The sequence below is a fragment of the Lichenibacterium ramalinae genome (genome assembly GCF_004137085.1).
GTDB lineage: Bacteria > Pseudomonadota > Alphaproteobacteria > Rhizobiales > Beijerinckiaceae > Lichenihabitans > Lichenihabitans ramalinae.
Genome location: NZ_QYBC01000017.1, coordinates 55,577 through 110,158, shown reverse-complemented (window position 1 = coordinate 110,158; position 54,582 = coordinate 55,577). Strand labels below are relative to the sequence as shown.

Here is a 54,582-nt window from a genome sequence, read left to right as displayed (position 1 = left end):
ACCGTCATGGTGGGCATGTGAGCGCCCTCCCGGTCCTCGCCGTCACGGGCCTGCTCGCGGAAGCCCGCATCGCCTCGGGCGCCGGCGTCGTCACGGTCGCGGGCGGCGGCGATCCCGCCCGGCTGGCGCTGCTGCTCCAGGCCGCCATGGACCGCGGCGCCCGCGCCGTCATCAGCTTCGGCATCGCCGGCGGCCTCGAGCCCGGCCTCGTGCCGGGCAGCGTGCTGCTGGCCCGGGCCGTGCACGACGGCGACCTCCGCACCCCGACCTCGGCCGCCTGGGTGGCGCGGCTCGCCGAAGCCCTGCCGGGTGCCCGGCTGGCCGACCTCGCGGGCGTCGACGCCGCGGTGGCGGGCGCCGGCGACAAGGCGGCGCTGCACCGGCGCACGGGCGCGGCGGCGGTCGACATGGAATCCCACGTGGCCGCCCGCCTCGCCGCCCTGCACGGCCTGCCCTTCGCGGCGCTGCGCGTCGTGGCCGACCCGGCGGAGCGGACGCTGCCGCCCGCCGCCCTCGTCGGCATGCGGCCCGACGGGACCACGGACCTCGGCGCCGTGCTGCGCGCCTTGGGACGGGCGCCGCGCCAGCTGCCCGGGCTGATCCGCACCGGCCTCGACGCCCAGGCCGCCTTCTCGGCGCTGAAGGCGAGCCGGCGCGCGCTCGCCGGCCTGTTCGACCGCGACGGCGCCCGCGCGGCCTGGGCCGAGCCGGCCGGCGACACCGCCTTCGGGCACGAGACCGGCCTCGGCGACGAGGTGCGGGCCGGCTGACCCCGTCGGGCTCGGAGTTCGTAAACGACCCGAACGTGGTCTTGCAAACCTCTGGCATCGCTCGTCGTCGTCGGTTTTGCCGACGAGGACCGTCGTCCGCAGACGCTCAGGGGTAGTCGACGGCCGTCAGGTAGAGCCCATCAGACGGCGCCACCTGGCCGCAGCGGCGGCGATCGCGGGCGTCGAGGGCGGCCCGGAGGTCGGCCGCCGTCCACTTGCCGAGCCCGACATAGGCGAGCGACCCCACCATCGACCGCACCTGGCGATGCAGGAAGGACCGCGCCCAGACCCGGATCTCGACCCGCTCCCCGTCCCGCGCCACGTCGAACCCGTCGAGGGTGCGCACGGGGCTGGCCGCCTGGCATTCGCTGTCCCGGAAGGTGGAGAAGTCGTGGAGGCCGAGCAGGCCGCGCGCGGCGCCCCGCATCGCCTCCGCGTCGAGCGCGGGCTTGACCAGCCAGCACTGTCCCGCGTCGAGCGCCAGCGGCGCCCGGCGGTTGACGATCCGGTAGAGGTAGTGGCGCCGCACGGCGGAATGGCGGGCGTCGAAGTCCTCCGCCACGGCCTCGACCGCCCGGACCGCGATGCGGTGCGGCTTCAGCCGGCTGTTCACGGCGTCGCGGACGCTGTCGGTGCGGTAGGGCTTGACGAGGTCGAGATGCGCCACCTGCCCGGTGGCGTGCACGCCGGCATCCGTGCGGCCCGCGCCGCGGATGCCGCCGGGCGGGCAGCCCAGCGGCGCCGCCGCGGTCTCGAGCGCCTCCTGCACCGAGAGCCCGTTGGCCTGGCGCTGCCAGCCCACGAAGCCGGTGCCGTCATATTCGATCGTCAGCTTGTAGCGGGGCATCAGCCCAGCCGCAGCCCCGCCGGCATGGGCCGCCCGCGCAGGAACTCGGCCGCCGACACCGGCCCCTTGCCGGCGCGCTGCACCTGCGTCAACGCCACCGCGCCGGCGCCGCAGGCCACCGTCAGGGCATCGTCGAGCGCCGTGCCGGGCGGGCCGGACCCGTCCGACGGGCGCGCCCGCAGCACCTTGACGCGCTCGACGCCATGGCCGAGATCGGCCTCGAAGAAGGCGCCCGGGAACGGCGACAGGCCCATGACCTGGCGCAGCACCGCGCCGGCCTCGCGCGACCAGTCGATGCGCGCCTCCGCCTTGTCGATCTTGGCCGCATAGGTGACGCCCTCGGCGGGCTGCGGCCGGAACTGCAGGGTGCCGCGCTCCAGCGCGCCGACGGCGCGGCCCATGAGGTCGGCGCCGACCGGCGCCAGCCGGTCGTGCAGGTCGCCGGCCGTCATGTCGGGGGTGAGGCGGATGCGCTCCTCCATGCCGACCGGGCCGGTGTCGAGCCCCACCTCCATCCGCATCACGCCGACGCCCGCCTCCGCATCGCCCGCCATGACGGCGCGCTGGATCGGCGCCGCACCGCGCCAGCGCGGCAGGAGCGAGGCATGGAGGTTGACGCAGCCGAGTGCCGGCGCGTCGAGGCACGCCAGGGGCAGGATCATGCCGAAGGCCACGACGATGCCGAGGTCGGCGCCATGGGCCCGAAAACTCTCGGCCATCGCGTCGCCCTTGAGGCTCGCCGGATGGTGCACCGGGAGGCCGAGCCGGGACGCCAGGGCGTGGACGGGCGAGGGCGCCTCGGCCATGCCGCGGCCGGAGCGCGCCGGCGCCCGCGTGTAGACGGCGACGACCTCGTGCCCCTGCCCGACGATCTCGCTGAGTGTCGGCACCGCGAAGGCCGGCGTGCCCATGAAGACGATGCGCATGGCCCGGGCCGGTTCAGGCGGCGGGTTCGGCGGGGCGGGGCGGCTTGCGCGCGCCCATGGCCTCGCGCGGCTCGGACCGGGCATCGTAGGCGCGGCCCTCCTCCTGGGCGAGGCGCGCCGCCTTGGCGAACTTCTTGACGACGCGCTCGCGCTTCAAACGCGAGATGTGGTCGATGAAGAGCACGCCGTTGAGGTGGTCCACCTCGTGCTGGATGGCGATGGCGAGCAGGCCCTCGGCCTCCATCTCGCATTCGGCGCCGTCCCGATCCTTGAAGCGCACGCGCACGCGCTCGGGTCGCTCGACGTCCTCGTAATAGTCGGGGATCGACAGGCAACCCTCCTCGTAGATCATCCGCTCCTGCGACACCGCGACGATCTCGGGATCCACCAGGAACAACGGCTGGGGCGCCTCGTCCTTGCGGGCCGTGTCGAGCACGACGAGGCGCTTCATGACGCCGACCTGCACGCCGGCGAGGCCGATGCCGGGCGCGTCGTACATGGTGTCGATCATGTCGTCGAGCGTCGCCCGGATCGAGGCATCCACGGTGCCGACGGGCTCGGAACGCTGGCGCAGGAGGGTGTCGGGCAGCGTGATGATCGGGCGGACGGCCATGGCGGACTCTGGGGAGGGGCAGACCTGGACATAGGGAGCCGATCCGCCGCGGTCAATTCGGGCGGGCTCAGGCCGCGAGCGCGGCCCTGCGGCGGCGGCGGAAGGGCGCGGCGGCGGCGCGCAGGCCGCCGTAGCCGAGGAGGAAACCCCCTGCCCCGGCCACGAACCCTGCACTCGTCACCGGCACGGCGGGCTGGAAGATCGCATAGGTGCGCCTGGCGAGTTCCGGGTCGAACCCTTCGGCGAAGACCGCATAGGTGCTGAGCGGGCCGGCTTCGGCGAAGGCCCTGTCCTGCGCCTCGAGGCGGCGCTCGCGGTCCACGGCCGCCTGGAGGTCGAAGCCGCGGGCCTGGACCAGCGGATCGGCGTTCGACCGCAGTCGGGCGATGCCGGCGTCGCGGTCGATCGACTGGGCCTGCGCCTCCTCGTCGAATTGCGCCACGATGCGCCGCAACTCGTCGACCGCGCCGCCGAGGCGCTGGCGGTACTGCTGCACGAATTCCGGCACCTGGGACAGGACAACGGCCAGGAGCAGCCCGAACGCCAGTGCAAACCGCCTCGCCAGCATGGCACCGTCATCCCACGGTCGTTGATCCCGGTCTTCCATGCGGCGGGCGGAGCGCGAGCGCAAGCGCGGGTTGGCGGGCCGGGTCCCCGGGCGAAAGCCTCAGGAGCCGTTGAACAAAATTCGACGGGGAGCGGTTTCGCTTGAGACGGATTCGAGCCCGGCGACGATGGGCAGCGCGTGGACGACCAGCCAAGCTTGAGCTAGCACAGGCTCGGGACCGACAGACCTGCCGCGTGCGGCGAGAGGGGACACCATGAGCGACATCGATCAACTGTGCATCAACACGATCCGCACGCTCTCGATCGACGCGATCCAGAAAGCCAATTCCGGACATCCCGGCGCCCCGATGGGCATGGCGGCCCCCACCTACGACCTTTGGACGGAGCGCCTCCGCTACGACCCCAAGAACCCGCTCTGGCCCAACCGCGACCGCTTCGTCCTATCGGCCGGCCACGCCTCCATGCTGCTCTACTCGATGCTGCACCTGACCAAGGTCGAGGCCGTCGACCATGACGGGCAGAAGCTGAACCGCCTCGCGGTGTCGATGGACGACGTGAAGAGCTTCCGCCAGGCGGGCTCCTACACGCCCGGCCACCCCGAATACGGCATGACCACGGGCGTCGAGGCGACGACCGGCCCGCTCGGCCAGGGCATTGCCATGTCGGTCGGCATGGCCCTGTCGGAGAAGTGGCTGGCGGCCCACTACAACAAGCCGGATTTCCAGCTCTTCGACTACAACATCTACGCCATCACGTCGGACGGCGAGATGATGGAGGGCATCGGCTCCGAGGCGGCCTCGCTCGCCGCCCATTGGAAGCTCGACAACCTCTGCTGGATCTACGATTCCAACAACGTGACGCTCGACGGCCCGGCCGGCTGGGCCTTCAGCGAGGACGTCGGCGCCCGCTTCCTGGCCTATGGCTGGAACGTCGTCCACGTGCGCGACGCCAACGACCTCAAGCAGGTCGCCGCCGCCTACTCGGCCTTCGAGGAGGAGAAGTCCCGCCCCACGATGATCATCGTGGAGAGCCACATCGGCTACGGCTCGCCCAACAAGCAGGATTCCAACAAGTCCCACGGCTCGCCGCTCGGCGCCGACGAGGTCAGGCTGACCAAGAAGTTCTACGGTTGGCCGGAGGATTCCGAGTTCCTGGTGCCGGACGGCGTCTACGAGCGCTTCGCCGACACGATGGGGAAGCGCGGCGGCGACCTCCACGCCCGGTGGGCCGACCTGTTCGCCGCCTACAAGGAGAAGTACCCGGAGGAGGGCGTGGCGCTCGACGCCATCATCTCCAAGACAGTGCCGCAGGCCGCCTTCGACGCCATCCCGGTCTTCCCCGCCGACGAGAAGGGCATGGCGACGCGCGAATCCGCCTCCAAGGCCGAGAACGCCCTGGCACCGCACTATCCCTGGCTGATCGGCGGCTCGGCCGACCTCGACGAATCGACCAAGACCAACCAGACCGCCAAGGAGGCCGGGACCTTAAAGCCCGAGAGCCGCGGCGGCCGCAACATCCATTTCGGCGTGCGCGAACACGCCATGGGCGCCATCTGCAACGGCCTCGCCCTGTCGGGGCTGCGCCCCTACGGCGCCACCTTCCTGATCTTCTCGGACTACATGCGGCCGGCGATCCGCCTGTCGTCCCTGATGGAACTGCCGTCCCTCTGGATCTTCACGCATGATTCGATCGGCGTCGGCGAGGACGGGCCGACGCACCAGCCGGTCGAACAGGTGCCGAGCCTGCGCGCCATCCCCGGGCTCTTCGTGCTGCGCCCCGGCGACGCCAACGAGGCGGCCGAGGCGTGGAAGTTCGCCATCGGCCTCCAGCGCAATCCCGCCGCGCTGATCCTGTCGCGCCAGCCCATGCCGACGCTGGACCGCACGGTCTTCAAGCCGGCAGCCGGCGTGCAGAAGGGTGCCTACGTGCTCGCCGATCCGAAGGACGGACAGGCCCCGCAGGTCATCCTGATGGGCACGGGCTCGGAGCTCTACCTCTGCGTCCAGGCCTACGAGGCCCTCGCCAAGGAGGGCATCCCGGCCCGCGTGGTCTCCATGCCGTGCTGGGAGCAGTTCGAGCTGCAGGACCAGGCGTACCAGGACGAGGTGCTGCCGCCCGCGATCGCGGCCCGCGTCGCCGTGGAGCAGGCCGCCACGATGGGTTGGGAGAAATATACCGGCCGTCTCGGCGCCGTCGTGGGGATGCACACCTTCGGCGCTTCGGCGCCGCTGAAGTCGCTGCTCTCGAAGTTCGGCTTCACCCCCGAGAAGATCGTCGAGCACGCCAAGCAGCAGATCGAGAAGCAGAAATCCGCAGGGAACCACGCCGCCGAGTGATGCCCGGGGCGCCGGACCGATCCGGCGCCCCCCGTCCGCGCCGTCCTGCCCGTGAGGAGCACGCCATGAACCCGATGAAAGACCTCGAAGCCTGCGGCCAGTCCCCCTGGCTCGACGACCTCCACAAGACCCTGATGTCGTCCGGCGAACTGGCCGGGCTCATCGAAAAGGACGGGCTCAAGGGGCTGACCTCGAACCCGTCGATCTTCGAGAAGGCGATCGGCTCGACCCACGACTACGACGACGTGCTGAAGCAGATGCTCGGCGACGGCAAGGCCGACGACATGACGGTCTACGAGACCATCGCGATCGCCGACATCCAGGCAGCCGCCGACGCCTTCCGGAGCGTCTACGAGGCGGCCAACGGCGCCGACGGCTTCGTCAGCCTCGAGGTGGCGCCCAACATCGCCAACGACACGGATGCCACCAAGGCCGACGCCAAGCGCCTTTGGGCCGCCGTGCACCGCCCCAACCTGATGATCAAGATCCCCGGCACCGACGCCGGCACCCCCGCCATCCAGGCCACGATCGCGGAAGGCATCAACGTCAACGTGACGCTGCTCTTCGCCGTGAAGGCCTACGAGGACGTGGCCCAGGCCTATATCGCGGGCCTGGAGGAACTGGCCGCCAAGGGCGGGGACGTATCCCGCGTCGCTTCGGTGGCGAGCTTCTTCCTCAGCCGCATCGACGCGGCGGCCGACAGCAAGATCACCGCCCTGAAGGACGCCGACCCGGCACTGGTCGAGAAGACCCTCCACAAGGTCGCCATCGCCAACGCCAAGCGCGCCTACCAGCGCTCCAAGGCGATCTTCTCGGGCCCGCGTTGGGAGAAGCTGGCCGCCAAGGGCGCGCATCCGCAGCGGCTGCTGTGGGCGTCGACCGGCACCAAGGACAAGTCCCTGCCCGACACCTACTACGTCGACAACATCATCGGCCGCGACACCGTGAACACGATGCCGCCCGCCACGATGAAGGCCTTCCGCGACCACGGCACGGCCATCAAGGACTCGATCGAGAGCGACGTGGCCGGCGCCGAGGCGACGCTGCAGGCCCTGGAAAAGCTCGGCATCTCCCTCGACGACATCACCCACGAACTGGTGCTCGACGGCATCAAGAAGTTCGAGGAAGCCTTCGACAACCTGATCGGCGGCGTGAAGAAACGCCGCAGCGAGTTCAGCAAGGCGGCCTGAAGCGGCGCTTCCAGCTTCCGTGCAGGGACGGCGGTCCCGCCCCTGCACCCCATCGCGCATCACGGCGGCGATGGTCCCTACATCGTGAAGACCGGCTCAGGCCGGCGCCTGCCGTCCGCCGCAGCCCCGCCATCCGAGGGGCCGGGCCGGGCTGAAGGTGCTGCGAGTCTCGACGACGCGAGTCTCGAGGACGCAAGTTCGACCGAGCACCTCTCGACCAAGCACCTCTCGATCAAGCACCTCTCGACGACGCAACTCTCGACAAAGGCTTCAGCGATGCAAATCGGCGTGATCGGTCTCGGCCGGATGGGCGGCAACATCGTCCGGCGTCTCCAGAAGCATGGACACCAGTGCATCGCCTACGACCGCAACGCGCGGGCGGTCGGCGACCTCGTCGAGGCCGGCGCCGCCGGCGCCGAGGGGCTCGAGGACCTCGTGTCGAAGTTCACCGAAACGCCGCGCGTCGTTTGGGTCATGCTGCCCGCCGGCACCATCACGGGCGAGACCGTCGACGCGCTCGGCAAGCTCCTGTCCTCCGGCGACATCCTGATCGACGGCGGCAATTCGTTCTACAAGGACGACATCCATCGCGGCCAGGCGCTGAAGGAGAAGGGCATCCATTACGTCGACGTCGGGACGTCGGGCGGCGTTTGGGGCCTGGAGCGCGGCTATTGCATGATGGTGGGCGGCGCCAAGGAAGCGGTCGACACCATCGACCCCATCCTCGACGCGCTGGCGCCCGGGATCGGCGACATCCCCCGCACGCCGGGCCGCGAGAAGCTCACCGACACCCGTGCCGAGCGCGGCTACATCCACGCGGGCCCGACCGGCGCCGGCCACTTCGTCAAGATGGTGCACAACGGCATCGAATACGGCTTGATGCAGGCCTATGCCGAGGGCTTCGACATCCTGAAGAAGAAGGATTCTCCCGAACTCACCGAGAGCGAGCGCTTCGACCTCAACCTCACGGACATCGCCGAAGTCTGGCGCCGCGGCAGCGTGATCTCGTCCTGGCTGCTCGACCTCACCGCCTCGGCGCTGACGGCGAGCCCCAAGCTCGAGCATTTCTCGGGCGTGGTGGACGATTCCGGCGAGGGGCGATGGACCATCGAGGCCGCCATCGAGGAGGCGGTGCCGGCCAACGTGCTGTCGGCCGCCCTCTATGCCCGCTTCCGCTCGCGCGAAGAGCACACGTTCGGCGAGAAGGCCCTGTCGGCCATGCGCTTCGGCTTCGGCGGCCACGTCGAGCACCGCGACGCGCCGGCGCCCGAGGGGGCCAGCACCGAACCCACGCCGCGCTGAGGGGGACCTCCACCATGGACCAGACCGTCAGCATGTCCGGGGCGCCGAGCGAGTCGGTCCCCAAGGCCGGCCCCTGCGCCATGGTGATCTTCGGGGGCGGGGGCGATCTCACCAAACGCCTCGTCACCCCGGCGCTCTACAACCTCGCCACGACGCGGCTGCTGCCGGACGACTTTGCCATCCTGGGCGTCGATCATTCCGACGGTTCCGACGCCTCCTGGCGGGACAGCCTCACCGAGATGATGCAGAGCTTCATCGGCGGCACCGGCGAGTTCGACCCGTCCAAGATCGACATGACGGCCTGGGACTGGCTCAAGGAGCGCATGTTCTACCTCAAGGGGGACTTCGAGGACCCCAAGACCTATGCGGCCGTGAAGGACCGGCTCGGCGCCTTCGAGGGCAGCCACAAGACGGGCGGCAACGTGCTGTTCTACCTGGCGGTGGCCGACCGGTTCTTCGGCACGGTCGTCGACAAGCTGGGCGAAGCGAAGCTGGTCCAGCCCGACACCGACGACGATGCCGGCACGGCGCCCTGGCGCCGGGTCGTCATCGAGAAGCCCTTCGGCCACGACCTGCCCTCGGCGCAGGCGCTCAACGCCCGCATCCTCAAGGTGCTGAACGAGGACCAGATCTACCGCATCGACCATTTCCTCGGCAAGGAGACGGTCCAGAACATCATGGCGTTCCGCTTCGCCAACGGCCTCTTCGAGCCTCTGTGGAACCGCGACCGCATCGACCACGTGCAGATCACCGTCGCCGAAACCGTGGGGGTCGAGCAGCGCGGCGCCTTCTACGAGGGGACGGGCGCCCTGCGCGACATGGTGCCGAACCACGTCTTCCAGCTCGTCGCCATGACCGCCATGGAGCCTCCGGTGTCGTTCGACGCCGATGACGTGCGTTCCAAGAAGGTCGATGTGTTCAAGTCGATCAAGACGATCGAGCCCGCCCAGGCCGTGCGGGGCCAGTACGACGGCGGCGTCGTGCTCGGCAAGCAGGTCAAGGGCTACCGCGAATCACCCAAGGTCGACCCCCGCTCGAAGACCGAGACCTTCGCGGCGCTGAAGCTGACCATCGACAACTGGCGCTGGGCCGGCGTGCCCTTCTACCTGCGCACCGGCAAGTACATGACGACCCGCACCAGCGAGATCGCCATCCGCTTCAAGACGGCCCCGATGGCGCTGTTCCACAATACGCCCTCCGCCGACATCGCCGCCAACTGGCTGGTGATCCGCATCCAGCCCGACGAAGGCATCTCGCTGCAGTTCGAGATCAAGCGACCCGGCCCGGCCGTCGATCTCAAGAGCGTGAAGATGAATTTCGCCTACAAGGACTGGTTTCCGCCCCAGCAGAACGTCGGCTACGAGACGCTGATCTACGACGTGATGACCGGCGACCAGACGCTGTTCCAGCGCGCCGACCAAGTCGAGGAGGGCTGGCGCATCGTGGGCGACGTGCTGCACCACTGGGGCAAGGTGCCGCCCGAGGACTTCCCCAACTACATCGCCGGCACGTCCGGGCCGCTCGCCGCCGACCTGCTGCTGGCGCGCGACGGCGGTCGGACCTGGCGTCCCGTGAAGCTCGATCCCGGCCCGCGCAAGATCAGGGAATCGGACCAGTGAGCGACGGCCCAAGGCCCGCCGAGCCCATCCGCCTCGTCGTCTCCGACATCGACGGCACGCTGGTCAACCACGCGAAGGAGCTGACGCCGCGCACCCGGGCCGCCATTGCGGCGCTCGAACGGGCCGGCATCGGCTTCACCGTCACGACGGCGCGCCCGCCCGTCGGCCTGCGGCCGATCTACGCCATGCTGGGCCTGCAGGTGACGGCGGCCGCCATCAACGGCGGCGCCATCGTCGACGGCGCCTTCAACGTCATCGCCGAGAAGCTGCTCGCCCCCGACGTCGCCCGGCGGGCCGTGGCCTTCCTGCGCGGACGCGGCCTCGACCCCTGGCTGTTCACCGACACGCACTGGTACCTCCGCGATCCCGACGGCGACAATGTCGGGCTCGAAACGCGGACCATCGGCCAGGACCCGGTCGTGGTGGAGGACTTCGGCCCGGAGCTCTACGGGCACGTGCTGAAGGTTATCGGCTCCTGCAACGACCACGCGCTGCTGGCCCGCTGCGAGACCGACCTGCAGCGGGAGCTGGGCGGCGACGCCATCGCCACCCGGTCGCAGAGCTATTACCTCGACGTCACCAACCCCGCCGCCCACAAGGGCGAGGCGGTGAAGAGCCTCGCCGAGGCCTTCGGCGTGCCGGTCTCCGCCGTCCTGACCATCGGCGACGGCACCAACGACATCCCCATGCTGCAGGCGGCGGGGTTCGGCGTCGCCATGGGCAACGGCTCGGAGGCCGTCAAGGCCGCGGCCCGGGCCGTTACGGACGATTGCGAGAACGACGGTTTCGCCAAGGCGATCGAGCTCTACGCGCTCGGTTCGCAAGGCGCTTCGGGGAGGAGCTGACATGGCCGAGCGACCCAAGGGCAAGATCTCGCTGCTGCTCGCCGACGTGGACGGCACGGTCGTCACCAAGGACAAGGTGCTGACGCCGCGGGCCGTCGCGGCCGTGGCGGCGCTGGAGAAGGCCGGCATCAGGTTCGCCGTGACGAGCGGCCGGCCGCCGCGCGGCATGGCCATGCTAATCGCGCCGCTGCACATCACCACCATGATCGCCGGCTTCAACGGCGGCGCCATGGTGAAGCCGGACCTTTCCGTCATCGAGGAAAAGACCCTGTCGCCCGAGGTGACGCGCAAGGCGATCGCGCTCATCAAGGAGCACGGGCTCGATGCCTGGCTGTATACGGCCGAGGACTGGTTCATCACGGCGGCGGGCGCGCCGCATGTCGAGCGGGAAGCCTGGACGGTGAAGTTCGAGCCCAAGGTCGTGGGCTCCTTCTCGGACGCCGACCTCGATCGGGCCGTGAAGGTGGTCGGCGTGTCCGACGACCTCGCCGCCGTGGAAAAGGCCGAGAAGGACGTCCAGGCGGCCCTGGGCGAGGGCGCCTCCGCCGCCCGGTCCCAGCCCTATTATCTCGACGTCACCCATCCCCACGCCAACAAGGGCGACGTCGTCGAGACCCTGTCGAAGACGCTGGGCATCCCCACGGCCGAGATCGCCACGATCGGCGACATGCCCAACGACGTGAACATGTTCAAGCGCAGCGGCTTCTCCATCGCCATGGGCAATGCCAGCGACGCCGTGAAGGCGCAGGCCTCGGCCGTCACGGCCGGCTTCGACGACGAGGGCTTCGCCAAGGCCATCGAGGACTTCCTGCTTCCCGCCGGCCAGGCCGGCTGAGAGGGTGTGATGACGGCCGCGGTCGCCGAAGACGGAGAGAACCCTTCCATGGTTTCCGAGGCATGCGGGCACGCGTTCGAGACGGCCGCGAACTCCGGAGGTCCGATCCGATGAACGACGTGCTGATCGCCCCCTCCGTCCTGTCGGCGGATTTCGGCCGCCTCGCCGAGGATTGCCGCGCCGTGGACGCGGCCGGCGCGGACTGGCTGCACGTCGACATCATGGACGGGCGCTTCGTCCCCAACATCACCTTCGGCCCCGGCATCGTGGCCGCCATCCGCAAGGCGACGGACCGGCACCTCAACCTCCACCTCATGATCGTGGAGCCCGAAAACTTCATCGCGGATTTCGTGAAGAGCGGCGCCGATTCCATTGTCGTGCAGGCGGAATCCTCCTCCACCATCCACCTCCATCGCGTGCTCGGCCAGATCCGCGCGCTCGGCAAGCAGGCCGGCGTGGCGCTGAACCCCGCCAGCCCGCCCGAACTCGTCGACTACGTGCTGCACCTGTGCGACGTCGTCATCGTCATGACGGTGAACCCGGGCTTCGGCGGCCAGAGCTTCCTGCCCGAGATGCTGCCCAAGGTCCGGGCGATCCGCCAGCGCCTGCGCGATCGCGGGCTCGGGGCGCGGGTCATGCTGGACGGCGGCATCAATGCCGACACCATCGGGGCGGGCGTGGTGGCGGGGGCCGACGTCTTCGTGGCGGGCTCCTACGTGTTCGACGCGCCCGACTACGCCGAACGGATCGCGGCCCTGCGCAGCGCCGCCGCAGCCCAAGGGGAGACACGATGATGGCGGAGCCCAAGGTCAGTGCCGGGCCGATGTCGGTCCATGCCGACGCCGATGCCGTGGCCGAGGCGGTGGCGTCCTGGCTCCTCGCCCAGTCGGCCGGGAAGTCGCGCTTCACCGTCAGCCTTTCGGGCGGCTCGACCCCCAAGCGGCTCTACGAGCGGCTGGCGGGCCCGGCCTATCGCGACCGCTTTCCCTGGGGCAGGACGGAATGGTTCTTCGGCGACGAGCGTTTCGTGCCGCAGGACGACCGGGACAGCAACTTCCGCATGGTGAACGAGGCCATGCTGTCGCGCGTGCCGGCGCCGCAGGCCAGCGTCCACCCCTTCGACACGGCCCTCGCCTCGCCCCAGGAGGCGGCGCGCGCCTACGAGGAGGAGCTGAAGCGCTTCTACGGCGCCGGGGCGCTCGACCCCGCCAAGCCGCTCTTCGACGTGACGTTGCTCGGCCTCGGGCCGGACGGCCACACGGCCTCGCTGATCCCGGGCCAGCCCGTGCTCGACGAGCACGAGCGTTGGGCCGCGGCCGTCACCGAGGGCCGGCCGGAAGCGCGGCTCACCCTCACCTATCCGGTCATCGCTTCCTCGCGCGCCATCGCCTTCCTGGTGACGGGGGCCGAGAAGGCCGAGATGCTGGCGCATGTCCGCTCCGGCGCCGAGGACGTGCCGGCCGGGCGCCTGCGCTCGGCGGGCGAGGCGCATTGGTTCGTGGACCGCGCCGCCGCCGGCTCCTGACGGCGCGCCCGTCGGCAAGCCCTAACGGGCGGGGCGCGACAGCGGCCGCCGGGGTTTCTTGAGGCTGGGGCGCCGCGGGTGGTTCCCATGGGCCCGCAGCGTGTTTACGACTTCCCCTGACCCAGGGGATCACAGGGTGCCGGAGCGATCCGGAACGCCCGGCTTCACGCGAGAACGACGGCTATGGCGAACGACTCCAAGATGACGCAGATGTCGCAAAAGGGCGGCTTCATCGCCGCGCTCGACCAGAGCGGCGGATCGACGCCCAAGGCCCTCGCGCAGTATGGCGTCCCCGAGACCGCCTATAGCGGCGAGGCCGCCATGTTCGGCGAGATCCACAAGATGCGGGTCCGCATCATGACGGCCCCGGCCTTCTCGGGCGACAAGGTGATCGGCGCCATCCTGTTCGAAGGCACGATGGACGGGGACGTCGAAGGGCAGCCCGTCCCGTCCTACCTGTGGGAGAAGCGCGGCATCGTCCCCTTCGTCAAGGTCGACAAGGGGCTCGAAGCCGAAGCCGACGGCGTCCAGCTGATGAAGCCCATGCCCAAGCTCGACGAGCTGCTGGCCCGCGCCGCCAAGCTCGGCGTCTACGGCACCAAGATGCGGTCCGTCATCAACCGCGCCTCGGCATCCGGCATCGCCGCCATCGTGGCGCAGCAGTTCGAGGTGGCGGCCCAGATCGCCCGCCACGGTCTGATGCCGATCATCGAGCCCGAAGTCTCCATCAAGGCGCCCGACAAGGCGGAAGCCGAGCGCATGCTGCGGGACGAGATCGAGAAGCATCTCAAGGCCTTGCCGGCCGGCCAGAAGGTGATGCTGAAGCTCACCATCCCGACGGAGGCGGACCTGTACCGCGGCCTCGGCGAGAACGAGCGCGTGCTGCGCGTCGTGGCGCTGTCGGGCGGCTACCCGCGCGACGAGGCCTGCGAGCAGCTGCGCCACAACCACGGCATGATCGCCAGCTTCTCGCGCGCGCTGATCGACGACCTGCGTCACGGGTTGAGCGACGCCGAGTTCGACAAGACGCTGGGCACCTCGATCGACAAGATCTACCGGGCGTCGGTCGACAAGGCCTGACGGGAGCGGCCGGGCGCGGACGGGAGGGCGATCCCCTTCCCATTTGCGCCGCGGCCCTCTATCCAGACGCGAGATGGGCGGTCCTCGGGTGGGGCGCGGCCGCCGACGGCGTATGACGGAGCACCGGCCTGATCTCGATCGACACGCGCGGACCCACCTCCGCCGACGTGCCTCCGGACGCCCGCCTCGGGGACGCCCCGCATCTCCAGGCCCTGCACGTCCCCTCGCCGCGGCTCGACCTCGCACCGCGCCATGTGCTGCAGCAGGACCGACCGCTGTCGCACGCCGATCGCCTGCGCGGTGCGGCGCGAGCCCTGGTGCCGGCCGCCCTGGTCCATGTCGGCTTCGCGGCGGCGCTGCTGCTACTGTTGACACAGCGCGAGATCCCGCGCCCCCGCGAGATCGAGATCCCGGTCGAGATGGTGACGGCCCCGCCCGAGGCTCCCAAGGCGCCGGCAGCCGCCGCCCGGCCGAAGGCGCCGGACGCCCTCCAGCAGGCGCTGGCACCACCCATGACGCCGCCGCCGTCACCTCCGGTGGCGCCCGATCCCCACCCGCCGGCCCCGCCCCACGTTCAGCCGGTGCCACCGCCGCCCGAGCCCAAGCCCGAGGTCGTGCCGCAGCAGCCTCCTTCGTCGGCCGAGGGCGACGCCGCGGCGCCGAAGCTCGTGGCCCCGCCCCCGGAACCGGCCCGGGCCGCCACCCAGGACCGGGACGCCAAGCCCGCCAACCTCGCGCCCGAGCGGGACCGCACCGACGCGGCGACGCACGAGGCGCGTCCGGCCGACGTCCCGCAGACGCTCGCCACCAGCGCTCCCGACGCCGCATTCGCGGTGCCGCTGCCGCTGCCGCCCAAGCCCGATCCGCTGCCGAAGCCGGCGCCGCCGGTGCTCAAGACGGTGCCGAGCGAGGCCGACAAGCTCGCCGCCGCCCTGCCCATGGACACGAGCGCCATGCCGATGAGCTTTCGCAGCGTGCTGGCGGGCAACGGCGCCCAGGTCAGCGCCGCCTACAAGGGCCTCGTCTTCGGCCGCTTCAACCGCAACGCCGCCATCTCGGAACGGGCGCAGCGCCAGCACCTGAAGGGGCAGGTGATCGTCGCCTTCACGATCGACGACACCGGCCAGCTCACCCAGCTCGCCGTGGTGCAATCGAGCGGCAACGCGGACGTCGACGCCCTGGGCCTCGAGATGATCCGCTCCGCCGCCCCCTTCCCGCCCCCGCCCCCCGAAGCCCAGCGCAGCTTCACGCCGGCGCTGAGCTTCGGGCCGTGACGATGACGGGCGGCCCGGCGCCGTTCTCCCGACAGGCCGTCCCGCGTCAGGCGTCCCAGCCGATGGCGTCCCGCAGGAAGGCATAGCCCAGGGCCACGAAGGCGGCGCGCTCGGCATTGTCCTTACCGTAGCCGTGGCCGCCCGCGGCCGGCTCGTAGAGATGGGCCGGGTAGCCCATAGCCTGGAGCTTGGCCGCCATCTTGCGCGCGTGGCCGGGGTGGACGCGGTCGTCGCGGCGCGTGGTCGCGATGAGGATCGGCGGGTACGGGCGGTCCGGCACGGCCGTGTGGTAGGCCGACATGTGCTGCAGGAAGGCCCAGTCCTCCGGCACGTCCGGGTCGCCGTATTCGGCGATCCAGCTGGCGCCGGCGAGGAGCTTGGAATAGCGGCGCATGTCGATGAGCGGGATGGTGCAGAACAGCGCGCCGAAGCGCTCGGGACAGCGCGTCAGCATGTTGGCGATGAGCAGACCGCCGTTGGAGCCGCCCTCGGCGGCGATGCGGCCCGGGCGCGTCACGCCCCGGCGCACGAGGTCGGCGGCGACGGCGGCGAAGTCGTCGTGGGCGAGGCGCTTGCCCTCCCGGCGCCCGGCCTCGTGCCAGCGCGTGCCGAACTCGCCGCCGCCGCGCAGGTTCGCCGTCACGGCCGTGCCGCCCCGCTCCAGCCACAGCTTGCCGATGCCGACGCGGTGATAGGGTCGCTCCGACACCGCGAAGCCGCCGTAGCCGCTGAGATGCACCGGGGCGTCCCCTGTCTCGCCGGCCGGTCCGGTCTGCACGTAGGGGATCCGCTCGCCGTCGGATGAGACCGCTTCGTGGCGCGTCACCGTCAGGCCGGCGGCGTCGAAGCCGGCGGGGCTCGCCTTGAGCAGCGTGGGCGCCGGGAAGGGCGCGGCGCCGGAAACGTCGAACAGCAGGGTGCGGGCCGGCGTGAGCGGGTCCTGCGCGCCGACCACCAGCGTGCCGTCGCTGTCCTCGGCCCGGGCGTCGAGCGTGCCGAGCGTAACGACGCCGGTCGCCGGCAGGCCGTCGAGGTCGTGCCGCGTCCAGCCGTCCCGCGCCCGCGTGAACAGCTGGAACCGCGGCACGAGGTCGTCGAGGATCGACAGGACGAGGCGGTCGCCGGCCCAGAAGAAGCCCTCGAGGGAGCGGCGCGGCCCCGGCGCGAACAGGAGGTCGAAGCTCCGCTCCCCCGCCAGGAACCGCTCCAGCGAGCAGGCCAGCAGCTCGTCCGGCGCGTGGGTCCGGCCCGCCACCGTCCAGGGCGTGCGGGGTTTCACCAGCAGCGTGTCGCCATGCGCGTCGGACACGGCATCGGTGGGCAGGTCGAGCTTCAGCCGCGGGCCGTCGCCGTCGCCCAGCCAGTGGACGGCGTCGAAGAAGGCGATCGTGTCAGTGAACCAGACGCGGTGCCGGGCCGTGGAGCGATCGACATGCGCGCCCGCCGCCATGGAGGCGTCGCCGGCCGCGAACAGCACCGCCGCCTCCGCGATCCCCTGCCCTCGCCGCCACAGCCGCACCGTCCTGGCATAGCCCGAGCGCGTCGCGAAGCCGCCCTCAGGCGCCCCGCCGGCGTCGACCGTGCTCGACAGCAGCAGCCGGTCCGCGTCGACCCACACGACCCCGCCCTTGGCTTCCGGCACGGCGAAGCCGTTCGGCACGAAGGCGCGGGCCTCGACGTCGAACTCGCGCAGCACGACGGCGTCGCTGCCCCCGCGCGACAGGCGCAGCATGGCGCGGCGCCGGCCCTCGGGCTCGATGGCGGCGCCGGCGAAGACCCAGTCCTCCCCCTCGGCCCGGGCCAGCGCGTCGACGTCGAGCAGCACCTCCCAACGGGGCTCGGCCTCCCGGTAGGAGTCCAGCGTCGTGCGGCGCCACAGGCCGCGGGGGTTCTCGGCATCCTGCCACACGTTGAACAGGTGGTCGCCCCGCCGGGTGACGCCGGGGATCTTGTCGGGGCGGTCGAGAAGCGCCGCCAGGGTCGCGGCATCGCCGTCGCGGCGCGGGCCGCCGAAGCGCCGCACCGTGTCGGCCGTCTGCCGGTCCACCCAGGCGGTCGCGCGCTCGCCCTCGACCTCTTCCAGCCACAGGAAGGGATCGTCGTCGGGTGCCGCGAGTGTCGGGAGATCGGTCCTGTCGCTCATGGTGCCTCCTGGCGGCCCTCCGGCGCCGTGCCGCGAAGCCCGAGAGTCCGTGCGTGGACGCCCTCGTCCCCGAAAACCAGGAGAGTTCTCTCGATGGTTTCAGAGGGCATCCAGGCGCCAGCTCGAGACCGTCACGGAGTCTGAAGCGATCGTCGGGGCCCGGTCAAGGCCGGCAGGGCCCCGGCCCCACCGGCGTCATCACGTCAGGCGCCGCACCTCGGCCCGCAGCACCGGCAACAGGTCCGCGGCGAACCAGGGGTTCCGGTTCAGCCAGGCGCTGTTGCGCCAGGACGGGTGCGGCAGCGGCAGCATGCGGGGCGCCGGACGCTCGAAGTACCGGCGCCAGTCCGCCACCGTGTCGCCGAGCCCCTGCCCGGCCGGGCGCGGCACGCCGAGCCGGGGGGCGTGGTAGCGGATTGCGTGGAGGCCGATGGCCAGGATGGTCTCCACGTCCGGCAGTGCGGCGAAGACCGCATCGTGCCAGGCGGGCCGGCATTCGGGACGCGGCGGCAGGTCGCCCTTCGCGGCGTCGTGCCCCGGGAAGCAGAAGCCCATCGGCAGGATGGCGAGGCGCCGGGGGTCGTAGAAGCGCGCCTCGTCGATCGCCATCCAGTCCCGCAGCCGCAGCCCCGACGGGTCCTGGAACGGGATGCCGCTCACGTGGGCGCGGATCCCGGGGGCCTGGCTGGCGACGACGAGGCGGACGCCGGGCGCGACCTGGAAGATGGGACGGGGCGAATGCGGCAGCGCCGCGCCACGCGGGCGCTCGACGCAGATGCGGCACCGCCGCATGGCGGCCGCCAGGGTCGCGATGCTTGCGTCGGGCGGGTCGAGATCCATGGAAGCGGTTCTGCCGGTGGTTCGGCGGGCCGGCCCCATGCCGGGCCCGGCCGGGCAGCCGGGGAGGCGCGGCGCCGGGCGGAGGATGGTCCACAGGTCGAACGATCCCGTGAGCCCTCCATTAAGGTTTCCGATCCATGTTGTCGACGTGGCGACAAGCGTCTGTGAGTGTGGCGACCGATGGACGACGTGACCGCGGAGATGATCGAGCGCGGGCGCGGTTCGGACAGCGACAGGTCCTCGCAGCGCCGGCGCACCGCTTCCCAGCTGAAGGAAGCGCGCGAGAAGCTGACGTCGACCGGCACGGGAAGCCACACGTTCGATCTCGAACTCCTGCGGCTCTTCGCCAGCGGGCGGCGCGGCGCCACGGCGGCGCAGGCCGTCCTGGCCACCGTCACGGCCGGCGTGCTGCGGCTGTGGGTGTCGCAGGTGGAGACCGGGGCCTGGCTGGGCCTGACGCTGTCGGCGATGCTGGGCGTGGCGATCCTGGCCCGGGTGTTCCTGAAGCAGTCGGCCGTCACCGCCAGGCTGGCCGCCTGGACGCGCGCCTTCGTGCTGGCCGAAGCCCTGCAGGGTGCCGTCTGGGCGTCGAGCGTGCTGCTGGTCATCGGCGCTCACGATGCCGCCGCCCAAACCTTCGTGCTCTTCGTGCTGCTGCTCGTCGGCGCCATGACGGCCATGATCTCCGCCACCCTGCCCAACGCCGTCTATGCCGGGCTGGCGCCCATGACGCTGGCCATCGCGGCCTTCGCCCGGCCCGCCGTCGGCTACCAGTTCCTGCCCGTGCTGGCGGTGGCGGGCGGGGCCCAACTGTACTTCGTCGTGCTGGCGCGCCGGCTCTACGCCACGACGCTGGCGACGCTCTCGTTTCAGGCCGAGAAGGACGCGCTGATCGTCGAGCTCGAACAGTCGAAGCTGAACTCCGACGAGGCCCGGCGCCGCGCCGAGGAGGCGAGCCTCGCCAAGAGCCGCTTCCTCGCCACGATGAGCCACGAATTGCGCACGCCGCTCAACGCCATCCTGGGTTTCTCCGAGGTGATGAAGGGGGAATTGTTCGGGCAGCACAGCGTCGCCGTCTACCGGGACTATTCCGCCGACATCCATTCCAGCGGCCAGCACCTGCTCATGCTGATCAACGAGATCCTCGACCTGTCGCGCGTCGAGGCGGGGCGCTACGAGCTGAAGGAGGAGCCGACGTCGCTGGCGCTGATCGCCGAGGACTGCCAGCACCTGCTCGCCCTGCGCGCCTCCAAGCGCGAGATCACCGTGACGGAGCTGATCGAGCCGCGCCTGCCGCCCATCTGGGCCGACGAGCGCGCCATCCGCCAGGTCGTGCTGAACCTGCTCTCCAACGCCATCAAGTTCACGCCCCAGGGCGGCACCGTGACGGTGAAGGTCGGCTGGACCGGTCAGGGCGGCCAGTATCTCGCCATCCGCGACACCGGCCCCGGCATCCCCGAGGCCGAGATCCCCATCGTGATGTCGTCCTTCGGGCGGGGCACGCTGGCACAGAAGAACGCCGAGGAAGGGTCGGGGCTGGGGCTGCCGATCGTCAAGGGCCTGGTGGAACTGCACGGCGGCTCCTTCACGATCCGCTCCAAGGTGCGCGAAGGCACCGAGGTGATCGTGATCCTGCCACCGGAGCGCGTCATCGACGCCCTGCCCGCGCTCGACCCCGAAGCGCCGGTCGAGCGGCCCGCCCGCACCGGCCGCCGCAGCCATCGCCCGGCGGCCTGAGCGGGCCGATCCGGCTCACGCCTTGTCGGCGACGCCCGCCTCGGCGAAGGTGGCCATGCCGGTGTGGCAGGCGAGGGCCGTGCGGACGATCCCGGCCGCCAGCGCGGCCCCGGTCCCCTCCCCGAGCCGCAGGCCGAGGTCGAGCAGGGGTTCCTTGCCGAGCCGCCGCAGCACCTCGCCGTGGGCGCCTTCCGCCGAGCGGTGCCCCGCCACGCAATGGTCGAGTGCCGCGGGATCGAGCGCGTGCAGCACCGCGGCGGCCGCGCAGACCACGTAGCCGTCGAGGATCACGGGGATGCGCTCGATGCGCGCCGCCAGGATGGCGCCCACCATGGCGGCCACCTCGCGGCCCCCGAGGCGGCGCAGCACTTCGAGCGGGTCGCCGAGGTGGTCGCGGTGGAGCGCCAGCGCCGCCCCGACGGCCGCGACCTTGCGGGCATAGCCGGCCTCGTCGACCCCCGTGCCGCGCCCGACCCATTGGGCGACCTCGCCGCCATAGAGCGCCGCGTAGACGGCGGCCGCCACCGTGGTGTTGCCGATGCCCATCTCGCCGAGCGCCAGCAGGTCGGTGCCGTGGATGGCCTCCATGCCGAACGCGATGGTGGCGGCGCAGCCCGCCTCGTCCATGGCGGGCTCGGCGGTGATGTCGGCGGTGGGGATCTCGAGGGCCAGCTCGAAGACCTTGAGGCCGAGCCCGAGCTGCGCGCAGATCTGGTTGATGGCGGCGCCGTTGGCGGCGAAATTGGCCACCATGGCGGCCGTCACCGAGGCCGGATAGGGCGACACGCCCTGCGCCGTCACGCCATGGTTGCCGGCGAAGACCGCCACGAGCGGACGCGACGCGGTGGGGAGCGCCTTGGCCTGCACGGACCCGAGCCAGACCGTCAGGGCTTCGAGCCGCCCCAGGGAGCCCGGCGGCTTGGTGAGTTCGGCGTCGCGGGCGCGGATCGCCGCCGCGGCCTCCTCGTCGAGCGGCGGAAGATGCGCCAGGAGCGCGCGGATGTCGTCGAAGGGCAGGCCGCTGTTGGACATGAGGGGCTCGTGGGCGGGCGGAGGACGGCTCGGCCGTCGCGGGTCGGTCCCTTCTATGGCACAAGCCCCGCACCATGCCAGCGCTCCCCATCCCCGGCCCTGCCGCGGCCTTCGCCGCCGAACTCCTCACGGCGCTGCGCTTCTACACGCGCCTGCCCGTGCCGCCGCTGACCGTCGAGGCCGCGCATCCGCCCGAACCCTTCGCGCGCTGCCTCGCCTGGGCACCGCTGGCGGGCGCCGTCGTCGGGGCCTGCGGGGCCGCGGTGTTGGCGGGCGCGGCGGCGCTCGGCCTGCCGCCGTCCGTCGGCGCGCTCCTGGCCCTCGGCGCCACCCTTCTGGTCGGCGGCGCGCTGCATGAGGACGGGCTCGCCGACATGGCCGACGGTTTCGGCGGCGGGCGCACGCGCGAGCGCAAGCTCGCCATCATGCGCGACAGCCGCATCGGCACCTACGGGGCCCTGGCGCTCGGCCTGTCGCTCCTGCTGCGGGCGGCCTGCCTGGCGGCGCTCGGCGAGCGCGGCGGCGCCGGGCTGGCGGGAGCCGCACTGGTGGCGGCCGGCGCGGCCTCGCGCGGCTTCGGCCTCCTGCCCCTGGCGCGGCTGCCGCCGGCCCGCGCCGACGGCCTCGGCCATGGGGCCGGCGCCATGCCGGGCGCGGTGTTCCGCACCGCCGCATGGCTCGGCGGCGCCATCGGCCTCGCGCTGCCGATCCTCGCCGGCGCCGGCGCGGCCCGCGCGGCCCTGGCCCTCGGCCTGGCGGGCCTGGCGGCGGCCGGCACGACGCGGCTCGCCGCCCGCCAGGTCGGGGGCTTCACCGGCGACGTCGCGGGCGCCTGTCAACAGCTCTGCGAGGCCGCGATGCTGATCGGGCTTCTCGTCGGGGGCCGGCCCGGCTAACCAGGGCCCATGCTCAAACCATCCTCGCCCTGCAGGGGCCTCTGCGCCATCGACGATCCGGGCGGCCTGTGCCGCGGCTGCGGACGCAGCCTCGTCGAGATCGCGGCCTGGAGCGGCCTGACCGAGGCGGAGCGGCTCCGCACCATGGCGCTGCTGCCGGGGCGCCTCGCGGCTTTCCGCCGCCGCGGCGGCGCGGGCGAGCCGGGAGTGGCGGCGCGCGGTGCCGCGCCTCTGGACGCCGGCGCCGCGGGCCCATAGCTCTGGGGTCAGCCGTCCCGGTTCTCGGGCGGCAGATGGACCGGGTGCCCGTGGACTGGAGCGAACTGACGGCGGACGACTGGACGAGGCTCGCCGTCTACGGGGCCTTCGCGACCTCGCTGGCCGTCGTCATCCCGGGCCTGTTTCGCGGCCGCATCCTCGCCGGCCTCGCCAGCCTCGGGCTGTGGGTGGTGCTGCTGGCCGCGGTGCTGGCCGGCTATGCCTACCGGTTCGAGCTCGGCACGGTGGCGGAACGCGTCCTGGCGGTGCTGATGCCCGGCACCGTCGTGGAGACCGGCCCCCGCGAGGTGACGGTGTTCCGCCGGCCGGACGGCGGCTTCACGATCGACGGCAGCGTCGGCAAGGTCCGCGTCCCCTTCACGCTGGACACCGGCGCCTCCTCGGTGGTCCTGCGCTGGGAGGACGCGCTGCGGCTCAAGATCCCGGTGCGCCAGCTCGCCTACGACGTCGAGGTGATGACGGCCAACGGCCGCGGGCTCGCCGCCGAGGTCCTGCTGCCCTCGCTCACCATCGGGCCGCTGACCCAGACCAACGTGAGGGCGTTGGTGGAGAAGGCGGGTGCCCTGCACGAGAACCTGCTCGGCATGAGCTACCTCAACAAGCTCGAAAGCTTCACGGTGTCGAACGACAAGCTGGTGATGCGGGGGCGATAGGGCCGGAGCGGGACGTCGCGGCGGCGCCGACGAGGCTTTCGACGGCGACGGGGGACCGGTCCGGACGGGGCGCTCGTTCGGCGGCCTCGGTTTGCGAAGCTCGGGCTTGCCGCGTCGACGGCCGGGTCCGTTCCGGCGGACCATGGGTCGCGGCGACGGCGTCCCTGCCGCATCGGGGCACGTCCCGGACCCGCGCCGAGCGGAAGCGCTCCACGAGGTCGATCAGCGACCCTCCGACCAGGCGATCGCGTCGGCACCGGCCGGCAGGATCATCGGGCAGTCTTGATCGGTCGCCGCGCGGTAGATCGCTTCCGCGACGTCCTGCGGCGTCGTCACGTCACCGCCGGCGGTGTGACGCTGCATGGCGGCCACGGTCTGTTGGACGAAATCGGCGTAGGGGTCCGGGAAGCCGCCCTGCGCCATGATCTGCGTCCGCGCCGAGCCGCCGAAGCTGGTCGTGGGCGCCGCGCCCGGCATCACCACCCGAGCGCGAATGCCGAATTCCGCCAGTTCCAGCGCGGCGGATTCGGTCAGCGCATTCACGGCCGCTTTGCTGGCGCGATAGATCGAGAGGAGCGGCAGCGACCTGATGGTGGTGCTGGAGCCGACATTGACGATCGCGCCAGTCCGCCGTTCGCGCATGCCGGGGATTACCGCCTGCATCATCGCCACCGTCGAGAAGGTGTTGGTCTCGAAGATCCGGCGTACCGTGGCCATCGAGGTGCCTTCCACGGCATTGAGCCAACCGACGCCTGCGTTCTTGACCAGCACGTCGATCGTGCCCGCCGTGGCGACCGCCGCCGCGATGCTGTCGGCATCGGTGACGTCGAGGCGAAGCGAGCGCAGCCGGTCGGACTCCGGCAGGGTATTCGTCGAAAGGTCGCGCATCGTGGCGACGACGTTCCACCCTCGTTCGAGGAAATGGATGGCGGTCTCGCGGCCGAAGCCGGTCGAGCAGCCGGTGATCAGGACGGTGTTCATGGAAGGCTCCTCGCGACGATCGACGAGCGATAGCCCGCGGCCGGAGGACGGGCTATCATCGGGCGTCCGTATCCCATTCGAGATCGTCCGGTTTTGCCTGACCCACTCGCTCAGGTGATCAGCCTGCTCCGGCCCAGCGCGTCCTTCTCCAAACTGGTCACCGGCTCCGGTTGCTGGGCCGTGCGCCCGCCCGCCACGGACCCGTTCTATGGGGCGATGCTCGACGGCGGCTGTGAGTTGTCGATCGCCGGGCGTGAACCCTTGAGGTTGGGCGAGGGTGATTTCATGCTGGTCCCGGCCGCCAGCGATTTCACGGTGACGAGCCTGGGACGGCCGCCCGAAGAGGTCGTGACCGAACCATCGGAGGTGAGCCCGGGCCTGTTCCACCTCGGGGCGTCGGACACACCCGATGTCCGCATGTTGGTGGGCCATTGCGCCTTCGGGTCACCCGACGCCGGACTGCTGGTTTCGCTGCTGCCCAACATCGTGGTGGTGCGCGGTGCGAGGCGGCTGACGACGTTGGTGGAGCTGTTGAGCGAGGAGGCTGGCGCGGACCGCCCTGGCCGCGATGCCGTGCTGTCTCGCCTCCTGGAAGTGCTGCTGATCGAGGCGTTCCGCGCCACGGCGGAGCCGACCGCCGCACCCGGGCTGCTGCGTGGGCTTGCCGACAAAAGGCTCGCGGTGGCGCTGCGCCTGATTCATGGCGAGACGACCCGCCCATGGGCCATCGGCGACCTGGCGAGAGACTGTGGCCTATCGCGCTCCACCTTCTGCGACCGGTTCCGCCGCGAGGTGGGCGTCGCTCCCATGGCCTATCTGCTCGGCTGGCGCATGGCGATCGCCAGGGATCTGTTGCGCGGCACCGACCTCACCGTCGGGGAGGTCTCTCGCCGCGTCGGCTACGGTTCAGCGAGCGCGTTCAGTGTCGCGTTCACCCGCCATGTCGGCGCCCCGCCGACGACCTACGCCCGCCAGCATCCGCAGCGCGGCGCAGCTTGACCGGCGACGCTCGGGCGAGCCCGATCCCTCACCGGGCCCGCCGGCCTGATCCCGGTGCGACCCGTCGGGCAGCCGTCCCGCGTCACTTCTCCGACACCTTTTCAGGCCCCGGCGCCCCGCCGCCGGCATCGTCGCGCTGCACCGCCACCTTGGCACCGTCGCGCAGCGAGGCCGGCGGGCTCAGCACGACGGTGTCGCCGCCCTTGGGGCCTTGGTCGATCTCGAACGCGGTGCCGAAGTCGCGCTTGATCGTGACCGGCACCATCCGGACCTTATCGTCATCGCCCACCACGGCCACATGCGTGCCCGCCTGGTCGAAGATCAGCGTCTCGGACGGCAGCACCACGTCGGGGTGGGTGCGGGGGATGTCGAGCGTCACGTAGGTGAACAGGCCCGAGCGCAGCACGCCGGCCTCGTTGGGCACGTCGACCTCCACCGTCAGGGTGCGGGCCGAGGACTGCAGCGCCGAGGAGGAGCGCGACACCGTGCCGACGAAGGTCCGGCCCGGCATCTGCGGCACCGTGATCTTCGCCTGCAGCCCGTCGCGCACGCCGAGAGCGGCATTCTGCGGCACCTGCACGAGGACGCGCAGCACGTCGTCCTCGTCCACCGTGAACATCGGCGTGCCGGTGGCGGTGTCGGCGTTGACGAGGGTGCCGAGATCGACGTTGCGCACCGTGACGACGCCGTCGAAGGGCGCCCGCACGTCCTCGAAGCCGGTCAGCGCCTTCAGCCGATCGATGGTGGCCTGCTGGGCCTTCACGTTGGCCTGCGCCACCTTCACGCCCGCCCGCGAGGCGTCGAGGTTGGCGCCCTGGGCGACCTGGTTGGCCTGCAGCTGGTCGCGGTTCTGCAGCGTCTCGAACCCCTGCCCCACCAGCGCCTGGGCGCGCTGCAGGTTCACCTTGGCGAGGTTGAGGTTGGCTTCCGACTGGCTGACGTTGGCCTGGGCCTGCAGCAGCGCCGCATCGACCTGACCGAGCGTGGCGACGGCCTGGGCGAGCTGCTGGTCGAGGTCCGGCGCCGAGATGTGGACGAGGAGGTCGCCCTTCTTCACCCGCGACCCGATGTCGACGCGGCGCTCGGTGATGTAGCCGGTGGCCCGGGCGAAGATGGCGGCGGTGGCGAAGGGCTGGGTCTCGCCCGGCAGCGTCAGGTCGATCGGGCCGTCCTCGGCCTTGGCGGCGACGGTGCGGACCTTCGGCAGCGCATTGGCCTGCCGGTCCTGCGTGGCGGTGGCGGCGGCGTCCTTCTGCCAGTGTCCATAGGCGCCCCAGGCGAGCGCCAGCGCCAGCACTACCGCGACGCCGACGAAGATCCAGCGGGACGGCATGCCGGACGGGGCGCCCGCGCCCTCGCCAGCCTCGCCCGGCGCCCCCTCGGACGCGGTTCCGGCCTCCGGCGTCAGGGTCAGGATGTCGTGGTCGGGGGCGTCCTCGCCGTCGTCGGGCCGCCGGGGCGTCATCTGGTCCATCAGCGGTAGTCCTCGACGGGCTGGAACCTGCCGCGGCGCAGCAGGGCATAGAGGAAGGGTACGAGGACCAGCGTCGCGCAGGTGCCGAAGGCGACGCCGCCCAGCACGGCGCGGGCCAGCGCGGCATTCTGCTCCGATCCCTCGCCGATGCCGATCGCCATGGGGATCAGGCCCACGAACATGGCGCCGGCCGTCATCAGCACGGGGCGCAGCCGCGTCTCGCCCGCCGCGATGGCCGCCTCGGCAGCCGAGCATCCGGTCTCCTCGCGGTGCTCGCGCGCAAAGGTGACGAGCAGGATGGAATTGGCGCTCGCCACCCCCACCGCCATGATGGCACCGAAGAGCGAGGGGATCGACAGCGTCGTGCCGGTGACGAACAGGCTGAACATGATGCCGCAGAAGGCGATCGGCAGCGCGCAGATCACCACGAAGGGGTCGCCCCAGCTTTGGAAGTTCACCGCCATCAGCAGGTAGACGGCGACGACGGCGATGGCGAGGCCGATCTCGATGTGCTGAAACGCCGAATCCATGCTCTCGATCTGCCCGCGGACCGTGATCTTGTCGGGCGCCGGCAGCGTCTGCTGCTCCTCGGCGACGATGCGGGCGATGTCCGACTGCACGGAGCCGAGGTCCCGGTCCTGCACGGAGGCGAAGACGTCGTAGGTCGGCTGGGTGTTGACGTGGTTGACGACGGTCTGCTCGGAGGTGCGCCGCAGCGTGGCGACGCTGGTCAGCATGTCGAGGGCATCGCCGGTCGTGCTCCCGGCCGGGTTGGCGGCGGACTGGCTGGCGGCGGCCGGGACGAACAGCGGCGTGTTCTTCAGCGCCGTCAGGCTGTCGTTGCGGTACTCCGGCGTCTGCACCCAGAGCTGGTAGGGGATGCCGGATTTCGGGTCGGCCCAGAAGTTCGGCGTCACCTGGTAGGAGCCCGACAGCGAGATGTTCATCGCATTGGCGATCTGCTGCTCGGTGAGCCCCATCTCGGACGCCATGCGGCGGTCGACGTCGGCCATGAATTCCGGCGTGTCGAGCACCTGCTGGATGTGGACATCGACGGCGCCCTTGACGAGCCGCAGCTTGGCCTCGATGGCCCGCGCGGCGGCGAGGTCCTTCGGCTGGTTGCGGCCGTTCACCTGCACGTCGACGGCCGTGATGGTCCCGAAGTCCAACGTCTGGGTGATGATGTCGCTCGGCTGGAAGTAGAAGATCGTGTCGGGGAAGCGCTCGGGCAGCACTTCACGCAGCGTCTTCATGTAGCCGGCGGTGGGCGCATGCCCCTGCTTCAGCGACACCAGCATCTGGCCGTCGTTGTAGGCGACGAAGGAGCCGTCGCCGAAGGCGAAGTTGTAGTTGATGGAGGGTAGGCCGATGTTGTCGAGGATGAGCTCGAGGTCTTTCGGCGGCACCACCTGCTTGACCACTGCCTCGACCTCGGCGAAGCGCTGCTCGGCCGTCTCGATACGCTGGCCGGGGCGGGTGCGGATGTGCAGCGTCATGGCGCCGGCGTCGATCTGGGGGAAATAGTCCCGCCCGACGAACTCCAGCAGCGTGCCGCCCATCAGCAGCACGCAGCCCACCACCGCGAAGGTCGCCAGCTTGTGGTCGATGGCACCGCGCAGCAGGCCGATGTAGCCGCGGTGGAAGCGGGCGAAGCGCGCTTCGAACCCGGCATGGAACCGGGCGAAGAAACCCTTCGGCGCAGCACCACCGCCGCCCTCGTGCTCGCGGCGCTGGTCGTATTCGCGCCGCACCAGCACGTCGATGAGGATCGGCACCAGCGTGCGCGACAGCAGGTAGGAGGCCAGCATGGCGAAGACCACCGCCATCGCCTGGGGCACGAAGAGGTAGCGGGGCGTGTCGGTGAGGAAGAACACCGACACGAAGGCCGAGCAGATCGACAGCGTCGAGATCAGGGCCGGCTTGGCGATTCCGGCGCCGCCCTCCACCACCGAATCCTTGAAGCTGCGCCCCTCCTCCATCAGCCGATAGGTGTTCTCGATCGCCACGGTGGCGTCGTCGACCAGGATGCCGACCGCGAGCGCCAGCCCGCCCAACGTCATGATGTTGATGGTCTCGCCGAGGAAATACAGCACCGTCAGCGACGTCAGGATGGCGAGCGGGATCGACACCAGCACGATGAGGGTCGAGCGCCAGGAGCCGAGGAAGAGCAGGATCATGGCGCCGGTGAGCCCGGCCGCGATGACGCCTTCCCGGACCACGTCCGAGATGGCGCCCGACACGAAGACCGACTGGTCGAACAGCGGCGTGATCTTCATGTCCTTCGGGGCGGCCGCCCGGATCGTCGGCAGGAAGCTCTTCACGGCGTCGACGACGGAGAGCGTCGAGGCGTTGCCGTTCTTGAGGATCGTCACCAGCACCGAGTGGCGGCCGTCCGACCGCACGATGTTGAGCTGGGGCGGGGCGCCGTCGCGCACGTGCGCCACGTCGCGGATGAGGATCGGCGAGCCGTTCACGACCTTGACGGGGACGCGGTTGAGGTCGTCGACCACCTCCGGGCTCATGTTGAGCCGGATGGGATATTGCTGCTCGCCGATCTTCGACAGCCCCGACGGCACGACGATGTTCTGGGCCGTGATGGCGCTGGTGACGTCCGTCGGCGTCAGGCCATGCGCCTGGAGCGCGTGGAGGTCGAGGTCCACCATGATCTGCCGGGGGGCGCCGCCGTAGGGGGCCGGCAGGGTCGAGCCCGGCACCTGCGTCAGCGTCTGGCGGATGCGGTACTGGCCGTAGTCGTAGAGCTTGGCGCCGCTCTCGGTCTCGGATGACAGGGCCAGCTGGATCACCGGCACCGAGGAGGCCGAGAAGCGCATCACCACGGGGGGCTGCACCCCCGTGGGCATGACGGCACGGATGGAGTTCATCGCCGACACCACCTGGGCGATGGCGAGGTCGATCGACACGTTCGGCTGGAAGAAGATGCGCTCGACGGCGACGCCGGGCAGCGTCTGGCTTTCCATCTGCTTGATGTCGTTGACGTTGTTGGACAGCGAAAACTCGCTGTAGGTGGTGATGCGCTGGGCCATGTCGGTCGTGTCGAGGCCCGTGTAGGTCCACACGATGACGACCACGGGGATGTCGACCGCGGGCAGCACGTCCTTCGGCGCGATGGCCGATGTGCCGATGCCGGCGAGCAGGATCAGAAGCCCCATCACGTAGAAGGTGATGCGGTTCTTCAATGCGTAGAGGACGAGGCCCATGGATGTACTCCCGGCCCTCCAACGCCCGACAGGCCGTAAGCGTTGCTGGAGCGGGCGAGATGTCGCGTCGCCCTGCGACTGTAACCCGTATGTAAAACAGAATTTAAGCCGGCATCGCGACACAATCGAGAAGCATAAACGGCATGTCGTGGGCAGATCGCCGGCATCCTGCCCAAAACATCACGGTGCCGGGAGGGCTCAGGCGGCGCGTTCCACGGGCTCCGCCCGCAGGTCGACCTTGGCCAGGGCGTCGCGCACCACGTCGAGCCCGGCGCCGGGCTTGACGGCCTCGGTGGCGAGGTGCCGGCGCCAGGCCCGGGCCCCCGGCAGGCCCGTGAAGAGGCCGAGCAGGTGGCGCGTCATGTCGTGCAGGCGAACGCCGGTCTCGAGCCGCCCCGCCATGTAGGGCATGTAGAGCGCGACGGCCGCGGCGGCATCCGGCACGGGGCGCTGGCCGCCGAAGAACCGGGCGTCGACGTCGAGCAGCATCTCGGGCGTGTGATAGGCGGCGCGGCCCACCATGACGCCGTCGACCGCCGCGAGCTGGCTGGCCGCGGCCGCGTTGTCGGCGATGCCGCCGTTGATGGCGACGAAGAGTTCGGGGTGCCCACGCTTCAGCGCGTGGACCAGCCCGTAGTCGAGCGGCGGCACGTCGCGGTTCTCCTTGGGCGACAGCCCCTGCAGCCAGGCCTTTCGGGCGTGCACGATCACGCCGTCGACCCCGGCCGCCACCACGGCGGCGACGAGCGCCTCGAGGGCGAGCCGCGGGTCCTGGTCGTCGACGCCGATGCGGCACTTCACCGTCACGGGCAGGCGCGTCGCGGCCTTCAGCGCCGCCACGCAGCGGCCGACGAGCTCGGGCTCGCGCATCAGGCAGGCGCCGAAGCGGCCGTTCTGCACGCGGTCGGACGGGCAACCACAGTTGAGGTTGACCTCGTCGTAGCCGAACCCCTCGGCGATCCGCGCCGCCTCGGCGAGGTCGGCGGGATCGCTGCCGCCGAGCTGCAGGGCGACGGGGTGCTCCGACGCGTGATGGGCGAGCAGCCGCGCCCGCGGCCCGTGGATGACGGCGCCGGTGGTGACCATCTCGGTGTAGAGCAGCGCCCGGCGCGTCAGGATGCGGTGGAAGACCCGGCAATGCGTGTCCGTCCAGTCCATCATGGGCGCGACGGAATAGCGGGCCGCCCCCGTGATGCCGCGCCCATAGCCTTCCACCGTCGTGCCGCCCGCCTGCATGGTCCCACCCGTTTCGAGGCTCGCCGCCGTCCTCCCGCGCTGCCGCAGCTGTACCACGGCCCGCATCGCCGCCCAACCCGCCGGAGGACCGGGGAAAACCGCGGCATCGGCCGAGCCGGGCCCTTTTGACTAAGGCTTGACTGAGTTATGCTGTCCTAAGCCATAGGCTCGGGAGATCGTGGGATGCGTCGCCTAGCGGCAACGGGACTGATGGTGGCGGTGGGGCTCGGCGGCTGCGCGACGCTGACGCGGGGCACGCGCGACGAGATCGCGATCCTGTCCGAGCCGGCCGGCGCCAGCGTGACGTCGAGCGTCGGCGCCAGTTGCGCGGCGACGCCCTGCTCCCTCGTCGTCGCCCGGGACGCGACCTTCACCGTGACGGTGGCGAAGCCCGGCTTCGCCAGCCAGACCGTGCCGGTGGCGACCCGCATCGCGGGCGAGGGCGCCGCCATGGCGAGCGAGAACATCGCGACGGCGGGTCTCGGCATCGTCGTGGATGCCGCCACCGGCGCCGCGCTGGAGCATGTGCCGAACCCCGTCAGCGTCACCCTGGTGAGCCTGGCTCCGGTCGCGCCGGGGGCGCCTCGGCGCACGCGCCGCCGCACCGGCTGAGGTGCCCGCCATGACCTCCCCTCGCGCGCTGATGCTCGTCGCGGCGCTGTCGCTCGCCGGCTGCGCCACGCTGGACCACGGCACGCTCGACGACGTGCCCGTGGTCACTGACCCGCCCGGCGCCAACGTGGTGGCGACCACGGGCACGACCTGCACGTCGCCCTGCACGGTTGCGGGGCCGCGGCGCGACAACTTCGGCATCACGATCAGCAAGCCCGGCTACGCCACCCAGACGCTGACCAGCGAGGCCCAGCCGAACGCGGACGCCATCGCCAAGGCGTCCCGCCTCGCCGCCACCTCCGACGCGCTCGGCCGCGTCATCGACGTCCAGGACGGCGCCTTCTACACCCACGTGCCCAAGGCCGTCGTGGTGAAGCTCGACCCCGCATCCTGACCACCCCAGCGGCCCCGCGCCGCGAAGCGCCCCGTGGCCCGCCACCCCGGGGCGGTCCCCGGCGCTCCGGGTTCGCGGCGTCAGGGCGCGTCGCGGTCCTTGCGGCGCGCGTCCCACCAGGCCATGCGCCGGGCCACATCGCGCTCGAAGCCGCGCTCGGTGGGTCGGTACAGGCTCTGGCGACCGATGGCGTCGGGCCAATAGTTCTGGCCCGAGAAGGCGTCGGGCTCGTCGTGGTCGTAGCGATAGCCCTCCCCGTAGCCTTCGCGCTTCATCACCTTGGTGGGGGCGTTGAGGATGGCCTTGGGCGGCAGGACGGAGCCGTGGTGGCGGGCCAGCGCCATGGCGGCCTTGAAGGCCGTGTAGACGGCGTTGCTCTTGGGCGCGGTCGCCAGATAGACGACCGCCTGCGCGATGGCGAGTTCGCCCTCGGGGCTGCCGAGGAAGTCGAACGTGTCCTTGGCGGCATTGGCCACCACCAGCGCCTGGGGATCCGCCATGCCGATGTCCTCCGAGGCCATGCGGACGATGCGCCGCGCCAGGAACAGCCGGTCCTCGCCGGCGTCGAGCATGCGGGCGAGGTAGTAGAGGGCAGCGTCAGGGTCGGAGCCCCGCACCGCCTTGTGCAGCGCCGAGACCAGGTTGTAGTGGCCGTCCTGGCCCTTGTCGTAGAGCGGCGCGCGGCGCTGCACCACGGCGACGAGGCGCGCCGCGTCCAGCACCTCGCCGGGCCGGGCCGCCCGCCACACGTCCTCGGCGAGGTTGAGCAGCGCGCGCCCGTCGCCGTCCGCCATGCCGGCCAGGGCCTCGCGCGCCTCGGGCGTGAGCGGCAGCACCCGCCCCTCCGTCGCCTCGGCCCGGGCCAGGAGGTCGCCGAGGGCCGTCGCATCGAGGGCGCGGAACACGAGCACGCGGGACCGCGACAGCAGGGCGCCGTTGAGCTCGAAGGAGGGGTTCTCGGTCGTGGCGCCGACCAGCGTCACGGTGCCGTCCTCCATCACGGGCAGGAATCCGTCCTGCTGGGCGCGGTTGAAGCGGTGGATCTCGTCGACGAAGAGCAGCGTGCCGCGACCGGCGCGGCGGCGGACGCGGGCCTCGTCGAAGAGCTTCTTGAGGTCGGCGACGCCGGTGAAGATGGCCGAGGCGGCGACGAAGTCGAGGCTCGTGGCACCGGCGAGCAGGCGCGCCACCGTGGTCTTGCCGGTGCCAGGCGGTCCCCAGAAGACCAGGGATCCCGGCGCCCCGCCCGACAGGAGCCGGGTCAGGGCTCCGTCGGGCCCTACGAGGTGCTCCTGCCCCGCCACCTCGTCGAGCGTGCGCGGCCGCAGCCGGTCGGCGAGGGGCCGCGCCGGGCCGGGGCCACCGGGTGCCGCGTCGGTTCCGGCCGAGGTCCCTGCCGGGGCCCCGGCCTCCAGCCCGGCCCGGGAAAACAGGTCGCTCATCGCCCCGCCGCCTTCCCGCTCGCCGGACCCGGAGCCGTCAGCCGCCGAGTTCGGAATCGATGACCTGGCCGCCCCGGTCGATGGTGACGTGCCAGAAGTCCTGGTGCGTCCCCGTCGCCTTCTCGAACTGGCGCGTGGTGGTGACCTTGGCGCGGCCGAGGCCCAGGATGACGTCGCCCTTCTGGATGCCCGTCATGGCGGCATTGGAATTGTCGCCGACCGCCGTCACCACGACGCCCTGGCGCACGCCGTTGAGCTGCAGGTCGTCGGCGACCGCCGGCGAGTAGTTCACCACCGTGGCGCCCGAGAAGGGCGAGTCGTTGTTGAGCGTGACGGGGTCGCGGGCCGGCGTCTCGGGCGCCGCCACCAGCTTCAGCACGGCGTGCTCCGTCTGCGTGCCGCGGCGCAGCGTGAGGTCGACGCTGCCGCCGAGCGGCTTGGTGGCGATGCGGTAGCCGAAGGCATCGGGGTCGTCCACGGGTGCGCCATCGACGGCCGTGATGACGTCTCCCCGCTTGAGGCCGCCGGCCTCGGCGGGGCTGCCGTCGACGAAGTCCGACACCAGCACGCCCGCCGGCCTGTCGAGACCCAGCGCCTCGCCCATGTCGCGCGTGATGCCCTGCAGGCTGGCGCCGAGCCACGGCCGCCGCACGCGATCCGCCCCGGCCTTCGCCGCCACGATCACGCTCTTGACCATGTTGACCGGGATGGCGAAGCCGATGCCGACGCTGCCGCCCGACTGGGAATAGATCGCCGAGTTGATGCCGACGAGGCGGCCCTTCATGTCGACGAGGGCGCCGCCGGAGTTGCCCGGGTTGATGGCGGCATCGGTCTGGACGAAATACTGATAGGCGCTCTTGCCGATCTGGCTGCGGGCGAGGCCCGACACGATGCCCTGCGTCACGGTCTGGCCGACGCCGAAGGGGTCGCCGACCGCGAGGACGATGTCGCCGACCTCCAGGGCGTCGGAATCGCCGAGGTCCATCACGGGGAGGTTCCGGGCCCCCTTGAGGCGAAGCACCGCGAGGTCGGTGCGCTCGTCGCGCAGCACGATGTCGGCGGGATATTCGTGCTTGTCCGCCATGGCGACGCGCACGTCCGTCATGCCCTCGATCACGTGGTAGTTGGTGACGACGAGACCGGCGTCGTCCACGATGACGCCCGAACCGAGCGACTGCGCGGTGGGGTTGCCGGGCCTGTCGTGGCCGCCGAAGAACTGGCGAAAGATCGGGTCGTCGAGCAGGCTGTTGCGCGGCCGCTTCTCGACCCGCGACGCGTAGACGTTGACGACGGCGGGGGCGACCCGCTTCACCACCGGCGCGAAGGACAGGACGACGTCGCTCTTCGCCATCGGCACCTGGCGCTCCTCGGCCCGGGACGACGGGCCGGCCAGGAGAAGGGGCAGCGCCAAGGCGGCGGACACGGCGGCGGACAGGGCGGCGGCTCGGAGGCGGGTCGGCATGGAGGCGGGCTTCCTCGTCGGGGCTCGGGCGGGGTCCAACGACCAGTTATGGCGTCGCGGGCCGTTGCGAAAGCCCCCGCGGCCCCGGCGGCGGGGAAACCGTCCCGACAGCCCCGCGAGGGACGGCGGGGGACGGCGAGAAAAAGGGCCGGCGGCGTGAGCCCCGGCCCTCTTCGGCGTGTCACGCCATGCCTATGATCGGAATGGCGTCATCCCGATGGCGTCGTTCAGGCCGCGTCGACCTCGGGCGAGGCCGTGTACTTGCCGAGCGACGAGCCCTTGGCATCCACGTCGCGGTCGACGAATTCGATGACGGCGAGCGGGGCGTTGTCGCCGAAGCGGAAGCCGGCCTTCAACACGCGGGTGTAGCCGCCCTGGCGCTCCTTGTAGCGCGGGCCGATGACGTCGAAGAGCTTCTTGACGATGGCGGCCTGGCGCACCTCGGCCATGGCCATGCGGCGGGCATGCAGGTCGCCGCGCTTGCCGAGCGTCACGAGCTTCTCGACCACCGGACGCAGGTCCTTGGCCTTGGGCAGGGTCGTGACGATCTGCTCGTGGTGGATGAGGTTCGCGCACATGTTGGCGAACATCGCCTTGCGGTGCTCGGCGGTGCGGCCGAACCGGCGCTTCTTGTGACCGTGATACATGGGTGGCTCCTTGGGTTGTTATGCGGCCGCCGTGCCAAGGAACGGCCGCTCTCTTTGCGGCGGGCCGGTCCCGGCCCGCCTCGTCAAAGCTCAGTAATGCTCTTCGAACCGCTTGGCGAGTTCGTCGATGTTCTCCGGCGGCCAGCCGGAAATCTCCATGCCGAGGTGCAGTCCCATCTGGGCCAGCACTTCCTTGATTTCGTTCAGCGACTTGCGGCCGAAGTTCGGGGTCCGCAGCATTTCGGCCTCGGACTTCTGAATGAGGTCGCCGATGTAGACGATGTTGTCGTTCTTCAGGCAGTTGGCCGAGCGGACTGACAGCTCGAGCTCGTCCACCTTCTTCAGCAGCGCCGGGTTGAAGGCGAGTTCCGGGATCGAGGCCGAAACCTCCTCGCGGCGCGGCTCCTCGAAGTTGACGAAGACGTTGAGCTGGTCCTGCAGGATGCGGGCCGAATAGGCGATCGCATCCTCGGGGGAGATGCCGCCGTTGGTTTCCACCGTCATGGTCAGCTTGTCGTAGTCGAGGATCTGGCCGGCGCGGGTGTTCTCGACCCGGTACGACACCTTCTTGACCGGCGAATACAGGCTGTCGACCGGGATGAGGCCGATCGGCGCGTCCTCGTTGCGGTTGCGGTCGGCCGGGACATAGCCCTTGCCGGTGTTGACGGTGAATTCCATGCGGATCTCGGCGCCCTCGTCGAGCGTGCAGATCACGAGTTCCGGGTTCAGCACCGACACGTCGTTGACGACCTGGATGTCGCCGGCCTTGACGGCGCCGGGGCCGGACTTCTTGAGGACCATGCGCTTCGGGCCCTCGCCCACCATCTTGATCGAGATGTCCTTGATGTTGAGGACGATGTCGGTCACGTCCTCGCGGACGCCGGGGATGGAGGAGAACTCGTGCAGCACGCCGTCGATCTGCACGGCCGTGACGGCCGCGCCCTGCAGCGACGACAGGAGGATGCGGCGGAGCGCATTGCCCATGGTGAGGCCGAAGCCGCGCTCCAGCGGCTCCGCCACGACGGTGGCGACGCGCTTGGCGTCGTCGCCCACTTGCACCTCGAGCTTGTTGGGCTTGATGAGGTCCTGCCAGTTCTTCGAGATCACGGTGGTCATGGCGAACTTTCCGAGCCTCAGGCGGGCCGCGGCGGGCGGCCGGCTTCGGGCTGATGATGGGCACCTTGGCGGAGCGGGAAGCGACGGAGCTTCCGCTCGGCGAAGGCGCCCGAGGTGTCGACGGGGCCGCCCCCGGAGTGTGGCGGCGGGGAGCGGCGGAACGCGAGACGGGGCAGCATCGAAACGATGCCGCCCCGCCCCGAAGGGTTCAGGCGATCAGACGCGGCGGCGCTTGCGCGGGCGGCAGCCGTTGTGCGGGATCGGAGTGACGTCGCGGATGGACGTCACGGTGAAGCCCGAGGCCTGGATGGCGCGGAGCGCCGATTCACGCCCCGAACCGGGGCCCGACACTTCGACTTCGAGCAGGCGCATGCCGTGCTCGGCGGCCTTGCGGGCCGCGTCTTCGGCCGCCATCTGGGCGGCGTAGGGGGTCGACTTGCGCGAGCCCTTGAATCCCATGGTGCCGGCGGACGACCACGAGATGGTGTTGCCCTGCGCGTCCGTGATGGTGATCATCGTGTTGTTGAACGTCGAATTCACGTGGGCGATGCCCGACGCGATGTTCTTGCGTTCACGACGGCGGACGCGGTTTGCCTCTTTAGCCATAATATCCAGTCCTGGTCCTTCAAGCGCGCCCGTGATGCCAGGCGCTCGGGAAAAATCTCGACGATCCCCGGATCATGTCCGGAGACGGGTGCCCCGAGGGGCGCCTTACTTCTTCTTGCCGGCGATCGGCTTGGCCTTGCCCTTGCGGGTGCGGGCGTTGGTGTGGGTGCGCTGGCCGCGGACGGGCAGCTGGCGGCGATGGCGCAGGCCGCGGTAGCAGCCGAGATCCATCAGGCGCTTGATGTTGATCGAGTTCTCACGACGCAGGTCGCCCTCGACGAGATAGTCGCGGTCGATCGTCTCGCGGATCTGCAGGACTTCGGCATCCGACAGCTGAGCGACGCGACGCTCGGCCGGGATGTTGACCTTCTCGCAGATCTCCTGGGCCTTCTGCCCACCGATGCCGTGGATGTACTGAAGCGCGATCACCACGCGCTTGTTGGTCGGGATGTTGACGCCAGCGATACGGGCCACGTGTAGTCTCCATGCGCCCGGCACCGCCGTGCCGATTGACGCTGTTCCTAGGATGCGGCCAACGGTTAAAGGCCGGGTCCCCGCGTGGGACGACCCGGCGCCGCTATGTCGTAGGCTCGCAAGGGTCGCCATAGCGGCTTCCCGATCGATCGTCAAGGATCGGTTGACGACATCGGGGTAGTGGCGCCACCGCGGATCCGCGGCGACCACCCCTGGGGACGATCCGCGCCGCAGCGACGGACCGCGCCGGAGTTCCGCGCCCTACTGGGCCGCGACGGCGGCATCCCGGCCGGCCCGGTCGCCCAGGGCGGCGTCGATCGCCTGCGACACGGCGTCGATCGGCACCATGCCGTCGATGGCCTTCAGCCGGCCCGATTCGGCGTAATAGGCCGAAACCGGCGCGGTCTGCTCCCGATAGGTTTCGAGACGCTTGGCCAGCACGTCCGGCTTGTCGTCGGGCCGCACCGTGCCGCCCGCCGCGACCGTCTCGGCGGCGCGCTTCTCGATCCGAGCCACGAGCGCGGTGGGATCGACCTCGAGTTCCAGCACGGCGTCGAGCCTGAGGCCACGGTGTTCGAGCGCGAGGTCGAGCGCCTCGGCCTGCGCCACGGTGCGGGGGAAGCCGTCAAGGATGAAGCCCCGCGCGGCATCCGGCTCCATGATGCGCTCGGCCACGATCCCGACCACGACGGCGTCCGAGACGAGCCCACCGGCCTCCATCACGGCCTTGGCCTTGAGGCCCACCGGCGTGCCGGCCTTCACGGCCGCCCTCAACATGTCGCCCGTCGAGAGCTGCGGTATCCCGTGGCGCTGCATCAGCCGCGCTGCCTGCGTCCCCTTCCCTGCACCGGGCGGACCCAGAAACACTATCCTCATCGCTTCTTCCCTCTGAGCCGCGACTTCTTGATCAGGCTCTCATATTGTTGGGCCTGCAGATGGCCGTGGACCTGGGCGACGGTGTCCATCGTCACGCTCACGACGATCAGCAGGGACGTGCCGCCGAAATAGAAGGGCAGCGCCGCGTAGGAGATCAGAAGCTCGGGCAGAAGGCAAATGATGGCGAGGTAGGCGGCACCCAGCACGGTGATGCGGGTGAGGATGGCGTCGATGAACTGAGCGGTGCGCTCGCCCGGCCGCACGCCCGGCACGAAGCCGCCGTGCTTGCGCAGGTTGTCGGCCGTCTCCACGGGATTGAACACCACCGCGGTGTAGAAGAAGGCGAAGAAGACGATCAGGAACAGGTAGAGGACGATGTAGGCCGGCCGCCCATGCGCCAGGAAGCTCGTCACGGTGCCGAGCCAGCCGCCGCCGTTGCCGTTCATCTGGGTGAAGTTGGCCACCGTGGTGGGGAGCAGCAGCAGCGAGGAGGCGAAGATCGGCGGGATGACGCCCGCCGTGTTGAGCTTCAGGGGCAGGAACGAGGTCTGGCCCTCGAACATGCGGTTGCCGACCTGCCGTTTCGGATAGGTGATGAGCACGCGGCGCTGCGCCCGCTCCATGAAGACGATGAAGGCGATGGTGGCGATCGCCACCACCACGACGGCGAGGATGAACACCGTCGAGATCGCGCCCTGTCGGCCGAGTTCCAGCGTGTGGCCGATGGCGGCCGGGAAGGCCGCGATGATGCCGGCGAAGATGATGAGCGACGAGCCGTTGCCGATGCCGCGCGACGTGATCTGCTCGCCGAGCCACATCAGGAACATGGTCCCGCCCATCAGCGTGATGACGCAGGAGATGCGGAAGAACAGGCCCGGGTCCGTCACCACGCCGGCCTGCCCCTCCAGCCCGACCGAGATGCCGTAGGCCTGGAATGCCGCCAGGATGACGGTGAGGTAGCGGGTGTACTGGTTGATGACCTTGCGGCCGGCCTCACCCTCCTTCTTCAGCGTCTCCAGCGAGGGCACGACCGAGGTCATGAGCTGGATGATGATGGAGGCCGAGATGTACGGCATGATGTTCAGCGCGAAGATAGCCATGCGCTGCACGGCCCCGCCCGAAAACATGTTGAACAGCTCGAGCACGCCCTGCTTCTGGCCCGAGAAATTGGCCTCGAAGGCCCCCGGGTCGATGCCGGGGAGCGGGATGTAGGTCCCGAGCCGGTAGACGATGAGGGCGCCCAGCGTGAACCAGATGCGCTTCTTGAGCTCCTCGGCCTTGCCGATCGAGGCGAAATTGATATTCGCTGCGAGCTGTTCCGCTGCCGACGCCATACATCTGCTCCAAGGGACTGCCGCGAGGCACGTCGTTCGTGCCGATCATTAGCGCGCTTCTGCCGCCCTGCGGAAGGGCCGGTGCGCAGGAAGTGATGAGATGTCGCCCGCGCGCCATGATGGAGGCCCACCGTGGCGGCGGATCGGCGACACGGCGGCGAAGCCGGAACGGCGCGACCCGAGACGTGGCGCGCCGGTGGCGTCGCCGGACCGCCCCGCCGGCAGCCGCACGGCGTCCCCCATACGACGACAGGGCGGCCGGCTCGCGCCGCCGCCCTGTCGAAGATCGTCGGAAGAACCGCCCTGCCCCGCCGCGGCGGAGCGCGGGGGTCAGGTCTCCTTGGCCGGAGCAGCCTTGGGCTCGCGCAACACCTTCACGGTGCCGCCCGCGGCCTCGATGGCGGCGATCGCAGACTTCGAGGCCAGGGCCACTTCGAAGTCGAGCTTCGCCGAGATCTCGCCCGCCCCGAGGATCTTGACGCCGTCGCGTGCCTTGGTGCAGAGGCCGGCGTCGACCAGCGTCTCGATGGTGATCGGGCCCGCCTGCAGCTTGCCCTCGTCGATCGCCTTCTGGATGCGGCCGACGTTGATCTCGTTGTAGTCGAGGCGGAAGATGTTGGTGAAGCCGCGCTTCGGGAGGCGACGATGGAGCGGCATCTGGCCACCCTCGAAGCCCTTGATGCGCACGCCGGTCCGGGCCTTCTGGCCCTTCACGCCGCGTCCACCGGTCTTGCCCTTGCCCGAGCCGATGCCGCGGCCGACGCGCATGCGGGCCTTGGTGGCGCCTTCGTTGTCGCGAATCTCGTTGAGTTTCATCGGATCGCTCCTACGCGCCTTCGACGATGCGGACGAGGTGAGCGACGCTCGCCACCATGCCACGCGTCGAGGGGTTGTCGATCAGCGACGAGCGGCGGCCGATCTTGTTGAGGCCGAGCGCAACCAGCGTCTGGCGCTGACTGGCGGGGCGGCCGATGGGGCTCTTCGTCTGCTCGACGACGAACTTGGTCTCGCTCTGAGAGATCATGTCAGTCCTCCCGATCACGCGTCGACGGCGTCGGCATCCACGCCCTGACGGCGCGACTGCAGGGTGGACACCTTGATGTTGCGGCGGGCCGCGACCTGGCGGGGCGAATCCTCATGGGCCAGCGCGTCGAAGGTGGCGCGGACCATGTTGTAGGGGTTCGACGAGCCCTGGCTCTTGGCGACGACGTCGTGGACGCCGAGCGTCTCGAAGACGGCGCGCATCGGGCCGCCCGCGATGATGCCGGTGCCGGCCGGGGCGGCGCGCAGGATGACGCGACCAGCGCCGTGGCGGCCGTTCACGTCGTGGTGCAGCGTGCGGCCCTCGCGCAGCGGAACGCGGATGAGGCCGCGCTTGGCGGCTTCCGTCGCCTTGCGGATGGCTTCCGGCACTTCGCGCGCCTTGCCGTGACCGTAGCCGACGCGGCCCTTCTGGTCGCCGACGACGACGAGCGCCGCGAAGCCGAAGCGCCGGCCGCCCTTCACCACCTTGGCGACGCGGTTGATGTGGACGAGCTTGTCCACGAATTCATTGTCGCGATCCTCGCGGTCGCGCTCTCTTTCACGAGCCATGTCTCTGTCCGTCACTGACGCGGCGGCCGGGAGGCGCGCCGCTCGCTGGGATGGTCTGCAGGATGCGCGAAAGCGCGGGGATGCGGATGAACCGCCCCGCGCCGACCGCCACCTGCAAGGGAACGGGCCGACCTCTAGCCGACGCTGACGTCGACGGCAAGCCGGACCGATGGGATCGAGATCCCCTCCGGGTGGGAGGGGATCAGAACTTCAGGCCACCCTCGCGGGCGCCGTCGGCCAGCGCCTTGACGCGGCCGTGGTACATGTAGGCGCCGCGGTCGAACACCACTTCGCTCACGCCGGCCTCGACGGCCCGCTTGGCGATGAGTTCGCCGATGTGCTTGGCGGCGGCCTTGTCGGCCCCGGTCTTCAGCGTTCCCCGGCTGTCCTTTTCCAGGGACGAGGCGGAGGCCAGGGTCACGCCGCGGGCGTCGTCGATGATCTGCGCGTAGATCTGCTTGGACGACCGGAAGACCGAAAGGCGCGGGCGGCCGCCGGCGTTCTTGCGCAACGCCAGACGGACACGAGCCTTGCGGCGGTCGGAAAGATCGCTCTTGCTCATGGCCTTACTTCTTCTTGCCTTCCTTGCGGAAGATGAACTCGCCCGCGTATTTCACGCCCTTGCCCTTGTAGGGCTCCGGCGGACGGAACGCGCGGATCTCGGAGGCGACCTGACCGACTTCGCGCTTGTCGATGCCGGTGATGATCAGCTCCGTCGGGCGCGTCGCCACGATGGTGATCCCCTCGGGGATCGGGAAGTCGACGTCGTGGCTGTAGCCCAGCGACAGGACGAGCCGCTTTCCCTGGACGGCGGCCTTGTAGCCGACGCCCGTGATCTCGAGCTTGCGCTCGAAGCCCGCCGACACGCCCGTGACCAGGTTGCTGATCATGGCGCGGGACATGCCCCACATCGCCTGAGCGCGCTTCGTCTCCGAACGCGGCTTCACCGAGACTTCGTTGTCGTTTAGCGCCACGTCGCAGTCCTCGGGGACCACGAAGGACAGAGTCCCCTTGGCACCCTTGACCGAGACCGACTGGCCTTGAACCGTCGCGGTCACGCCCGTGGGGAGCGCGACCGGCTTTTTACCGACCCTGGACATATTGTGGACCCTTCATGGCCTGAGGTCAGAAGACCTTGCAAAGGACCTCGCCGCCGACATTGTTGTCGCGGGCGGCGTGGTCAGCCATGACGCCCTTGGGCGTCGACACGATGGTGATGCCGAGGCCGTTGGCGACGCGCGGCAGGGCGTCGACAGCCGCGTAGACGCGGCGGCCGGGGCGCGACACGCGCTCGATCAGCTTGATGACCGGGGCGTTGTCGAAATATTTGAGTTCGATGTCGAACTCCGTCCGCCCGTTGCCGTGGTCGGTCGTCGAATAGCCGCGGATGTAGCCTTCCTGCTCCAACACGTCAAGCACGTTGGCGCGCAGGCGGGAGCCCGGCGTCGACACCTTGCCCTTCTTGCGAAGCTGGGCATTGCGGATACGGGTGAGCATGTCACCCAGGGGATCGTTCACGGACATGGTGCGCCTCCCCTTACCAGCTGGACTTCACGAGGCCTGGGATCAGGCCCTTGTTGCCCAGCTCGCGCAGGGCGATGCGGGACATCTTCATCTTGCGATACACCGAACGCGCACGGCCGCTGACTTCGCAGCGGTTGCGGATACGCGCCGCGGCCGAGTTGCGGGGAAGCTCGGACAGCTTCAACCGCGCCTCGAACCGCTCCTCCATGGGGAGGTTGGCATCGTCGGCGATGCCCTTGAGCCGGGCCCGCTTCGCCGCATACTGCTTCACCAGCGCTCGCCGGTGTTCGTTCTTCTCGACAGAACTCTTCTTAGCCATTGAGGTATCCTCGCCTTTCCGCGTCTGAAGCCCTGCTGAGCTGCAGGGCGGGAACCGGGTCGACCCCGGTGCCCGCTGACCTCACTGCCGGAACGGGAAATTGAATGCCCGAAGAAGCGCGCGCGCCTCGTCGTCGGTCTTCGCCGTCGTGCAGACGATGATGTCCATGCCGAGCATCGTCTCGGCCTTGTCATAGTCGATCTCGGGGAAGATGATGTGTTCCTTGATGCCCATGGCGAAGTTGCCACGGCCATCGAAGGACTTGGGGCTCAGGCCGCGGAAATCCCGGACGCGCGGCAGCGCGATCGTGATGAGGCGGTCGAGGAACTCGTACATGCGCACGTCGCGCAGCGTCACCTTGGCGCCGAGCGGCATGTTCTCGCGGACCTTGAAGGTCGAGATGGCGTTGCGCGCATGGGTGATGACGGGCTTCTGGCCCGCGATCAGCGACAGGTCGGAGGCGGCGTTCGTCACCTTCTTGGTGTCGTTGACGGCCTCGCCGACGCCCATGTTCAGCACGATCTTGTCGAGCCGGGGCACCGCCATCGCATTCTTGTAGCCGAACTGCTCGATCATCGCCTGACGGACGGTGTCGGCATAGACCTGCTTCATCCGCGGCACGTAGCCGGCGGGGGCGGCCGGCGAGGCCTCCATGTTGATGTCGGAACCGGACTTGCGGTTCTCCTTGGCGCCCTTGGCTTTCGCCTTGGCGCCCGCTGCTGCCTGAGCCTCAGCCATCGATCTGATCTCCCGAACCCTTGGCGATGCGGACCTTGCGGCCGTCCTCGAGCACCTTGAAGCCGACCCGGACCGGCTTGCCGGTCGTGGGGTGCTGCAGGGCGAGGTTCGACAGATGGATCGTCGCTTCCTTGCTGATGATGCCGCCTTCCTGGCGGGCGGACTGCGCCTGGTGGCGCTTGACGAGGTTGACGCCCTGAACGATGGCGCGCTCGTCCTTGGGCATGACCTGCAGGACTTCGCCCGTCGTGCCGCGGTCACGGCCCGCCAGGACCACGACCTTGTCGCCCTTCTTGATCTTGGCCGCCATCACAGCACCTCCGGGGCGAGAGAGATGATCTTCATGTGGTTCTTGGCGCGGAGCTCGCGCGGCACCGGCCCGAAAATGCGGGTGCCCACCGGCTCCGACTGGTTGTTGACGATCACGGCCGCATTCGTGTCGAAGCGGATCACCGAGCCGTCGGGGCGCTTGATGTCCTTGGCGGTGCGGACCACCACGGCCTTCATCACGTCGCCCTTCTTCACGCGGCCGCGCGGAATGGCCTCCTTGATGGACACGACGATGATGTCGCCCACACCGGCATACTTCCGCTTGGAACCGCCGAGGACCTTGATGCACATGACACGGCGGGCGCCGGAGTTGTCAGCGACATCGAGGTTAGTCTGCATCTGAATCATGGACTATGCTTTCTGTCAGAACGGTTTCCGGCCCGGTTTCCCGGTCAGCCGGACTGCGCCTGGCGGAGGAGATGCGCCGAAACGGCGCGCCGGCCTCCGGATCAGCGGGCTTTCAGGCCGCGCATCATCTCGGCGCCGACCACGGTCCAGCGCTTCAGCTTGGAGATGGGACGGGTCTCTTCGATCGAGACCACGTCGCCGACCTTGTAGGCCTTGGCTTCGTCATGCGCATGATAATTCTTCGACCGGCGCACGGTTTTTTTCAGCAGCGGATGGGTGAAGCGGCGCTCCACCTTCACCACGATGGTCTTCTCCTGCTTGTCGCTGACGACCACGCCCTGGAGGATTCGCTTCGGCATCTGTCTCTCTCACCCGTTCACTGCGGCGCGCTTCATCGCCGCCAGGGTCTTGGCCCGGGCGATGTCGCGACGCACGATGCGGACCGTGGAGGTGTTCTCCAACTGCCCCGTGGCGCGCCGGAAGCGCAGGTTGAACTGTTCGCGCTTCAGGCGAAGCACTTCGTCGTTGAGCTGGTCGTCCGACATGACCCAGAGGTCGGACAGGCGCTGCTTGGTCTTCATGGTCGTCCGTCCTTACTCGGCGATGCGCTCGACGAAGCGCGTCTTGATCGGCAGCTTGGCAGCCGCCAGCCGGAGCGCCTCGCGGGCGAGGTCGACCGGCACGCCGTCGAGCTCGAACATGATGCGGCCGGGGTGAACGCGGGCGGCCCAGAACTCGGGCGCGCCCTTGCCCTTGCCCATGCGGACTTCGGTGGGCTTCTTCGAGACCGGGAGGTCCGGGAAGATGCGGATCCACACGCGGCCGGCGCGCTTCATGTGGCGGGTCAGGGCGCGACGGGCGGCCTCGATCTGACGCGCCGTGACGCGCTCGGGCTCGAGCGCCTTAAGGCCGAACTGGCCGAAGTTCAGTTCGAAGCCGCCTTTGGCCTCGCCGCTGATCCGGCCCTTGAAGGCCTTGCGAAAGCGGGTTCGCTTGGGTTGCAACATGGAAACAGGTCCTGAAAGATCGTTCGGAGCACGTCCGGACCGCTCGGGGACTCGTGTGGGAGCCCTCGAGGTCGGTCGATGGGTCTTGCTATTTCATGCCGGAGCACGTCACGCAACTGTCAACGTGCACCGAAGGCGCGAACCTGCCTCACGGCGGCCCGCGCCCCTTTGAGAGACAGACCGGTCAGGCCCGTTCGCGCCGGCGGTCGCGATCGCGGTCGCGGCCCCCGCGGTCGTCGTCGCGGCGGCGACGCTCGCCACCCGGCGCATGCTCCTGCGCGGCGGCGCGCTTGTCCTGCGCCATGGGATCGTGCTCGAGGATCTCGCCCTTGAAGATCCACACCTTGATGCCGCAAGTGCCGTAGGCCGTGTTGGCGGTGGCGACGCCGTAGTCGACGTCGGCGCGCAGCGTATGCAGCGGCACGCGGCCTTCACGGTACCATTCCTGGCGGGCGATCTCGGCGCCGCCCAGGCGACCCGAGCAGTTGATCCGGATGCCCTCGGCGCCGAGGCGCATGGCGGACTGCACGGCGCGCTTCATGGCGCGACGGAACGCGACGCGGCGCTCGAGCTGCTGGGCGATCGAATCGGCCACCAGCGTGGCGTCGATCTCGGGCTTGCGGACCTCGACGATGTTGATCACCACCTCGGAGGTCGTGACCTTGCCCACCATCTTGCGCAGCTTGTCGATGTCGGCGCCCTTCTTGCCGATCACCACGCCCGGACGCGCCGAGTGGATGGTGACGCGGCACTTCCGGTGCGGACGCTCGATGACGATCTTGGAGATCGCCGCCTGCTTCAACGCCGCCATGAGGACCTCGCGGATCTTCATGTCCTCGTGCAGCAGCTTGCCGTACTCGGCCTTGCTGGCGAACCAGCGCGAATCCCAGGTGCGGTTGATGCCGAGCCGCAACCCGATCGGATTGACCTTCTGACCCATCGTATTAAATCCTCAGGCCGTGGCTGCGACTTCCCGCACGATGATCGTGAGGTTCGAAAACGGCTTCTCGATCCGGCCGGCCCGGCCGCGGGCACGGGGGCTGAACCGCTTCATGACCATCGCCTTGCCGACATAGGCCTCGGAGACGATGAGGTCGTCGACGTCGAGCTCATGGTTGTTCTCGGCATTGGCGATGGCGCTCTCGAGCGCCTTCTTCACCTCGACCGAAATGCGCTTGCGCGAGAATTCGAGGTCGGCGAGCGCCGTCTCGACCTTCTTGCCGCGGATGAGCTGCGCCAGGAGGTTCAGCTTCTGCGGGGACACGCGCAACATGCGCGCGACGCACTTCGCCTCGTTCTCGGGGAGCGCGCGGGGCTTGGCCTGCTTGCTCATCGCTTACCTCTTGGACTTCTTGTCCGCGGCGTGGCCGTGGAACGTGCGGGTCGGCGAGAACTCGCCGAACTTGTGGCCGATCATATCCTCGGTGACGGTCACCGGGACGTGCTTGTGGCCGTTGTGAACCCCGAAGGTGAGGCCCACGAACTGCGGCAGGATGGTGGAGCGACGGCTCCACATCTTGATGACTTCGGAACGCCCGCTGCCGCGCACGGTATCTGCCTTCTTCAGCAGGTAACCGTCGACGAAGGGACCCTTCCAGATCGAACGTGACATGGATCAGCCCTTACTTCTTACGGGCGTGGCGGGAGGCGACGATGAACTTGCCCGTCGACTTGTTGGTACGTGTCTTCTTGCCCTTGGTGGGCTTGCCCCACGGCGTGACCGGGTGACGGCCGCCGGAGGTGCGGCCTTCGCCGCCGCCGTGCGGATGGTCGACCGGGTTCATCGTGACACCGCGGTTGTGCGGGCGCCGTCCGAGCCAGCGGCGGCGACCCGCCTTGCCGTAGGAGATGTTCATGTGGTCGGGGTTCGACACCGAACCGACGGTCGCGAAGCAGGCACCGTGGATCAGGCGCTGCTCGCCCGACGACAGGCGCAGCGAGACGTAGCCGGCGTCGCGGCCGACGATCTGGGCGTAGGAGCCGGCCGACCGCGCGATGGCACCGCCCTTGCCGATCTTCATCTCGATGTTGTGCACGATGGTGCCCACCGGGATGGAGGCCAGCGGCATGGCGTTGCCGGGCTTCACATCGACCTGCTGGCCCGACACGACCTCGTCGCCGACGCTGAGCTTCTGCGGGGCGATGATGTAGGCGGGCTCGCCGTCCGGGTAGCGGATCAGGGCGATGAAGGAGGTGCGGTTCGGGTCGTACTCGATCCGCTCCACCTTCGCAGCCTGGTCGAGCTTGCGACGCTTGAAGTCGATGATGCGGTAGGTCTGCTTGTGCCCGCCGCCCCGGAACCGCACCGTGATGCGGCCCGTGTTGCCGCGACCGCCGGACTTCGACAGGCCTTCGGTCAGGATCTTCAGCGGCTTGCCCTTGTAGAGGCCGCTGCGGTCGACGATCACGAGCTGGCGAAGGCTCGGCGTGACCGGTTTGAATGTCTTCAGTGCCATGGCACGTCTTTCCTTATGCCTGCGCTCAGAGACCCGTGGTGACGTCGATCTTGTGGCCGGCCGCGAGCGTCACGATGGCCTTCTTCAGGTCGGCCTGCCGACCCTTGAAGCCGCGGAACGTCTTGGCCTTGCCCTTGCGGATCGTCGTGTTGACGGCTTCGACCTTCACGTCGAACAGCTGCTCGACGGCGGCCTTGATCTGAGGCTTCGTGGCGGTCTTGGCGACCTTGAACACGACCTGATTGTAGTCCGAAGCGGCCGTGGCCTTTTCGGTGATGACCGGGGAAAGGATCACGTCGTAGTGGCGGGCGTCCTGGCTCATTTGAATCGCAGCTCCAGCGCGTCGACTGCAGCCTTGGTGAGAACCAGCTTGTTGCGACGCAGAATGTCGTAGACGTTGAGGCCCTGGATCGGCAGGACGTCGATCATCGGGATGTTGCGGGCCGCGCGGGCGAAGTTCTCCTCGACGGCGGCGCCGTCGATGATGAGCGCGCTCTTGAGCCCGAGTGCCTCGAAACGCTGCTTCAGCACCTTGGTCTTGGGCTCCGACACCGAAGCGCCGTTCCACACGATCAGGTCGCCGTCGGCGGCCTTCGACGACAGGGCATGGCGCAGCGCCAGCGCCCGGACCTTCTTGGGAAGGTCGTGGGCATGGGAGCGCGTCACCGGGCCGAAGGCGCGTCCACCGCCGCGGAACTGCGGCACGCGGGCCGAGCCGTGGCGGGCCGAACCCGTGCCCTTCTGCTTGTAGAGCTTCTTGCCCGTGCGGGCGATGTCGGCCCGGCCCTTGGTCTGATGCGTGCCGGCGCGCCGCTTGGCGAGCTGGTAGCGGATCATCCGGGCGATGAGGTCCTGGCGCGGCTCGAGACCGAAGATGGTGTCGGCGAGCTCGAGCGAGCCGTCGGCCTGGCCTTCGAGGGAGGTGATGTCGATCTTCATGGCTTCACTCAACCCTCAACGGCGGCTTCGGCGGCCGGGGCGGCATCGGCGGTGACGAGGCGGAACTTGCCCGGCATCGGCGCATCCTTGTGGCGGGCCTTCTTGATGGCGTCGCGCACGAAGATGTAGCCGCCGACCACGCCCGGAACCGCGCCCTCGACCAGGATGAGGCCACGCTCCACGTCGGTGCGGACGACCTTGAGGTTCAAGGTGGTCACGCGGTCGACGCCCATGTGGCCGGCCATCTTCTTGTTCTTGAACGTCTTGCCCGGGTCCTGGCGGCCGCCGGTCGAACCGTGCGAGCGGTGCGACACCGACACGCCGTGGGTGGCGCGCAGGCCGCCGAAGTTCCAGCGCTTCATGGGGCCGGCGAAGCCCTTGCCGGTCGACGTGCCCGTGACGTCGACGAACTGCCCCGGGACGAAATGGTCCGCCTGGAACTCGGCACCGACGGGGATCATGTGATCCGCCTCGACCCGGAACTCGGCGAGCTTCATCTTCGGCTCCACCTTGGCGATGGCGAAACGCTCGCGCTCGGCCTTGGAGACGTTCTTGACCTTGGCTTTGCCGATACCGATCTGCAACGCGCTGTAGCCGTTAGCCTCGGCCGTGCGATGCGCCACGACCTGGCAACCGTCGAGTTTGAGCACCGTCACCGGCACATGTTCGCCCGATTCCGTGAAAACACGGGTCATTCCGACCTTCTGGGCGATGACACCTGACCGCATGTCAGATTTCCTTCAGAATACTTCGCTACAGCGTATCGCAGTGGATCGACGTTAGATCTTGATCTCGACGTCGACACCGGCGGCCAGATCGAGCTTCATCAGCGCGTCAACCGTCTGCGGAGTGGGATCCACGATGTCGAGGACACGCTTGTGCGTGCGGATCTCGAACTGCTCGCGGGATTTCTTGTCCACGTGGGGCGAACGGTTCACGGTGAACTTCTCGATCCTCGTGGGGAGCGGAATCGGACCCCGAACCTGCGCGCCGGTGCGGCGGGCGGTCGAGACGATCTCCTTTGTCGAGGCATCGAGCACACGGTGATCGAAGGCCTTGAGGCGGATGCGGATGTTTTGGCCGTTCATCGTCATGTCCCTTAGTCGGTAGGAGCGGGAGCAGAGCGCCCCCGCTCCCCGACCTGTTGGCTTCTTATTCGATGATCGAGGCGACGACGCCGGCGCCGACGGTGCGGCCGCCTTCACGGATGGCGAAGCGGAGCTTCTCCTCCATGGCGATCGGCACGATGAGGGCGACCGTCATGGTCACGTTGTCGCCCGGCATCACCATCTCGGTGCCCTCGGGGAGGGTCACGATGCCGGTCACGTCCGTGGTGCGGAAGTAGAACTGCGGGCGGTAGTTGGTGAAGAACGGCGTGTGACGGCCACCCTCGTCCTTGGTGAGGATGTAGGCCTCGGCCTTGAACTTGGTGTGGGGCTTCACGGAGCCGGGCTTGCACAGGATCTGGCCGCGCTCGACGTCCTCGCGCTTGGTGCCGCGCAGCAGGCAGCCGACGTTGTCGCCCGCCATGCCCTGGTCGAGCAGCTTGCGGAACATCTCGACGCCCGTGACGGTCGTCTTGACCGTGGCCTTGAGGCCGACGATCTCGATTTCCTCACCGACCTTGACGATGCCGCGCTCGATGCGGCCCGTCACGACGGTGCCACGGCCCGAGATCGAGAACACGTCCTCGACGGGCATCAGGAAGGGCTGGTCGACCGGCCGCTCGGGCTGCGGGATGTAGGCGTCAACCGTCTCCATCAGCTTGATGACGGCGTCGTGGCCGATCTCGGGGCGCTTGTTCTCGAGCGCGCAGAGGGCCGAGCCATGCGTGATCGGGATGTCGTCGCCGGGGAAGTCGTACTTCGACAGCAGCTCGCGGATCTCGAGCTCGACGAGCTCGAGCAGCTCGGCGTCGTCGACCATGTCGACCTTGTTCATGAATACGACCAGGGCCGGCACGCCGACCTGGCGGGCGAGCAGGATGTGCTCACGCGTCTGGGGCATCGGGCCGTCGGCGGCCGACACGACCAGGATCGCGCCGTCCATCTGGGCGGCACCCGTGATCATGTTCTTCACGTAGTCGGCGTGGCCGGGGCAGTCGACGTGGGCGTAGTGGCGGTTCTTGGTCTCGTACTCGACGTGGGCGGTCGAGATCGTGATGCCACGGGCCTTCTCCTCGGGAGCCTTGTCGATCTGGTCGTAGGCCGTGAAGGTCGCGCCGCCGCTCTCGGCGAGGATCTTGGTGATGGCCGCCGTCAGCGACGTCTTGCCGTGGTCGACGTGGCCGATGGTGCCGATGTTGCAGTGCGGCTTATTCCGCGAGAACTTTTCCTTAGCCATGTCAGGCTCCTCTCAAGCTTCGTTCAACGTGTTGGGGAGGTCAGGCGTATTTCGCCTGGACCTTGGCAGCCTCGCCGGCCGGGACCTGCTCGTAATGGTCGAACTGCATGGTGAAGGTCGCGCGCCCCTGGGAGAAGGAACGGAGCTGGTTCACGTAGCCGAACATGTTGGCCAGCGGCACCATGGCGTTGATGACGTTGGCGTTGCCGCGAACGTCCTGGCCCTGGATCTGCCCACGGCGGGAGTTCAGGTCGCCGATGCACGAACCGGTATATTCTTCCGGCGTCACGACTTCGACCTTCATGATCGGCTCGAGCAGAACCGATCCACCCTTCTGCAACGCTTCCCGGAAGGCAGCCCGGGAGGCGATCTCGAACGCGAGAACCGACGAGTCGACATCGTGGTAGGCGCCGTCGATCAGCGTGGCCTTGACGTCCACGACGGGGAAGCCCGCCAGGATGCCGGCACCCATGACCGAGTTGATGCCCTTCTCGACGCCGGGGATGTATTCCTTCGGCACCGAGCCGCCGATGATCTTCGACTCGAAGCTGTTGCCGAGGCCGGCTTCGTTCGGCTCGAAGACGATCTTGACGCGGGCGAACTGGCCCGTGCCGCCCGTCTGCTTCTTATGGGTGTAGTCCTGCTCCACCCGGCGCGTCAGCTTCTCGCGATAGGCCACCTGGGGAGCGCCGATGTTGGCGTCCACCTTGTAGGTCCGGCGCAGGATGTCGACCTTGATGTCGAGGTGCAGCTCGCCCATCCCCTTCAGGATGGTCTGGCCCGACTCCTGGTCGGTCGACACGCGGAAGGACGGGTCCTCGGCAGCCAGCTTCTGCAGGGCGACGCCCAGCTTCTCCTGGTCGGCCTTCGACTTCGGCTCGATCGCGATCTCGATGACGGGCTCGGGGAATTCCATCTTCTCGAGGATGACGGGCTTCTGCATGTCGCACAGGGTGTCGCCCGTGCGGGTATCCTTCAGGCCCGCCATGGCGACGATGTCGCCCGCATAGGCTTCCTTGATGTCCTCGCGGTTGTTCGCGTGCATCAGGAGCATGCGGCCGATGCGCTCCTTCTTGTCCTTGGTCGAGTTGAGCACGGTCGTGCCGCTCTCGATGTGACCCGAGTAGATGCGGCAGAACGTGATGGTGCCGACGAAGGGGTCGTCCATGATCTTGAAGGCGAGCAGCGAGAAGGGCTCGCTGTCGCTGGCCGGACGCGTGACCTCGGCCTCGGTGTTGACGTCGATGCCCTTGATCGACTCGCGATCGACGGGCGACGGCAGGTAGTCGACGACGGCGTCGAGCAGGGGCTGCACGCCCTTGTTCTTGAACGCCGTGCCGCACAGCACCGGATGGAACGAGATCTGGCGCACCGCCTTGCGGATGAGGCCCTTGAGCGTCTCCTCGGACGGCTCGGTGCCGTCGAGGTAGGCCGACATGGCGTCGTCGTCGAGTTCGACCGCGGCCTCGATCAGGGCGAGACGATACTCCTTGGCCCGCTCGAGCAGGTCGGCCGGGATCTCCTCGTCGTGGTAGTTGGCGCCGAGGTTCTCGTTCTCCCACACGACCGCCTTCATGCGGACGAGGTCGATGATGCCCTTGAAGTCGGACTCGGAGCCGATCGGCAGCTGGACGCACACTGGACGGCCGCCGACGCGGGTCTTGATGTCGTCGACGCACTTGTAGAAGTCGGCGCCGATCTTATCCATCTTGTTGACGAAGCAGATGCGGGGCACGTTGTACTTGTCGGCCTGGCGCCACACCGTCTCGGTCTGGGGCTCGACGCCCTGGTTGCCGTCGAGCACGCAGACGGCTCCGTCGAGAACGCGGAGCGAACGCTCCACCTCGATGGTGAAATCCACGTGGCCGGGGGTGTCGATGATGTTCAGGCGCTTGCCGTTCCACTGGGTGGTGGTGGCGGCCGACGTGATCGTGATGCCACGCTCCTGCTCCTGCTCCATCCAGTCCATGGTGGCGGCGCCGTCGTGGACTTCGCCGATCTTGTGGGACTTGCCGGAGTAGAAGAGGATGCGCTCGGTCGTGGTCGTCTTGCCCGCATCGATGTGGGCCATGATGCCGAAGTTACGGTAGTCTTCGATAGGGTGGCTGCGGGGCATGGGTCGATCCTCGGATGGCGCTGAACCGCCGGCTTACCAGCGGTAGTGCGAGAAGGCGCGGTTGGCCTCGGCCATCCGGTGCGTGTCTTCGCGCTTCTTGACGGCATTGCCGCGGTTGTTGGCGGCGTCCATCAGTTCGGCCGACAGACGGTCGACCATGGTCTTGTCGTTGCGGCCGCGGGCGGCCGTGATGAGCCAGCGGATGGCGAGGGCTTGGCGGCGCTCGGGGCGAACCTCGACCGGCACCTGGTAGGTGGCGCCGCCGACGCGGCGCGAGCGCACCTCAATGGCCGGAGCCACGTTGTCGAGGGCCTGCATGAAGATGGGCAGCGGCTCGGTGCGCAGACGCTGCTCGATGTTCTCGAAGGCGCCATAGACGATCGCCTCTGCGGTCGACTTCTTGCCGTCGTACATGATCGAGTTCATGAACTTGGTGAGGGTCACGTCGCCGTACTTGGCGTCCGGGATGATCTCACGCTTTTCTGCGCTATGACGACGCGACATCGAGTTCTTCCTTACTGCGGACGCCAGGCGCCGGGCTTCGACCGGCGTGGCGTGCGGTCCTTCACGCCCTGGACGTGGTGCCTGCCCCCCAGCCCGCCCATCGCGGTCTGATCACCGGCCTGCCCCTCACGTCGAGGTCTTCGTCGTTCGCCCCGCAGGGACCCCGATGGGGCCCCTCCGAAACG

62 protein-coding genes (1 of these 62 running past the window's edge) are annotated in these 54,582 nt (G+C 69.6%); 19 read left to right on the top strand and 43 right to left on the bottom strand.

All coding sequences use genetic code 11. The features are described 5' to 3' along the window. Positions 1–21: the end of a squalene--hopene cyclase gene (gene shc, locus D3272_RS19480; RefSeq protein ID WP_129220915.1), read on the top strand. Its footprint begins 1,956 nt before the window's first position; the window shows 21 of its 1,977 coding nt (coding positions 1,957–1,977); its start codon lies off the left edge, out of view; the stop codon is at positions 19–21. After that, entirely contained in the window at positions 18–770 is a 753-nt protein-coding gene (locus D3272_RS19475; protein WP_129220878.1) for a phosphorylase, read from the top strand. Before shc ends, D3272_RS19475 begins: the two co-directional genes overlap by 4 nt. Positions 771–876: 106 nt before the next feature. On the opposite strand, the gene truA is transcribed toward D3272_RS19475, so the two are convergent. The 4 genes from truA to D3272_RS19455 all read right to left on the bottom strand — a co-directional run bounded on the left by truA (position 877) and on the right by D3272_RS19455 (position 3,724). Beyond that, positions 877–1,617 carry a tRNA pseudouridine(38-40) synthase TruA gene (gene truA, locus D3272_RS19470; protein ID WP_129220877.1) on the bottom strand — a complete coding sequence of 247 codons (741 nt, stop codon included), beginning with the start codon at positions 1,615–1,617 and terminating at the stop codon, positions 877–879. Further along, complete coding sequence (gene fmt, locus D3272_RS19465; RefSeq protein ID WP_129220876.1) at positions 1,617–2,543, bottom strand: methionyl-tRNA formyltransferase; 927 nt, start codon at positions 2,541–2,543, stop codon at positions 1,617–1,619. The genes truA and fmt overlap by 1 nt, the downstream gene beginning before the upstream one ends. Positions 2,544–2,556: 13 nt before the next feature. Further along, positions 2,557–3,156 carry a peptide deformylase gene (gene def / locus D3272_RS19460; protein WP_129220875.1) on the bottom strand — a complete coding sequence of 200 codons (600 nt, stop codon included), beginning with the start codon at positions 3,154–3,156 and terminating at the stop codon, positions 2,557–2,559. A gap of 67 nt (positions 3,157–3,223) precedes the next feature. Then, positions 3,224–3,724 carry a DUF2937 family protein gene (locus D3272_RS19455; protein ID WP_165361423.1) on the bottom strand — a complete coding sequence of 167 codons (501 nt, stop codon included), beginning with the start codon at positions 3,722–3,724 and terminating at the stop codon, positions 3,224–3,226. 253 nt (positions 3,725–3,977) lie between these two features. Here D3272_RS19455 and tkt point away from each other — a divergent pair, with 253 nt between their 5' ends. The 10 genes from tkt (at position 3,978) to D3272_RS19405 (ending at position 15,729) form a co-directional block, all read left to right on the top strand. Further along, positions 3,978–6,059 (top strand): transketolase, encoded by a 2,082-nt coding sequence (gene tkt / locus D3272_RS19450; protein WP_129220873.1) that lies wholly within the window; start codon positions 3,978–3,980, stop codon positions 6,057–6,059. 65 nt (positions 6,060–6,124) lie between these two features. Further along, positions 6,125–7,249, top strand: a complete 1,125-nt coding sequence (gene tal, locus D3272_RS19445; RefSeq protein ID WP_165361422.1) for a transaldolase — start codon at positions 6,125–6,127, stop codon at positions 7,247–7,249. A 231-nt stretch (positions 7,250–7,480) separates the two neighbouring features. Further along, positions 7,481–8,551: a phosphogluconate dehydrogenase (NAD(+)-dependent, decarboxylating) gene (gene gnd / locus D3272_RS19440; RefSeq protein WP_281010980.1), complete on the top strand. Its 1,071-nt coding sequence runs from the start codon at positions 7,481–7,483 to the stop codon at positions 8,549–8,551. Positions 8,552–8,565: 14 nt separating this feature from the next. Beyond that, a complete protein-coding gene (gene zwf / locus D3272_RS19435) occupies positions 8,566–10,170 on the top strand; it encodes a glucose-6-phosphate dehydrogenase (RefSeq protein WP_245496679.1) in 1,605 nt (534 codons plus the stop codon). Further along, the gene (locus tag D3272_RS19430; RefSeq protein ID WP_165361421.1) at positions 10,167–11,015 is read left to right on the top strand and encodes a Cof-type HAD-IIB family hydrolase; all 849 of its coding nucleotides are present in this window, start codon (positions 10,167–10,169) and stop codon (positions 11,013–11,015) included. The genes zwf and D3272_RS19430 overlap by 4 nt, the downstream gene beginning before the upstream one ends. A 1-nt stretch (position 11,016) precedes the next feature. Further along, complete coding sequence (locus D3272_RS19425; RefSeq protein ID WP_129220869.1) at positions 11,017–11,850, top strand: Cof-type HAD-IIB family hydrolase; 834 nt, start codon at positions 11,017–11,019, stop codon at positions 11,848–11,850. A gap of 110 nt (positions 11,851–11,960) precedes the next feature. Beyond that, the gene (rpe, locus tag D3272_RS19420) at positions 11,961–12,644 is read left to right on the top strand and encodes a ribulose-phosphate 3-epimerase (protein WP_129220868.1); all 684 of its coding nucleotides are present in this window, start codon (positions 11,961–11,963) and stop codon (positions 12,642–12,644) included. Further along, entirely contained in the window at positions 12,641–13,375 is a 735-nt protein-coding gene (pgl, locus tag D3272_RS19415; protein ID WP_245496678.1) for a 6-phosphogluconolactonase, read from the top strand. Before rpe ends, pgl begins: the two co-directional genes overlap by 4 nt. Positions 13,376–13,558: 183 nt before the next feature. After that, positions 13,559–14,455 (top strand): fructose bisphosphate aldolase, encoded by an 897-nt coding sequence (locus tag D3272_RS19410; RefSeq protein ID WP_129220867.1) that lies wholly within the window; start codon positions 13,559–13,561, stop codon positions 14,453–14,455. 167 nt (positions 14,456–14,622) lie between these two features. Next, positions 14,623–15,729, top strand: a complete 1,107-nt coding sequence (locus D3272_RS19405) for an energy transducer TonB (RefSeq protein WP_129220866.1) — start codon at positions 14,623–14,625, stop codon at positions 15,727–15,729. Between the two features lie 46 nt (positions 15,730–15,775). On the opposite strand, the gene D3272_RS19400 is transcribed toward D3272_RS19405, so the two are convergent. Beyond that, positions 15,776–17,872, bottom strand: coding sequence for a prolyl oligopeptidase family serine peptidase (locus D3272_RS19400; RefSeq protein ID WP_129220865.1), 2,097 nt, complete (start codon positions 17,870–17,872; stop codon positions 15,776–15,778). A gap of 198 nt (positions 17,873–18,070) precedes the next feature. Continuing rightward, complete coding sequence (locus D3272_RS19395) at positions 18,071–18,712, bottom strand: uracil-DNA glycosylase family protein (protein WP_129220864.1); 642 nt, start codon at positions 18,710–18,712, stop codon at positions 18,071–18,073. 180 nt (positions 18,713–18,892) lie between these two features. On the opposite strand from D3272_RS19395, the gene D3272_RS19390 reads away from it, so the two are divergent. After that, positions 18,893–20,449 (top strand): sensor histidine kinase, encoded by a 1,557-nt coding sequence (locus D3272_RS19390; protein WP_129220863.1) that lies wholly within the window; start codon positions 18,893–18,895, stop codon positions 20,447–20,449. 15 nt (positions 20,450–20,464) lie between these two features. Here the strand turns inward: D3272_RS19390 and cobT are convergent, their stop codons facing one another. Then, positions 20,465–21,481: a nicotinate-nucleotide--dimethylbenzimidazole phosphoribosyltransferase gene (gene cobT / locus D3272_RS19385; RefSeq protein ID WP_129220862.1), complete on the bottom strand. Its 1,017-nt coding sequence runs from the start codon at positions 21,479–21,481 to the stop codon at positions 20,465–20,467. 74 nt (positions 21,482–21,555) lie between these two features. Here cobT and cobS point away from each other — a divergent pair, with 74 nt between their 5' ends. The 3 genes from cobS to D3272_RS19370 are packed head-to-tail and all read left to right on the top strand — an operon-like array spanning position 21,556 to position 23,309. Next, positions 21,556–22,377, top strand: coding sequence for an adenosylcobinamide-GDP ribazoletransferase (cobS, locus tag D3272_RS19380; protein WP_129220861.1), 822 nt, complete (start codon positions 21,556–21,558; stop codon positions 22,375–22,377). 9 nt (positions 22,378–22,386) lie between these two features. Next, positions 22,387–22,635, top strand: a complete 249-nt coding sequence (locus tag D3272_RS19375; protein ID WP_129220860.1) for a DUF1289 domain-containing protein — start codon at positions 22,387–22,389, stop codon at positions 22,633–22,635. Positions 22,636–22,670: 35 nt separating this feature from the next. Further along, on the top strand, positions 22,671–23,309 hold the full coding sequence (locus tag D3272_RS19370) for a TIGR02281 family clan AA aspartic protease (protein ID WP_129220859.1): 639 nt from the start codon (positions 22,671–22,673) through the stop codon (positions 23,307–23,309). 222 nt (positions 23,310–23,531) lie between these two features. On the opposite strand, the gene D3272_RS19365 is transcribed toward D3272_RS19370, so the two are convergent. Continuing rightward, the gene (locus tag D3272_RS19365) at positions 23,532–24,290 is read right to left on the bottom strand and encodes an SDR family oxidoreductase (RefSeq protein ID WP_129220858.1); all 759 of its coding nucleotides are present in this window, start codon (positions 24,288–24,290) and stop codon (positions 23,532–23,534) included. A gap of 93 nt (positions 24,291–24,383) precedes the next feature. On the opposite strand from D3272_RS19365, the gene D3272_RS19360 reads away from it, so the two are divergent. Then, positions 24,384–25,289, top strand: a complete 906-nt coding sequence (locus tag D3272_RS19360) for an AraC family transcriptional regulator (protein WP_129220857.1) — start codon at positions 24,384–24,386, stop codon at positions 25,287–25,289. 82 nt (positions 25,290–25,371) lie between these two features. On the opposite strand, the gene D3272_RS19355 is transcribed toward D3272_RS19360, so the two are convergent. The 3 genes from D3272_RS19355 to dusA all read right to left on the bottom strand — a co-directional run bounded on the left by D3272_RS19355 (position 25,372) and on the right by dusA (position 31,217). Then, positions 25,372–26,763, bottom strand: coding sequence for an efflux RND transporter periplasmic adaptor subunit (locus D3272_RS19355; protein ID WP_245496677.1), 1,392 nt, complete (start codon positions 26,761–26,763; stop codon positions 25,372–25,374). Further along, complete coding sequence (locus D3272_RS19350) at positions 26,763–29,981, bottom strand: efflux RND transporter permease subunit (protein WP_129220856.1); 3,219 nt, start codon at positions 29,979–29,981, stop codon at positions 26,763–26,765. The genes D3272_RS19355 and D3272_RS19350 overlap by 1 nt, the downstream gene beginning before the upstream one ends. A 198-nt stretch (positions 29,982–30,179) precedes the next feature. Further along, on the bottom strand, positions 30,180–31,217 hold the full coding sequence (gene dusA, locus D3272_RS19345) for a tRNA dihydrouridine(20/20a) synthase DusA (protein ID WP_129220911.1): 1,038 nt from the start codon (positions 31,215–31,217) through the stop codon (positions 30,180–30,182). Positions 31,218–31,400: 183 nt separating this feature from the next. On the opposite strand from dusA, the gene D3272_RS19340 reads away from it, so the two are divergent. Together D3272_RS19340 and D3272_RS19335 are read left to right on the top strand one after the other, a co-directional pair. Beyond that, positions 31,401–31,829 carry a PEGA domain-containing protein gene (locus tag D3272_RS19340; RefSeq protein ID WP_129220855.1) on the top strand — a complete coding sequence of 143 codons (429 nt, stop codon included), beginning with the start codon at positions 31,401–31,403 and terminating at the stop codon, positions 31,827–31,829. A 10-nt stretch (positions 31,830–31,839) separates the two neighbouring features. Next, positions 31,840–32,223, top strand: a complete 384-nt coding sequence (locus tag D3272_RS19335; protein ID WP_129220854.1) for a PEGA domain-containing protein — start codon at positions 31,840–31,842, stop codon at positions 32,221–32,223. Positions 32,224–32,303: 80 nt separating this feature from the next. On the opposite strand, the gene D3272_RS19330 is transcribed toward D3272_RS19335, so the two are convergent. From D3272_RS19330 to rpsG, 32 genes are all read right to left on the bottom strand, one after another. Next, positions 32,304–33,665, bottom strand: coding sequence for a replication-associated recombination protein A (locus D3272_RS19330; RefSeq protein ID WP_129220853.1), 1,362 nt, complete (start codon positions 33,663–33,665; stop codon positions 32,304–32,306). Between the two features lie 37 nt (positions 33,666–33,702). Then, positions 33,703–35,127 (bottom strand): Do family serine endopeptidase, encoded by a 1,425-nt coding sequence (locus D3272_RS19325; protein ID WP_129220852.1) that lies wholly within the window; start codon positions 35,125–35,127, stop codon positions 33,703–33,705. 227 nt (positions 35,128–35,354) lie between these two features. Then, a complete protein-coding gene (gene rplQ, locus D3272_RS19320) occupies positions 35,355–35,774 on the bottom strand; it encodes a 50S ribosomal protein L17 (RefSeq protein ID WP_129220851.1) in 420 nt (139 codons plus the stop codon). Positions 35,775–35,864: 90 nt separating this feature from the next. Next, positions 35,865–36,890 carry a DNA-directed RNA polymerase subunit alpha gene (locus D3272_RS19315; protein ID WP_129220850.1) on the bottom strand — a complete coding sequence of 342 codons (1,026 nt, stop codon included), beginning with the start codon at positions 36,888–36,890 and terminating at the stop codon, positions 35,865–35,867. Between the two features lie 216 nt (positions 36,891–37,106). Further along, complete coding sequence (gene rpsK, locus D3272_RS19310) at positions 37,107–37,496, bottom strand: 30S ribosomal protein S11 (protein ID WP_129220849.1); 390 nt, start codon at positions 37,494–37,496, stop codon at positions 37,107–37,109. A 105-nt stretch (positions 37,497–37,601) separates the two neighbouring features. Next, positions 37,602–37,970, bottom strand: a complete 369-nt coding sequence (rpsM, locus tag D3272_RS19305) for a 30S ribosomal protein S13 (RefSeq protein ID WP_129220848.1) — start codon at positions 37,968–37,970, stop codon at positions 37,602–37,604. 261 nt (positions 37,971–38,231) lie between these two features. After that, positions 38,232–38,846: an adenylate kinase gene (locus D3272_RS19300; protein ID WP_129220847.1), complete on the bottom strand. Its 615-nt coding sequence runs from the start codon at positions 38,844–38,846 to the stop codon at positions 38,232–38,234. Next, positions 38,843–40,180 carry a preprotein translocase subunit SecY gene (secY, locus tag D3272_RS19295; RefSeq protein ID WP_129220846.1) on the bottom strand — a complete coding sequence of 446 codons (1,338 nt, stop codon included), beginning with the start codon at positions 40,178–40,180 and terminating at the stop codon, positions 38,843–38,845. Before secY ends, D3272_RS19300 begins: the two co-directional genes overlap by 4 nt. A 330-nt stretch (positions 40,181–40,510) precedes the next feature. Continuing rightward, entirely contained in the window at positions 40,511–40,996 is a 486-nt protein-coding gene (gene rplO / locus D3272_RS19290) for a 50S ribosomal protein L15 (RefSeq protein WP_129220845.1), read from the bottom strand. Between the two features lie 10 nt (positions 40,997–41,006). Continuing rightward, a complete protein-coding gene (rpmD, locus tag D3272_RS19285; protein ID WP_129220844.1) occupies positions 41,007–41,204 on the bottom strand; it encodes a 50S ribosomal protein L30 in 198 nt (65 codons plus the stop codon). A 14-nt stretch (positions 41,205–41,218) separates the two neighbouring features. Then, the gene (gene rpsE / locus D3272_RS19280) at positions 41,219–41,773 is read right to left on the bottom strand and encodes a 30S ribosomal protein S5 (RefSeq protein ID WP_129220843.1); all 555 of its coding nucleotides are present in this window, start codon (positions 41,771–41,773) and stop codon (positions 41,219–41,221) included. A 202-nt stretch (positions 41,774–41,975) separates the two neighbouring features. Next, positions 41,976–42,335 (bottom strand): 50S ribosomal protein L18, encoded by a 360-nt coding sequence (gene rplR, locus D3272_RS19275; protein WP_129220842.1) that lies wholly within the window; start codon positions 42,333–42,335, stop codon positions 41,976–41,978. Positions 42,336–42,339: 4 nt separating this feature from the next. Continuing rightward, on the bottom strand, positions 42,340–42,873 hold the full coding sequence (gene rplF, locus D3272_RS19270) for a 50S ribosomal protein L6 (RefSeq protein WP_129220841.1): 534 nt from the start codon (positions 42,871–42,873) through the stop codon (positions 42,340–42,342). 25 nt (positions 42,874–42,898) lie between these two features. Then, positions 42,899–43,297 (bottom strand): 30S ribosomal protein S8, encoded by a 399-nt coding sequence (gene rpsH, locus D3272_RS19265; RefSeq protein WP_129220840.1) that lies wholly within the window; start codon positions 43,295–43,297, stop codon positions 42,899–42,901. Positions 43,298–43,310: 13 nt separating this feature from the next. Further along, positions 43,311–43,616, bottom strand: a complete 306-nt coding sequence (rpsN, locus tag D3272_RS19260; RefSeq protein WP_129220839.1) for a 30S ribosomal protein S14 — start codon at positions 43,614–43,616, stop codon at positions 43,311–43,313. Between the two features lie 81 nt (positions 43,617–43,697). Further along, complete coding sequence (gene rplE, locus D3272_RS19255) at positions 43,698–44,270, bottom strand: 50S ribosomal protein L5 (RefSeq protein WP_129220910.1); 573 nt, start codon at positions 44,268–44,270, stop codon at positions 43,698–43,700. A gap of 76 nt (positions 44,271–44,346) precedes the next feature. Beyond that, the gene (rplX, locus tag D3272_RS19250) at positions 44,347–44,664 is read right to left on the bottom strand and encodes a 50S ribosomal protein L24 (protein ID WP_129220838.1); all 318 of its coding nucleotides are present in this window, start codon (positions 44,662–44,664) and stop codon (positions 44,347–44,349) included. Then, entirely contained in the window at positions 44,664–45,032 is a 369-nt protein-coding gene (rplN, locus tag D3272_RS19245) for a 50S ribosomal protein L14 (RefSeq protein WP_129220837.1), read from the bottom strand. Before rplN ends, rplX begins: the two co-directional genes overlap by 1 nt. Before the next feature lie 101 nt (positions 45,033–45,133). After that, positions 45,134–45,391 (bottom strand): 30S ribosomal protein S17, encoded by a 258-nt coding sequence (gene rpsQ / locus D3272_RS19240; protein ID WP_129220836.1) that lies wholly within the window; start codon positions 45,389–45,391, stop codon positions 45,134–45,136. Positions 45,392–45,400: 9 nt separating this feature from the next. Next, on the bottom strand, positions 45,401–45,613 hold the full coding sequence (gene rpmC, locus D3272_RS19235) for a 50S ribosomal protein L29 (protein ID WP_129220835.1): 213 nt from the start codon (positions 45,611–45,613) through the stop codon (positions 45,401–45,403). A 12-nt stretch (positions 45,614–45,625) separates the two neighbouring features. Further along, entirely contained in the window at positions 45,626–46,039 is a 414-nt protein-coding gene (rplP, locus tag D3272_RS19230; protein WP_129220834.1) for a 50S ribosomal protein L16, read from the bottom strand. A 184-nt stretch (positions 46,040–46,223) separates the two neighbouring features. Then, positions 46,224–46,979: a 30S ribosomal protein S3 gene (gene rpsC / locus D3272_RS19225; protein ID WP_129220833.1), complete on the bottom strand. Its 756-nt coding sequence runs from the start codon at positions 46,977–46,979 to the stop codon at positions 46,224–46,226. A gap of 12 nt (positions 46,980–46,991) precedes the next feature. Beyond that, on the bottom strand, positions 46,992–47,372 hold the full coding sequence (gene rplV / locus D3272_RS19220) for a 50S ribosomal protein L22 (protein WP_129220832.1): 381 nt from the start codon (positions 47,370–47,372) through the stop codon (positions 46,992–46,994). Positions 47,373–47,375: 3 nt separating this feature from the next. Next, positions 47,376–47,651, bottom strand: coding sequence for a 30S ribosomal protein S19 (gene rpsS, locus D3272_RS19215; RefSeq protein ID WP_129220831.1), 276 nt, complete (start codon positions 47,649–47,651; stop codon positions 47,376–47,378). 10 nt (positions 47,652–47,661) lie between these two features. After that, positions 47,662–48,495, bottom strand: coding sequence for a 50S ribosomal protein L2 (gene rplB / locus D3272_RS19210; protein WP_129220830.1), 834 nt, complete (start codon positions 48,493–48,495; stop codon positions 47,662–47,664). A gap of 25 nt (positions 48,496–48,520) precedes the next feature. Further along, positions 48,521–48,817, bottom strand: a complete 297-nt coding sequence (locus tag D3272_RS19205) for a 50S ribosomal protein L23 (RefSeq protein ID WP_129220829.1) — start codon at positions 48,815–48,817, stop codon at positions 48,521–48,523. Beyond that, complete coding sequence (gene rplD / locus D3272_RS19200; RefSeq protein ID WP_129220828.1) at positions 48,814–49,434, bottom strand: 50S ribosomal protein L4; 621 nt, start codon at positions 49,432–49,434, stop codon at positions 48,814–48,816. Before rplD ends, D3272_RS19205 begins: the two co-directional genes overlap by 4 nt. Positions 49,435–49,442: 8 nt before the next feature. Further along, positions 49,443–50,162, bottom strand: coding sequence for a 50S ribosomal protein L3 (gene rplC, locus D3272_RS19195; RefSeq protein WP_129220827.1), 720 nt, complete (start codon positions 50,160–50,162; stop codon positions 49,443–49,445). Positions 50,163–50,213: 51 nt separating this feature from the next. Next, positions 50,214–50,522, bottom strand: coding sequence for a 30S ribosomal protein S10 (gene rpsJ, locus D3272_RS19190; protein ID WP_129220909.1), 309 nt, complete (start codon positions 50,520–50,522; stop codon positions 50,214–50,216). A gap of 64 nt (positions 50,523–50,586) precedes the next feature. Then, the gene (gene tuf / locus D3272_RS19185) at positions 50,587–51,777 is read right to left on the bottom strand and encodes an elongation factor Tu (protein ID WP_129220826.1); all 1,191 of its coding nucleotides are present in this window, start codon (positions 51,775–51,777) and stop codon (positions 50,587–50,589) included. Between the two features lie 40 nt (positions 51,778–51,817). Beyond that, positions 51,818–53,893, bottom strand: coding sequence for an elongation factor G (fusA, locus tag D3272_RS19180; protein WP_129220825.1), 2,076 nt, complete (start codon positions 53,891–53,893; stop codon positions 51,818–51,820). 33 nt (positions 53,894–53,926) lie between these two features. Further along, a complete protein-coding gene (gene rpsG, locus D3272_RS19175; RefSeq protein ID WP_129220824.1) occupies positions 53,927–54,397 on the bottom strand; it encodes a 30S ribosomal protein S7 in 471 nt (156 codons plus the stop codon). Positions 54,398–54,582: the final 185 nt, after the last annotated feature.

Bases quoted from the DNA above. Each gene is read 5' to 3' on its own strand.
- truA (WP_129220877.1), bottom strand. From the start codon at position 1,617: ATGCCCCGCTACAAGCTGACGATCGAATATGACGGCACCGGCTTCGTG.
- fmt (WP_129220876.1), bottom strand. From the start codon at position 2,543: ATGCGCATCGTCTTCATGGGCACGCCGGCCTTCGCGGTGCCGACACTC.
- def (WP_129220875.1), bottom strand. From the start codon at position 3,156: ATGGCCGTCCGCCCGATCATCACGCTGCCCGACACCCTCCTGCGCCAG.
- D3272_RS19455 (WP_165361423.1), bottom strand. From the start codon at position 3,724: ATGCTGGCGAGGCGGTTTGCACTGGCGTTCGGGCTGCTCCTGGCCGTT.
- tkt (WP_129220873.1), top strand. From the start codon at position 3,978: ATGAGCGACATCGATCAACTGTGCATCAACACGATCCGCACGCTCTCG.
- tal (WP_165361422.1), top strand. From the start codon at position 6,125: ATGAACCCGATGAAAGACCTCGAAGCCTGCGGCCAGTCCCCCTGGCTC.
- zwf (WP_245496679.1), top strand. From the start codon at position 8,566: ATGGACCAGACCGTCAGCATGTCCGGGGCGCCGAGCGAGTCGGTCCCC.
- D3272_RS19425 (WP_129220869.1), top strand. From the start codon at position 11,017: ATGGCCGAGCGACCCAAGGGCAAGATCTCGCTGCTGCTCGCCGACGTG.
- rpe (WP_129220868.1), top strand. From the start codon at position 11,961: ATGAACGACGTGCTGATCGCCCCCTCCGTCCTGTCGGCGGATTTCGGC.
- pgl (WP_245496678.1), top strand. From the start codon at position 12,641: ATGATGGCGGAGCCCAAGGTCAGTGCCGGGCCGATGTCGGTCCATGCC.
- D3272_RS19410 (WP_129220867.1), top strand. From the start codon at position 13,559: ATGGCGAACGACTCCAAGATGACGCAGATGTCGCAAAAGGGCGGCTTC.
- D3272_RS19400 (WP_129220865.1), bottom strand. From the start codon at position 17,872: ATGAGCGACAGGACCGATCTCCCGACACTCGCGGCACCCGACGACGAT.
- D3272_RS19395 (WP_129220864.1), bottom strand. From the start codon at position 18,712: ATGGATCTCGACCCGCCCGACGCAAGCATCGCGACCCTGGCGGCCGCC.
- D3272_RS19390 (WP_129220863.1), top strand. From the start codon at position 18,893: ATGGACGACGTGACCGCGGAGATGATCGAGCGCGGGCGCGGTTCGGAC.
- cobT (WP_129220862.1), bottom strand. From the start codon at position 21,481: ATGTCCAACAGCGGCCTGCCCTTCGACGACATCCGCGCGCTCCTGGCG.
- cobS (WP_129220861.1), top strand. From the start codon at position 21,556: ATGCCAGCGCTCCCCATCCCCGGCCCTGCCGCGGCCTTCGCCGCCGAA.
- D3272_RS19375 (WP_129220860.1), top strand. From the start codon at position 22,387: ATGCTCAAACCATCCTCGCCCTGCAGGGGCCTCTGCGCCATCGACGAT.
- D3272_RS19370 (WP_129220859.1), top strand. From the start codon at position 22,671: ATGGACCGGGTGCCCGTGGACTGGAGCGAACTGACGGCGGACGACTGG.
- D3272_RS19365 (WP_129220858.1), bottom strand. From the start codon at position 24,290: ATGAACACCGTCCTGATCACCGGCTGCTCGACCGGCTTCGGCCGCGAG.
- D3272_RS19355 (WP_245496677.1), bottom strand. From the start codon at position 26,763: ATGGACCAGATGACGCCCCGGCGGCCCGACGACGGCGAGGACGCCCCC.
- D3272_RS19350 (WP_129220856.1), bottom strand. From the start codon at position 29,981: ATGGGCCTCGTCCTCTACGCATTGAAGAACCGCATCACCTTCTACGTG.
- dusA (WP_129220911.1), bottom strand. From the start codon at position 31,217: ATGCAGGCGGGCGGCACGACGGTGGAAGGCTATGGGCGCGGCATCACG.
- D3272_RS19340 (WP_129220855.1), top strand. From the start codon at position 31,401: ATGCGTCGCCTAGCGGCAACGGGACTGATGGTGGCGGTGGGGCTCGGC.
- D3272_RS19335 (WP_129220854.1), top strand. From the start codon at position 31,840: ATGACCTCCCCTCGCGCGCTGATGCTCGTCGCGGCGCTGTCGCTCGCC.
- D3272_RS19330 (WP_129220853.1), bottom strand. From the start codon at position 33,665: ATGAGCGACCTGTTTTCCCGGGCCGGGCTGGAGGCCGGGGCCCCGGCA.
- D3272_RS19325 (WP_129220852.1), bottom strand. From the start codon at position 35,127: ATGCCGACCCGCCTCCGAGCCGCCGCCCTGTCCGCCGCCGTGTCCGCC.
- rplQ (WP_129220851.1), bottom strand. From the start codon at position 35,774: ATGTATCACGGTCACAAGAAGCGCCGGTTCGGCCGCACCGCCGAGCAC.
- D3272_RS19315 (WP_129220850.1), bottom strand. From the start codon at position 36,890: ATGACCACCGTGATCTCGAAGAACTGGCAGGACCTCATCAAGCCCAAC.
- rpsK (WP_129220849.1), bottom strand. From the start codon at position 37,496: ATGGCTAAAGAGGCAAACCGCGTCCGCCGTCGTGAACGCAAGAACATC.
- D3272_RS19300 (WP_129220847.1), bottom strand. From the start codon at position 38,846: ATGAGGATAGTGTTTCTGGGTCCGCCCGGTGCAGGGAAGGGGACGCAG.
- secY (WP_129220846.1), bottom strand. From the start codon at position 40,180: ATGGCGTCGGCAGCGGAACAGCTCGCAGCGAATATCAATTTCGCCTCG.
- rplO (WP_129220845.1), bottom strand. From the start codon at position 40,996: ATGAAACTCAACGAGATTCGCGACAACGAAGGCGCCACCAAGGCCCGC.
- rpmD (WP_129220844.1), bottom strand. From the start codon at position 41,204: ATGATCTCTCAGAGCGAGACCAAGTTCGTCGTCGAGCAGACGAAGAGC.
- rpsE (WP_129220843.1), bottom strand. From the start codon at position 41,773: ATGGCTCGTGAAAGAGAGCGCGACCGCGAGGATCGCGACAATGAATTC.
- rplR (WP_129220842.1), bottom strand. From the start codon at position 42,335: ATGAGCAAGAGCGATCTTTCCGACCGCCGCAAGGCTCGTGTCCGTCTG.
- rplF (WP_129220841.1), bottom strand. From the start codon at position 42,873: ATGTCCAGGGTCGGTAAAAAGCCGGTCGCGCTCCCCACGGGCGTGACC.
- rpsH (WP_129220840.1), bottom strand. From the start codon at position 43,297: ATGTCCGTGAACGATCCCCTGGGTGACATGCTCACCCGTATCCGCAAT.
- rpsN (WP_129220839.1), bottom strand. From the start codon at position 43,616: ATGGCTAAGAAGAGTTCTGTCGAGAAGAACGAACACCGGCGAGCGCTG.
- rplE (WP_129220910.1), bottom strand. From the start codon at position 44,270: ATGGAGGCCTCGCCGGCCGCCCCCGCCGGCTACGTGCCGCGGATGAAG.
- rplX (WP_129220838.1), bottom strand. From the start codon at position 44,664: ATGGCGGCCAAGATCAAGAAGGGCGACAAGGTCGTGGTCCTGGCGGGC.
- rplN (WP_129220837.1), bottom strand. From the start codon at position 45,032: ATGATTCAGATGCAGACTAACCTCGATGTCGCTGACAACTCCGGCGCC.
- rpsQ (WP_129220836.1), bottom strand. From the start codon at position 45,391: ATGCCGAAGCGAATCCTCCAGGGCGTGGTCGTCAGCGACAAGCAGGAG.
- rpmC (WP_129220835.1), bottom strand. From the start codon at position 45,613: ATGAAGACCAAGCAGCGCCTGTCCGACCTCTGGGTCATGTCGGACGAC.
- rplP (WP_129220834.1), bottom strand. From the start codon at position 46,039: ATGTTGCAACCCAAGCGAACCCGCTTTCGCAAGGCCTTCAAGGGCCGG.
- rpsC (WP_129220833.1), bottom strand. From the start codon at position 46,979: ATGGGTCAGAAGGTCAATCCGATCGGGTTGCGGCTCGGCATCAACCGC.
- rplV (WP_129220832.1), bottom strand. From the start codon at position 47,372: ATGAGCAAGCAGGCCAAGCCCCGCGCGCTCCCCGAGAACGAGGCGAAG.
- rpsS (WP_129220831.1), bottom strand. From the start codon at position 47,651: ATGTCACGTTCGATCTGGAAGGGTCCCTTCGTCGACGGTTACCTGCTG.
- rplB (WP_129220830.1), bottom strand. From the start codon at position 48,495: ATGGCACTGAAGACATTCAAACCGGTCACGCCGAGCCTTCGCCAGCTC.
- D3272_RS19205 (WP_129220829.1), bottom strand. From the start codon at position 48,817: ATGAGCCAGGACGCCCGCCACTACGACGTGATCCTTTCCCCGGTCATC.
- rplD (WP_129220828.1), bottom strand. From the start codon at position 49,434: ATGAAGATCGACATCACCTCCCTCGAAGGCCAGGCCGACGGCTCGCTC.
- rplC (WP_129220827.1), bottom strand. From the start codon at position 50,162: ATGCGGTCAGGTGTCATCGCCCAGAAGGTCGGAATGACCCGTGTTTTC.
- rpsJ (WP_129220909.1), bottom strand. From the start codon at position 50,522: ATGAACGGCCAAAACATCCGCATCCGCCTCAAGGCCTTCGATCACCGT.
- tuf (WP_129220826.1), bottom strand. From the start codon at position 51,777: ATGGCTAAGGAAAAGTTCTCGCGGAATAAGCCGCACTGCAACATCGGC.
- fusA (WP_129220825.1), bottom strand. From the start codon at position 53,893: ATGCCCCGCAGCCACCCTATCGAAGACTACCGTAACTTCGGCATCATG.
- rpsG (WP_129220824.1), bottom strand. From the start codon at position 54,397: ATGTCGCGTCGTCATAGCGCAGAAAAGCGTGAGATCATCCCGGACGCC.